Raw genomic sequence first — 57,671 nt, forward strand, 5'->3', positions numbered from 1 at the left:
AGGGCACCAAGAAAGGGCCCGTGTTCAGCCCGGTCCCCACGGCTTTCGAGCTGCCCAACGGCAAGAACCAGCCGTTCATGCACATCATGTTCGAGCAGGACACGGTGGTCCGGCAGACCAGTTGAACTGGCCGACGGACAAACCGGCTCGCACCGGGCCCGCGCCGTCCGCGCGGGCCCGGCTCGCCCTCGCTCACGCAGCAACCGCCCTCTTGTGAGGTACATGCCATGTTTTTCCGGTTCCGCCATCTTGCAGCGACTGCGCTGGTGATCGCCACCGCGGGGTCGGCCGCCGCGGACCCGCCGACGGTCACGGGCAAGGAGTTTTCCTTCCAGCCGTCGACGATCGAGGTCCCGGCCGGCGAGACGACGACGATCACCTTCGAGAACAGCGGCCGGCTCAGCCACAACCTGACGATCCCGGCCCTGGAGGCCGCCAGTGGGACGATCCAGGCCGGCAACACGGCGAAGATCACAGTGGCGCCCGAAGAACCCGGCCGCTACGAAATCCGCTGCAGTGTCCCCGGTCACGCGCCCGCCGGCATGACGGGGACGCTGGTGGTGACGAAGTAGCCGTCGCCAGTCGGGCCGATAGGCGCTTTTTTCGCCCGCCGATCCCCGCGTCACACCTGCGTGGACGCGGCTTGCATGAATCCAGACCGATGAACCGGCCCCGTCCGGGTGGACGGGATCGGCACATCGACCCGATGGCGTTGTTGCTGGCTTCCCTCGGCACTTGCCTGACGATCGGGTGGGTCAACCAGGCCAATGTCCGCGGCTTGGACTATCGCGACCTGAAGATCCGGGTGCATGCACCGTTCGCTCTACGTGGTTACCTAGAGCAAAATCGATGAAGGTCGAGCGACCTTCATCGTGAATTTTGCTCTAACTGCTGGAAGAGAGAGCAAGATTCAGCTGAAAGCTGGCTTCACCTTGCAGCATCTTGCTCTAGGGATCGATGGCGACGTCCGGCCGGGGTTCACGCAGGTCAGCTACACGGTCGAACTGGACACCGACGCGGATGCCGAGACGCTCGGGTAGATCCGCAAGGCAGCCGAAGCGTCGTCGCCCATGTTCGACACCATCCTCAACGCAACCGCGATCACGGGCGAAGTTCGGCCCGCCCAGCATGGCGCGGCCGCCTGAACGGGCCACGGTGAAAAAAAGGACGCCCGGAGCCGAGAGCTCGGTTGCCGGGCGTTCGCTCGCCCGATTACCTGGGCAAACGCAAGACGCGTAGGTTCAGTGACTACACGCGATTGTAAGCCTCTGTTGTTTATGTGCTGGCCCTGCTTATCAAGCAAACTCTAAGCGCAAGATGGCCGCGAAATTCCGTTGAGACGGTGTGCGGCCGACTCATACCCGAAAAGACAACAGGGGTTTGCAAATGAGGACAAGCATTTGGCTCATCGGAACGGGTCTGGCGGCGTCCCTGGCAGTGAGTGCCGCGGCACAGAGTCTTGAACCTGGGAAGGTGGTGCAGCCCGAGGAAGCCCAGCTGCATCAAGCGCCTCAATCCGAGCTCGTGGCCAAGGGCGAGGCGTTGTTCAACGACCCCAGCATTGGCGAAAGCGGTCTTTCCTGCGCCACCTGCCATCAAGACTTCGGGCAGTACAAAGAGACCTTCAAGAAGCCGTATCCGCACTTCGTCAACATGGCCAACGCGAAAGCCGGCCTCGACAAGGTCAACGCCGCGGAGATGGTGCAGCTGTGCATGGTCGTGCCGATGCAGACCGACCCGTTGCCGTGGCAGAGCGAGAGCCTCGCGGCGCTCGCGGCTTACGTGCAAGACGAGCGGAAACGGTTTGCTGAACACAGCCGGTGAAGGGCCCCGTTCCAGAGCTTTCCGGCCTTTTGCCGTACGGGGAAAACGGGCGATAGAGCTGAACGCGGGTCACGGCTGACGGCCGTGTCCGCGCGCTCTTGCGGCCGGGCGACGCCACAACGTCCGCACAGGTGCGGGCCGCACCGGGACCGAGACCGCGCTGTGGCCGCACGACCAAGGCCCGGATGATTGCCGCTTGGCTCGCCACACCCCGGAGAGCCGGCAGCTTGTCCAGATATCCGCGGGACGGGGCGGCCGGGGTCTTCCGTTCGGACGTCCCCGGCCGCCTCCGCGACTTGATTGCTTTCAAAGGCCCGAAGACGGCTCGCAAAGCAAGCCTACGCCGCCTTTTCCCAGGCCTTGGCCTGCAGCGGGCCGTCGAGCGGCGTGTCGGCCAGGTGGTTGGTGAAGTTGGACAGCGTCTTCATCGCCAGCGCCGTCACGGTGTCCAGCACGTGCTGCCGGGTGAAGCCGGCGTCCAGGAATGCCTGCACGTCCGATTCCGACGCCCACCCCTGCTTCTCGATCAGCGTGCGGGAAAACGTGACCAGCGCGGCCAGCTTCGGGTCCCGCGGCGTGCCGCCGTCGCGCAGGGCCTGGACCGCCTCGCTACGCGCCCCGGCGCGCTCGGCGTTGCCCGTGTGCGCGGCGACGCAGTATCCGCACTTGTTGTACGCGCTGATCGCGAGCAACAGCACCTGCAGTTCTTCGGAAGTGAACGCCGACTGCTGCTCCAGCAGCCCGTTCAGGGTCGCGTAACCCTGCAGCGCCGCCGGGCTTTCCGCCATCACGCCCAGGACGTTCGGCACAAAGCCGAAACCCTGTGCGATCTTGTCCAGCGTCTCCTGGCTGCCGGCGGGCGCGCTCTGCTTGTCGTGGATTGGGAAGCCGTTCCGGTTGGTCGTGGTCATGCTTGACTGCCCTTTCGACGTTGGGTGGACGAGATCGTCGTTACAGGTCGGGCGCGGCCGGTCGGCCGCGCCGCTGTCCGACACATGGGCAGTCCGGTTCGCCGCGTAACCGGTGCGCGCCTCAAATCTCCGTGAATCAATCGTGAAAAATATTATTCTACACCATCGAGTCCGTAGTTATCGCGTACGGCTCCCGGCTCACGGCTGCGGACCGACTGCCGGTCGGCGAAGCGTCTTGACGTGGATCGACGCGGCGATCGGATTGGTCCCTCGGAAACCGAGGGCCGACGCCGTTCGCCTATAACCGTAATAAGCGCACGCGCATTTGAGCAGGTGTGACTGGCCATGAGCGTGGTGCTCGTCCCATCCTCAGGCTATGATGTCGACGATCCGCCACATCCACATGTTCGTCGCGGTCCTCGCCATCGCCCTGGCGCTGGCGGCCGCGGAACCTGTCAATGCGCAGGTCCCACAAAGCTGGCGGTCCGCGTTTCCCGAAACGGACTTCTCCCGCCACGCGGTCCCGTTCGACGAGATCATGTCCGGCGGGGTGCCCAAAGACGGCATTCCCTCGATCGATGAGCCTGAGTTCGCCCCGGTCGCTGAGAGACGCGACTGGCTGGCCGACCGGGAGCCTGTCATCGGTCTGGAAATCAACGGCGACGCCCGAGCCTACCCGCTTCGGGTTCTGACCTGGCACGAGATCGTCAACGATACCGTCGGCGGGGTGCCGGTGGCGGTCACCTATTGTCCGCTTTGCAACACGGCGATCGTGTTCGAAGCCAAGCTTGACGGCCGGCGGCTCACATTCGGAACGACCGGTAAGCTACGCCACTCCGACCTCGTGATGTACGACCGCCAGACCGGCACCTGGTGGCAGCAGTTCACCGGACGCGGCATCGTCGGTGAGCACACCGGCGAAAAACTGGAGTTCGTTCCGGCGCGCCTGGAAAGCTGGGGCGCGTTCGTCGAGCGGCATCCCGATGCCCGGGTGCTGATCCCGACCGACCCCAATGCCCGGCCCTACGGGAAAAACCCGTATGCCGGATACGACAGCGCTCGGTCGCCGTTCCTATACCGGGGCCCGATGCCCGAGAAGCTGCCGGCCATGGCCCGCGTGGTCGTCATTGGCGAAGATGCATGGGCTCTGGAATTGCTGCGCGAGACAGGCCGGATCGAAACCGACACGCACGTCCTGACGTGGAGCCCCGGTCAGGCTTCGGCGCTCGACGCGCGCCGGATTGCCGAAGGCCGGGACGTCGGGACGGTTACCGTACAGAAGAAGACGCCTGACGGGCTCCAGGACGCCGTCTACGATGTGACGTTCGCATTCGTCCACAAAGCCTTTCATCCCGACGGCAGCTTGCATGTCGGTGACGAAGGCGGCGGCGACTAAGCGGGGACCGGCCTATAGCGGCCGATGGACCTGACCCAAAGGGCCCAGACCTGGCGCCCAGCGGCAGAATACAATGGGTTGTCATCATCCCAGCTCGGGGCGGTTCAGCGTGCCTCTGGCGATCGCTTGTGAATCCAGGCTTTCCAGCCGCTCGAAATAGGCCGGGACGGGTGCATGTGACCCGGATATGCTGGGTTTTTCACCGTGTCCGGAGGGCGTTGCCGTGGACGTTCGAGCATGGCTGCAGGGCATCGGTCTCGAGGTTTACGCGGACACTTTCGAAGAGCAGGCGATCGACCGCGCCCTCCTGCCGGACCTGACCGCCCAGGACTTGAAAGATCTCGGCGTCGGCGCGCTCGGCCATCGCAAGCGGCTGTTAGCCGCGATTGCCCAGCTGGGAGCCGAGCCTGGCGTGGTTGCAGGCGGTCTCGACAATGCGGAGCCGAGCCGGCGCCAGGTCACCGTGGTTTTCGTCGACCTGTGCGGCTACACGCTGCTGGCGAACCAGATCGATCCAGAAGACCTGCATGCATTGTTGAACCGCTATTTCGATATCGTCGACAGCACGATGGCGGAGTTCGGCGGCCGCACCGACAAGCACGTCGGCGACGCCGTGATGGCCGTGTTCGGCGCGCCGGTCGCGCATTCGAACGACCCGGAACGCGCCGTGCGGGCGGCGTGGGAGGTCCGTAAGCGGCTGGCGACGCTTGGGCTCGCCGCCGCCGGCTCTTCCGCGTTGGAAATGCATGCGGGTATCGCCGCGGGGGAGGTGTTGGCCTCCAGCACCGGCAGCCGGCACCACCTCGAGTACACGGTCACGGGCGAGAGCGTGAACCTGGCCGCCCGCCTGCAAGAGCTGGCCGGCCCGGGCGACATCCTGCTGTCCGATGACGTCTACAGGGCCGTCAGCGCGTCGGTCGCCGCGCAGCAAGAAACGCGGGCGATCCGTGGCTTCGACGCGCCGGCGCCGTTCTGGCGGCTGGCGGATGTCCACACCGATCAACCGACCTCGGTGCGTTACGGTTTCGTCGGCCGGACGTCCGAACTGTGCCAGGTCGACCATCTCCTGAAAGCCGCGGCCAACGGCGAGGGTGGGTGCGTCGTCGTGCGCGGTGAAGCCGGGATCGGCAAAACCCGCTTCGCCGCGGAATGCGGCCAGCGCGCCGAAGCCGCGGGCTTTCGGGTCCACCTCTGTCAGGTGCTGGACTTCGGGGCGGAGATCGGTCGGGACGTCGTGCGAACGCTGGTGCGTAAGTTGATCGATCTCGATCCGGGGGCGGACGCGCCGGCCCAGCGGGCAGGTGCGGCGACGCGGCTCGCGCTGGAGCTCGATCTGGCACCGCCGCAGATTGCAGCCCTGAACGACCTGTTGAACCTGCCGCAGCACGGGCGTGCGAAGGCAAGCTACGCGGCGCTGGCGCCGGACCTGCGGCACGAGACCAGGCATGAACTGGTCGCCCGGATCGTGCACAGCCGTTCGGCGTCGCAGCCGTTGATGCTGATCGTGGAGGATGTCCACTGGGCGAACGCCCTGGCGCTGCGCCAGTTCGCGCGGCTGGCGGCGATCGCCGGCCAAGGCGCGATGCTGCTGATGCTGACGACCCGCGCCGAGGGCGATCCCCTTGGGCCGGCCTGGGCCGCCGAGACCGGGGACGTATCCGTCGCGACAGCGGAACTGGCGCCGTTGGCCGCGCACGACGCCGGTCAATTGGCCGCGGAGATCAGCCAGGGGGATGCGGCGGTGATGGCGGGCAGCCTCGCGCGGGCGGGCGGCAACCCGTTGTTTTTGGAACAGTTGGTGCTGAGCGCCCAGACGCACGGGGCGCGCGATCTGCCGGGCTCCCTGCAGAGCCTGATCCAGGCGCGCCTCGATGCGCTCGACCCGCCGGACCGGCACGCCGCCCGGGCGGCTTCCGTGCTGGGGCAGAGCTTCAACCTTGCCACCCTGCGGGACATGCTGGACGCGCCGAGCTACGCCTGCGACGGGCTTGCCGACGCGTATTTGGTGCGCCGCGAGGCGTCCGGCTACCGGTTCGCCCACGCCCTGATCCGCGACGGAGTTTACGCGTCGGTGCCCAAGCGCGAACGCACCGCCTTGCATCTGCGCGCCGCGGCCTGGTTCGAAGACCGCGACGCACCGCTATGGGCGCGGCATCTCGGTCTCGGCAACGCCCCGACGGCGGCGTTGGCCTACCTGACGGCGGCCCGGCAGGAGGCCGGTCAGTATCGCTTCGACGCCGCCTTGAGCCTGGTTGAGCAGGGCCTGGCGATCGCCCGCACGGCCAGCGAGCGATCCTCCCTGGCGCTGGAATGCGGCGATCTGCTGACCCACCTCGGGCGCGTCGACGGCGCCTTGGCCAGCTACGATGCGGCCGTCGATGTGGCGCCCTGCGATGCCGCGCGTGCGCTGGCGCTGGTCGGCCGCGTGCGCGGCATGCGGATCGCCGAGCAGATCGACGGTGCCCTTGCGCTGCTCGACGACGCCCAGGCGACCGCCGAGCGCGAGGACATGCTGGAGACACTCGCGGAGATCCATCATCTGCGCGGCAACCTGTACTTTCCACTCGGACGCAACCTTCAGTGCGAAGCCGAGCATCGCCATGCCCTCGAACTGGCGCGGCGGATCGGCTCGCGCGCCTGGGAAGCGAAGGCGCTCGGCGGGCTCGGCGACGCGGCGTATGCGCTCGGGCAGATGCAAACCGCCCACGACAGCTTCGTCGGCTGTGTCGCGCTGTGCCGCCAGCTCGGGCTCGGGGCGACCGAGGTAGCGAACGCCAGCATGATCGCTCACGCCCAACTCTACCTGCTGGAGCTGCCGGCGGCGGCGGAGAGCTGCGTACACGCCATTGCGTTTGCGACCCAGGTCGGCCACTGGCGCGCCGAGTTGAACGCGAACGCGTCGGCCATGTGGGTCGCCCGGGAGATCGGGGATTTCGATAAGGCGCGCGCATGCAACGAACGCGCCCGCTACCTCGTCGAGAACCACGGTGCCAGCCGCTACCTCGCGGAGGTCCTGTGCATGGACGCCGAGTTGCAGATGGCCGCGGGGAACCGCGGGGCCTGCGTCGACTTGCTGCGCCACGCACTGGCTTTGCAGCGGGAGTCCGGGATCGCGTTCTTCGGTCCGATCAACCTGGGGCTGCTTGCCCTCCATACCGAGGACACAGCCGAGCGCGCGGCCGCGCTGTCGGAAGCAGAGGGGCTGCTGGCGCGCGGTTCGCTGGGCCACAACGTCCTGCAGTTCTACCGCGACGCCATCTTGGGCGCCGTTCGCCAGGGCGCCTTGCCGGAGGTCGAGCGGTACGCCCGCGCGTTGGAAGGGTACACGCGCGCGGAGCCGTTGGCGTGGTCCAGCTTCTTCTGCCGATGGGGGCGCGCCATGGCGTTCGCTGAAACCGGGGATAGCGCGGTGACAAGCCGAGAGCAGCTTCGGGCGCTGCGTGCCGAGGCTATGGCGCTCGGGCTGCACGCCTATGAAAGTCAACTGGCGACGAAGTTGGACGACTTGGCGGCATAGGCGGTGGCGGGCGCATCGTTGGCGCGCGCCCGGCCGCCCCGCGACGACGGCCATCGCTTCGCCGGCGGCCGGACAGCGCCCGGCGCCGTTGGGTGACCGATTGCGTGTTTTACCGCGGCCAGCATCACTCCGATGCCGGTCCAGGATGCTGGTCCAGAATGCCGGTCCAGCGCCGCCGCTTGAGCGCATTCACCGAGCGCATTGAAGCGGCTGTCGCGGCGGGCCAAGTTTCAGTGGTGTCGTCTGGCCGGCTTCCGCACTTCGGGCAACTTGGGATTGGCAGCTGACACGCAACCATGACGCTTCTCGTTTTCTATCTCCTGCTCGCCATCGGCGTCTCCTTCTTCTGCTCGATGGCGGAGGCGATCCTGCTGTCGGTGCGTCCGTCCTACATCACGGTCGTCGAGAACCGGGGGAAGCGCGGTGCGACCGTTCTGCGGCGGCTGACCGAGAACGTCGACCGGCCGTTGGCGGCCATCCTTACGGCGAACACGATCGCGCACACGGTGGGCGCGGCGGGGGTCGGCGCGCAGGCGGCCGTGGTGTTCGGCGACCAGTACGTCGGGCTCACGTCCGCCGTCCTGACCCTGCTGATCCTGATCCTGTCGGAAATCATTCCGAAGACGCTGGGGGCCACCTACTGGAAGCAGCTTGCCGTGGTCTTCGGCCTTCTGATCCACGGGCTGACGCGCCTTCTCGCGCCGTTCGTCTGGCTTTCCGAAAAGCTGACGCGGCTGTTGTCGCGCGGCTCGGCCAGCGCCTTCACTTTCAGCCGCGACGAGATCCGGGCGATGGCCGATATCGGCGCGCGGGAAGGTGTCCTAGAGAGCAAGGAGTACAAGATCGTCGGCAACCTGATGAAGCTGCGCCAGCTCTCCGTGCGGAACATCATGACGCCGAGAGCGGTCGTCTTCTCGGTGGACGAGACCACGACCGTGGGGGCGTTCTTCGAGACCCACCACGACACGCCTTTCTCGCGCATCCCCGTCTACGGGCGCGATCCCGAAGACATCACCGGCTACGTTCTCAAGACCGACCTTCTGATCGCCCAGGCCCGCGACGACTTCGACAAGCCGTTGCAGGCGTTCAAGCGAGAGATCCTCGTCGTGCCGGACATCCAGTCGGCCTCGGACATCTACGACCGCCTGGTCCGCGAGAAACGCCATATCGCGCTGGTCGTCGACGAATACGGCACGCTGCAGGGGCTGGTCACCCTGGAGGACGCGGTCGAGACGCTGGTCGGGCTCGAGATCACCGATGAGCAGGACACGGTGGCGGATATGCAGGAGCTGGCGAATCGCCGCTGGCGCGAGCGCATGCTCGCGATCGGGATCGATACCGATCAGATTAAGGCCGGCAGGGCCGGATAGAACGATGACGGCGTACGCGCTGTTTACCTGCACGGGGTCACGTGGCCAATCGGTGTGCCAAGGGCGCCCGCCCGCGTAGGCGCGCACCGCTTGCCCCGACTCCGCCCGGCGCGGCGTGATGCGCCCCGGGCGTTCACGCGCCCCGGGTTCACGCGCCCCGGGCAAGCAGGGACCGGCACGATGAGCGAATACCAGTATTACGAGTTCCTGGCGATCGACCGTCCGCTCGACGAGGCCGATCTGACCGAGCTGCGGGCGCTGTCGTCGCGCGCGCGGGTCACGCGCACGAGCTTCACCAACCATTACGAGTGGGGCGACTTCAAGGGCGATCCGGTGGCGCTGATGCAGCGCTGGTTCGACCTGCACCTCTACCTCGCCAACTGGGGCACGCGGCGGCTGATGATGCGGCTGCCGACGCGCTTGCTGGACCCTGCGCGCCTCGAGCCGTTCCTGCGGGAGGCCGACTGGGTCGACATCGAGACGTTCGGCGCGCACGTCCTGCTCGACTTTCTGCAGGACGACGAGGCGCCGCAGGCGGACTGGGACGACGGCACCGGCTGGCTGGCCGCCCTGGCGCCGCTGCGCGGGGACCTGCTGTCCGGCGACCTGCGGGTGGTTTACCTGGTCTGGCTGAGCGCGGTGGCGCAGGGCCTGCTGCCGGACGAGACGCTCGAGCCGCTGCCCGGGATCGGTCCGCTGTCGGGCGCGCTCGACGCCTTCGCGGAGTTCTTCGGCATCGACGCGGATCTGGTGGCGGTGGCGGCCGAGCGCGAAGCGGTCGACCGGCTGCCTTCGGGAGACGCCGCGCGAGCGCAAGTGGCGGCCTTGCCCGAGGCCGAGAAGACCGACCTGCTGGTGCGCCTGGTCGAGGGCGATCCGCACGTCGAGTCCACCCTCCGCGCCCGGCTGCGCGACGACGATGCCGCGGCGGCGCGGCGCACGGTCGGCGAGCTGCGCCGGCGCGCGCAGGCCCGTGCGGACGAACGCGCCCGCGCGGCCGCCGAGCGGCGCGCGGCGGAACAGCGCCGCCAAGCCGAGGCGGCCGAACGCGCACGCCGGGCCCGGCTGGACGCGGTGCGTCAGCGCGGCGCCGATGCCTGGCGCGACGTCGAAGCCGAGATCGCGCGCCGCAACGCCGCCGCCTACGACCGCGCGGCGACGCTGCTCGCCGACCTGAAGACGATCGCCGCCGAGAACGGCACGCAAGACGCCTATGCCCACCGGCTGGAGGACCTGCGCGCCCGCCACGCGCGCAAGCCGAAGCTGCTGGACCGGCTGGACCCGTTGCGGGCGGGGTGAGCCGCAGCCGCGCGCCGGGCGGGGCCGGCCTGGGTCACCCGGCTCGTGATGCCGCCCGGACAGATGGTGCAAGCCGTGCCCGGCAAGGCCCTGAGCAAGGCCCGACATAACCGGGTCCACTCTCGGCGGGAGTTGACCCGAAGCGGCCGCCGTCGTCACGGCCGAAAGGAGGGCCGAAGCCATCGGGTGTGGTTGCGGGACGGGCCCAAATCGGTTGAAAATGTCGGCAGTTCGGCAGCGACCGGCGGGAGGCTCCATGACCGCACAGGCGCACGAGGCGTTTGACGTCCGCACGCACTGGGACGGTGTGTACGCCCGCAAACGCGCGGACGAAGTGAGCTGGTTCCAGCGCGTGCCGACGGTCTCCCTCGCGTGGGTCCGGAACCTGGCGTTGCCCCACGACGCCCCGATCGTCGACGTTGGCGGCGGGGCGTCCCGCCTTGTGGATCACCTGCTGGCCGACGGGCACCGCGCCATCACGGTGCTCGACATTTCCGAACAAGCGCTCGCGACCACGCGCGCCCGCCTCGGCGCGGACGCGGGGCACGTGACCTGGCTGGTCCAGGATGCGGCGACTTGGCGCCCATCGCAGAGCTACCGTGTCTGGCACGACCGGGCGGTGTTCCACTTCCTGACCGACGCCGAACGCCGACAGGGGTATCTGGACGCGTTGACGGCGGGCGTCGCCGCCGGCGGCCGTTTCATCGTGGCGACCTTCGCGCCGGACGGCCCGGCGACCTGCAGCGGCCTCCCGGTGCAGCGTTACGGCGCCGACGATCTGGCCGCGCTTCTCGGCCCGGCTTGGCGCCTCGTCGAGAGCACGCGGGAGCATCACGCGACGCCGGGCGGACGGGTGCAGCCTTTCACCTGGTGTCACTTCCAGCGCCTCTAAGGCTCAACTCCAGCGTCTGTAGCGCTCAGGCCGCGTCCGACCATGCGCGGACAACCCGCTCGACAAGCGCGAGCGTCGCGGTCGACCCGTCGCCGTCGCCCTTCTCGAAGTCGCCCTCGACCTGCGCCATCTGATTGGTGACGTGCGCGAAGCAGAGAACCTTGGCGCCGGTCGCCCGGGCGAGGGCGTAAAGGCCGGCGGCCTCCATCTCCACCGCCAGGATGTCCCGCTCGCGCGCGGCCTGGATCGCGGTTTCGGTCTCCCGGAAGGGCGCGTCGGTGGTCCAGGTCGCGCCGCGGAGCACCGGCGGGTCGATGTCCGTCAGGGCCGCACCCGCAAGGTCCAGCAGCGCCGGGTCGGCCGTGCTGTAATCGCCGGCCGGCAGATAGTGGTAGCTGGTGCCCTCGTCCCGGAGCGCGCGATCGATCAGGACGTGGTAGGGCGGCGGCTGGACCGCGTCGATCTGACCGGCCGAGGTGACGCTGACGATCAATTCGGCGCCCGAGGCGATCATCTGCTCGGCGACCAGCACAGCGTACGGCGCGCCGACCGCGCAGCCGACGATGCCGCAGGGCGTTCCGGCGACCGCGAAGCGGTACATGGTGCTGTGATAGCACGCCCAGTTGGGCTCCGGTTCGCCGCGGCCTTCGGCGATCAGGCACCGCACGACGTCGCCGTCCGGGTCGAGCAGGCAGACCCGCGGGATCGTTCCATCCTGAACGCCTTTCTGCCGGCGCGCCTCGCGCAGCAGGCCGTCGGCGGAGAACGTGGAGGGCGCGGCGGTGTCTTTTGCCCGCAGGATCGGCGGCGTCTCGTCGGATATGGGCATGCGATCGGTCGCTCCCGGGTTTGTGCCGGTTATTCGGCCGCTTGAACCGTCGCGCTCGGCCTTAACTCGCCAAGCGCCTGACGGACAACCTGACCGGCTCCGTAGAGCGCGAGGCTCGCCATGATGCCCGCGACGATGATGTCGGGCCAGCCGGTCCCGGTTCCGAACACGCCGAGGGCGGCCCCTAGGACGGCAAGGTTGGCCAACACGTCGTTGCGCGAGCAGATCCAGACCGAGCGCATGTTGGCGTCGCCGCCTCTGAAACCGGTCAGGAGCGCCAACACCACGGCATTGGCCAGCAGGGCCAGCAGACCCACCACGCCCATGACCGGCGCCTCCGGCACGGTGCCGGCGATGGCGTTCCAGGCGGTCGTGCCGACAACCCACAGCCCGAGCACGCCCATGGACAGCCCCTTTACGAGCGCGGCCCGCGCCCGCCACGTCAGGGCCGTGCCCACGACGGCCAGACTGATGCCGTAGTTGGCGGCGTCGGCGAGGAAGTCCAGCGCATCGGCCTGCAGGGCGGCGGACCGGGCGGTGTGGCCGGCGACGATCTCGACGGCGAACATCACGGCGTTGATGACCAGGACGATCCAGAGCACGCGGCGTTGGCGGCCGTCGCTTGGACCGGATGGCTGCTGGTGCTGGCCGCAGCAATGCGCGCTCATCGCTATGGTTCCCTTGTCGTCCGTGCCATAGGCGCGCAAGCTGAGCCTTGTAGCGGCTACAAGGTCAAGGGCGGGCGATGCCGGACGAGCTTACCATCCGCGAGGCCGCCAGGGCTGCCGGGACCACGCCCGAGACGGTGCGGTACTACGAACGTCTCGGGATCCTTCCGCCGGCCCGGCGCGCGGCGAACAACTACCGTCGTTACGCGCGCTCGGACGTCCGTCGGCTCGTCTTTCTGCGCAAAGGGCGTGAGCTCGGATTCAGCCTCGACGACCTGCAGACCCTGCTTGCCGTGTCCGACGACCCCAACCGCGACTGCGCCGAGGTCGACCGCCTGACCGCCGCCCACCTCGAAGCTGTCGAGCAAAAGATCGCCGGCCTGCAGCGCCTGGCCGACGAACTGCGCCACCTGAGCCAGCAGTGCCGCGGCGGCCGGATCCGCGAATGTCGGATCGTCGAGGCGCTCTCGCCGTCCGCCGATGGGCAGGGCCGGTCATGACCGGACGGGTCGGGCGCCCGGCGCGGCCATGAGCGCGCGACGCGGCGCCCCGTTCGTGGTCGGCGTGCGCGAGGTGAACGGCGCGCTCGGCGACCTCGGCACGCTGCTGCCCCTGGTGCTGGGCGCGGTCTCGGTGGCCGGTCTGGCGCCGACCCCGATCCTTCTGGGGTTCGCCGTCGTCTACCTGGCGACCGGGCTGTACTACCGCCTCCCGGTGCCGGTGCAGCCGATGAAGGCGGTCGCGGCCGTGGTGCTCACGGCCGGGGCCGGGCCGGCCGCGCTCGCCACCAGCGGCGTGCTGCTGGGCATCGTGCTGCTGGTCCTGGGCCTGACCGGCTGGATCGCCCGGCTCGGACGGCTGGTGCCGCAGTCGGTCCTGGCCGGCCTGCAGCTCGGGCTGGGCCTGTCGCTGGCTGGTGTCGGGCTCGATCTGATGGCGCCGGATCTGGCCCTCGGGGCCGGGATACTCCTCGCCTTGCTCGGCCTGCTGTGGCTGGCCCCCCGCGCGCCGGCGATCCTGATCGTCGTGGCCCTGGCGATCCCGTTGGCCGATCTGCTCGGCGCCCGGCAGCTGGACATCGCCGCCCTGGACGGCGGCTGGCTCGCGGTTGCGCCGCTGCCGCAGTGGGCGGAGGTCGAGCGGGCGGCGTCGCTGCTGGTGGTCCCGCAGCTTTCGCTGACCTTCATGAACGCGGTCGTGCTCACCGCCCTGGTCGCCGGGGATTACTTCGGCGAGCGCGCCGCGCACGTGACGTCCGCGCGGCTTGCCGTCAGCAGTGGGCTGGCGAACCTCGTGCTGACCCCGTTCGGGGCCCTGCCGATGTGTCACGGGGCGGGCGGATTGGCGGCGCATTATCGCTTCGGGGCGCGCAGCGGCGCGGCCCCGGTGATGCTCGGGCTGGCCCTGCTCGCGCTCGCCGTCATGCCGGCGGCGGTCGGCGGCGCGGTCCTGTCGGCGATCCCGGCCGCCGCGCTCGGCGCCTTGCTGCTGTTGGCGGCGGGCGAGCTCGGCTGTTCGCGCCGGCTGATCGATTGCCGCCGGTCCTGCTGGCCGGTGATCGCGGTGACGGCGGCGGTCACCGTCTGGCTCGACCCGTTCTGGGGCCTGCTGGCCGGGGGCTGCGCGGAGGTCGGTCGGGCCGCCGTGGTGCGCCGTCTCGGCGCGGCCGAACGCACCTGACCCGGCTTGCGAATACGCGACCGGCGTTGCGGACGGGCGCTCTCTTGAGCGCTGTCACCGCTGGCCGTGCGGGGCCAGCGGGATGATCGCGGCGCCCAAGCGCGAGACCCCAATTACAGGTACTTCGCGATCGCCTTGAATTCCTCGATCTCGCGCCGCTGTTCGGCCGTCATCGGGCCGACGACGGTGTCGAGGCAGTTGTCCAGGTGATCCTTGATCAGGGTCGTCCGCGCGCCCGCCAGCGCGTTCTCGACGGCGTAGAGCTGCTGCACGAGCTCCAGGCACGGCCGGCCATCCTCGATCATCTGGATCACCTTGCGCAGGTGCCCGTCGGCCCGCTTCAGGCGGTTGGCGACCTGCGGGTGCGTGGCGTGCTGGTGCGTCGCATCGGTCATGGTTGATCCCATCCCCCTGGAGGGGATATAGCAGACATGACGATGAACGCAACCGTTCGCGCGGGACCGGCTTCGACCGCCCGCAGGGCACCGGGCCGCTGGAGGCGCACGTTATGGACGGAACGCTCGCGGTGTTCGCCGGGGCGATTGGCCTCGGCCTGCTGCACGGGATCGAGCCCGGCCACGGCTGGCCGCTGGCCGCCGGCTACGCGATCGCCCGAACCAACCGCTATGCCGCCGGCGCCGCCGCCAGCGCCATCTTGGGAACGGGTCACATGATCAGCAGCGTCGCGGTGGTGCTGGTGTTCTTCGGTCTCAAGGCGTGGCTGGACCTGGGTGAGCTCGGCTGGATCAACCTCGCGGCGGGCGCTGTGCTGATCGCCCTTGGACTGTGGGAGCTACGCGGACATCAAGGACACCGGCACGCGGCCGCGCACGACCACACGCACGCCGGGGCGGAGGCGTCGGCCGGCGCAACGGGTCTTTGGGGGATCGCAGCGGCGGCGTTCGCGCTCGGCTTCGCGCACGAGGAGGAGTTTCAGATCATTGGAATGTGCGCGGGATCGGCCCACTGCCTGGAGTTGATGCTGGCTTACGCGCTGTCGGTCGTGCTGGCGATCGTCACGCTGACACTGTTGGCGATCGCCGGGTATCAGCGCTGGCGCCATCGCCTGACGCACTGGGCACCGCACCTGCCCAAGCTCTCCGGCACCATCCTGATCCTGATTGGCGCCGGGTTCGTCGCCGGCGTCCTATGAGACCGCCGGTCGAACATCGTGGCGGGTCGGCGGGAGCTCCCCTCGGCAGCGGCCGCGGCATTGGCCATCCGGATCGGCAGGGGGCAAAGACGGCCCCGTCGGACCGTGCGAAGGTAGGCTTCAAGCCACGAGCATGTGGCCCCACAGCCCCAGCAGGAAGCCGAACACCGCGCCCAACGGCGGCGCCCAGTGACGTTCCAGGTGAGCTAGCGGGGCGATGTCTTCGAAGGTCAGGTAGAGGATACCGCCGGAGGCGAACAGCATGATCGCGCCCAGCAGGCCCGGCAGGTCCGCCATCTGCTCTTGTCCGATCCACGCCGCCAGGGGGCCCAGCGGCACCAACAGGCAGAGCAGGGCCAGCAGCGCGCCCCGGCCGATGCGGCCGGTGGCCAGGATCTCCCGGTACGCGTTGAAGCCCTCGGGCAGGTTCTGAAGGGCGATCAGCAGCGCCAGCAGGAGGCCCGTGCTGGCTTCGGTGGCCAGCATCGCGCCCATCGCCATCGCCTCCGGGACGAAGTCGAGCAGCATGGCCATGAGCTGAGCCGCGGCGCCGCCCTGGCGTTCGATCATGCGGTCGATCAGGAAGAAGGCGATGCCGCCGGCGGCGAACGATAGCACGGCCGGGGTCGGCGCCAGGTCCGCCATCCCGGCTGGCACCAGGACCAGCGCCACCGCCGCAAGCAGCACGCCGCCGCCGAAGGCGATCACGCTGTGCCGGAACTCCTCGTCCAGCCACCTCGGCTGAATGTGCTCGACCTTGGCCACCAGGCCGCCCAGCGGGATCGCCACGCCGGCGATCGTGGCGTACGCCAGGGCTGTCACCATATCGCTCATGCGTCCTACCCAGGCGGTCGGGGGCGGCAAGCCGGATCACGGAGACCGAAGCGGTGCCGTGTCAAGCCTGCGGTTGCAGGCGGCCGTGCCGAAGTGACCTGTTCGAGCCACGTCGCCTTGCGCGTCCACGCCAGGCCCGCCGCGCTGCACGCCGGCGCCCACCTGTCGGTCGAGTCCACACGGGGGTGATCGGGCTGCCAATCTTTTCTTGCCCGTTGTCATGAGGCTGCAAACGCTGAAGGCGCAGGATAGCGACCTGCGGGCAACGCGGCACATGAGGGAGATCACCACGATGAACGATCACGAACCGACACAAGACCTGCACCCGGACGCCGCCGGCGATCCGACGGAGCAGGGCTACAGCCAGTCCACCCGGATGGAGTACGCCGAGGATACGCCAAGTTCGCCGCTCGACCGGCCGACCATCGGCGAGGTGATCGGCGCCCGCTACGGCCGGCGCGACGTGCTGCGTGGCGCGCTCGCGATGACGGCGGTGGCCACCCTGTCCGGCACCGCCGGACTGTTGCGCGGCGGCGGCACAGCCGAGGCCGCCGAGGGCGCGGGCGTGCCCGCTTCGGCCTGGAGCTTCAACTTCCCCGAGCTGGAAGCCGCGGTCGACGAGACCCACCACGTGGCCCAGGGCTACGACGCCGACGTGCTGATCCGCTGGGGCGACGGCGTCGAGCCGGGCGCGCCCACCTTCCAGCCGATGAGCCAGAGCGCCGAGGCGCAGGACAAGCAGTTCGGCTACAACAACGATTACGTCGGCTTCGTGCCGTTGCCCGCCGGCTCGGACAACGCCGACCATGGGCTGCTCTGCGTCAACCACGAGTACACCAACGCTGAGCTGATGTTCCCGAACTACCAGGGCACGACCGAGGAGATCGCCAACATCGAGATGGCCGCCCACGGCCACTCCGTGATCGAGGTCGCGCGCGGGGCCGACGGCAAATGGTCGTACAAGCCGGACAGCCCGTACAACCGCCGGATCAGCCTGCGCTCGACGGAAATGACGATTTCGGGCCCGGCGGCCGGACACGCCCGGCTGAAGACCAGTGACGACCCCTCGGGCACGCGGGTGATCGGCACGGTCAACAACTGCGCGGGCGGCCTCACGCCCTGGAACACCGTCCTGATCGCGGAGGAAAACTTCCACGGCTACTTCAAGGGCGAGAATTCCGATCCGGCGGAGGCGGAGAACCACAAGCGCTACGGCGTGCCGGGCGGCTGGTACGACTGGGCCGACTACCACGACCGCTTCGATGTCGGGAAGGAGCCGCGCGAGCCCAACCGGTTCGGCTGGATGGTCGAATACGACCCCTACGACCCGACCTCGACGCCGGTGAAGCGCACCGCGATGGGCCGCTTCAAGCACGAGGGCGCGGAGACGCTGGAGAACGCCGACGGCCGCGTGGTCGCGGTGATGGGCGACGACCAGCGGTTCGACTACGTCTACAAGTTCGTCTCCCACGGCCGGGTCGACCACAACAACCGGTCCAACAACTTCGGCCTGCTGGACAGCGGCACGCTCTACGTCGCCCGGTTCAACGCGGACGGCACCGTCGACTGGCTGCCGATCGTCTTCGGCACCGGCCCGCTGACCCCGGAGAACGGCTTCGAGAGCCAGGCCGACGTGCTGATCGAGACGCGCCGGGCGGCCGACCTGTTGGGCGCCACGCCGATGGATCGGCCGGAGGACGTCACCCCGGACCCGGCGGCAGGCAGGATCTACGTGATGCTGACCTCCAACGAGAAACGCAAGCCTGACGCCACGCACCCGGCCAACCCGCGCGCGGGCAACTCCGCCGGGCACGTTCTGGAGATTCAGGTCACCGACGGCGACTTCACCAGCCTGCGAGACCGCTGGGACATCCTGATCCTGGCGGGCGACCCGGACGACCCCGAGGTCGGTGCCAAGTGGGGCAAGGCGACCAGCGAGCACGGCTGGTTCATCAATCCCGACAATTCCAAGATGGACAACCGCGGCCGGCTCTGGATCTCCACCGACGGCAACAGCCAGGAGGATTCCGGCCGGGCCGACGGCATGTGGGCGATCGAGACGGATGGCGAGTTGCGCGGCTCCAGCCGGCACTTCTTCCGCTGCCCGGTCGGGGCGGAGATGTGCGGCCCGTTCTTCACGCCGGACGACGGCACGCTGTTCGTCGCGGTCCAGCACCCGGCCGACGCCGAGGGATCGACCTTCGAAAACCCGGTGACCCGCTGGCCGGACTTCGACGAGAACATGCCGGTCCGCCCGTCGGTCGTGGCGATCACGCCCAAGGGCGGCGGTCAGATCGGTTGACGCGCCCCGGGTCGGGTGAACCACGACCGCGGACGGTGCGTCCCCTTTTCGATTGGGAGGAGAGGGCCATGGAGGGGAGGTGGCCGCGGTCCATGCCGGCGGCCACCTCTTCCGCCAACCCTCCTCTCAGCATCGCATGTGGGATGCTCGAGAGGGCCGTAAAACGGCGCAGATATGTGTGCAATATTGCGGCCAAATAGCGGGGGGCGGATACCGCTGTGCCACTACCATTGGAGGCTGGGCGGCAAGGCGCCGGCCAAGCCGTGGGCCTGGCCGTGCGCCTTACCGTGTTCGGCCGCTGAGGCCCTCAGCCTTGCTCGGGCGAGGCCAGGGGGACGGGGACGAACTGACTGTTGCCGTCCCGGCGCAGAAGGACGACGACCCCATCGGAGCCGGCCTGGGCGGCTTTCCGCAGCAGTTCGTTGACCTGCTGTGGCGTGTCGACCTCCTGACGGCCGATCTGGGCGATGACGTCGCCCGGCTGAATGCCCTGGCTGGCGGCGGGACTGCCCGGCGCGACTCGGGTTACCACGACCTCGTCGGCGCTCTGGCTGAGGTCGAAGCGCTCGCGGGTCCGCGGCCCGACATCCGCGAGCTTGACGCCCATCAGCTGCGCCGCGGCATCGCCGTCAATGGCCGGCTCAGCCGAAGCCATCTTGTCTTCCGAGCGTTTGCCGAGCGTGACGGTCTCGGTGGTCTTTTCGCCGTTCCGCCAGATCGTCAACTCGACCTGCTCGCCCGGATCGTGCTGCGAGACTCGCCAGGCGAGTTCCCCGGCATCCTCGATCGCTTGGCCCTCGACCTTGGTGATCACGTCGCCTTGTTTCAGGCCGCCTTTCGCGGCTGGACTGCCGGCGACGACGTTGCCGATCAAGGCGCCATCTTCAGCAGGGATTTCAAGGCCCTTGGCCAGCTGCGGGGTGATCGGCTGGACCATCACGCCGAGCCAGCCGCGGGTGACCTCGCCGTCCTGCTTCAATTCGGCGATGATCGGCTTGGCGACCTTGGACGGCAGGGCAAAGCCGACACCGACGTTACCCCCGCTGGGCGACAGGATCGCCGTGTTGACGCCGATCACCTTGCCGTCGGCATTGAACAGCGGGCCGCCTGAGTTGCCCTGGTTGATCGCCGTGTCCGTCTGGATGAAGCGGCTGTAGGGACCGGCTTTGATCTCGCGCCCGCGTGCCGAGATAATGCCGGCGGTCACCGACCCGCCGAGCCCGAACGGGTTCCCGATCGCCAGGGCCCAGTCGCCGATCTCGGCTTTCGCCGAGTTGCCCCAGTCGACCTCCGGCAGGTCCCGCTTCGTCTCGACCTTGAGCAGGGCGAGGTCGGTCGCCTTGTCGGTGCCGACGATCTCGGCGTCCAGCCGGGTCTTGTCCCGCAGGACGACGGTGACCTGGTCGGCCTTCTTCACGACGTGCTGGTTGGTGACGATGTAACCGGACTCATCGACGATGAAGCCGGAACCGAGCGAGCGCATCTGGCGCGGGGCCTGACGTTGGCCGCCGCCGAAGCGCTCGAAGAACTCGCGTAGGGGGTGGCCTTCCGGCAACTGCTCGAAGGGCATCTGGGGGCCGCGGTCGACCGTCTTGCGCGTGGAGATGTTGACCACCGCCGGCAACAGATCCTTCACGACCGGGGCAAAGCTTGGTGGCGTCTCCTGGGCGGCGACGGGCGCCGCCGATGCGACGGCACCGAGGATCATCGCGCCGGCCGCCCCAAAACGTAGCGTTCGGGTCATGCGTGAACTCCTATGGATATGGTCATGTCGGTCCGATCAGCTCTCGGACTTGCCGCTCTTGCCGCTGTCCATCTCGCTGCGGATGCGCTTGGACAGCTTCTTGTCTTGCCGGCCTGCTTGGCCGCCTTGATCTTCGGGCGGTATTCCGCGGCAATGCTCTGAACGTCTTCCGCAGCCTCGGCGAAGGATTTCATCTTGGCGTCGGGGATCCGTGTTTCGGCGGCCCGCGTCTGGCTCTGCTTCGCCGTGTCGCCGGCCTTGCTCGTGCTGTTGTCCGCCGCCATGGCGGGCAACGCGACGCCGGCGGCGAGAACGCCAGCCGAGATCCAGACCGTGAGCCTGCGGCTCTTGTCGGTCATCGGCGCCTCCGTCGAAAACCTGGATATGCCCGGGCACGCCTGCTTGATGCGCCTGGTCCTGCGGGCATCCGGTACGTGCGCATCACCATCTCAGCGGTCAACGCATGCAAATGCGCAGATTCCTTGGCAACGTCGGCATCGCGCAGGGGTTAACCAGTCACATTGTTTGCACACCGCTCGGATAGGGCCCACGTGACTTAGCCGAAAGTCGGTCAACGAGAGGGACGCGACGTGATGGAAGAGCGAAGCACCCTGATCGAGGCCGATGGCCTGCAGCGTTTCTTTGGCCCGACACAGGCCGTTCAAGATTTCAGCTTTCAACTGGAACGGGGGGAAATCCTGGGGTTTCTCGGCGTCAACGGCGCCGGGAAAACGACAACGATGGAGATGCTCACCGGCAATCTCGCGCCGAGCGGTGGCCGGATCGAACTGAACGGCTGCGACCTGCTCGATAATCCGCGGCCCGCCAAGGCCTCCGTCGGCTATCTGCCCGAGACCCTGCCGCTCTACACCACGATGACCGTGGACGCCTATCTGCGCTTCTGCGCGCGCTTGAACCGGGTTCCGAAGGCGGACCTGGACGAGGCGGTCGCCACCGCGATGCGGCGGTGCGGCCTGGAGGACGTGGCTGAGCGCGTCATCGCCAACCTGTCGCGCGGCTACAAGCAGCGTGTGGGTCTGGCGCAGGCGATCGTGCACGACCCGGAAGTCTTGATCCTGGACGAGCCGACCAAGGGTCTCGACCCGATTCAGGTCCGGGAAATCCGTCAGTTGATCCGCGAATTGGGGAAGAGCCACTCGGTGATTCTGTCCAGCCATGTGTTGCCGGAGGTCGAGGCGATCTGCACGCGCGTGCAGATCATCCATGAGGGGCGGCTGGTGCTCGCCGAGGACGTCTCGGCCCTGCGCGCACGCATGCAGCACAGCAGCTTGCTGCTCGGCGGCCGGGCGCTGCCGGCGCCGGAAAGCGTCCAGGGTATCCAGGGCGTGGAACGCGTCGAGCGCCTGGATGACGGTCGTCTGCGGGTCTTCCACGACACCCAGAGCGACACCGCGGAGCAGATCGTCGCCCGGGCCGCGTCGGAGGGCTGGGGCCTGTGGGAACTCACCCCCGAACGCAAGAGCCTCGAGCAGGTCTTCGTCGATCTCACCGGCGCATCCGAGAGCGAAGTGCAGGACACCAACGAGGAGATGGCGGCATGATCGGGATCATCGCGATGCGCGACCTGCGCAGTCTGTTCGCGCAGCCGCTGGCCTGGGTCGTGCTGGCGGTCGTGCAGGGGCTGGTCGCCTGGTTTTTCTTCTCCGGCGTGGGTCGCTTCGAACGCCTCCAGCCGCAGCTGTCCAGAATGTCGGATCCGCCCGGGATCACGGACATAACGGTTATTCCGACCCTGGATTCCGCCGCGATCGTTCTGCTGATGATCGTGCCCATCCTCGCCATGCGGTTGATCGCCGAGGAGCGGCGGGCCGAGACGATCCGGCTGATGTATTCCGCGCCGGTCTCGATGTCGGAGATCGCGCTCGGAAAGTTTTTCGGTCTCGCCGGGTTCCTGCTGATCGTGGTGGCGCTGACCGCGGTCATGCCCTTGTCGCTGCTGCTCGGCACGTCGCTCGACCTGGGTCGGCTTGCCGCCGGCTTGATCGGCCTGACCCTCCTCCTGGCGGCGTTCGGCAGTGCCGGCCTGTTCTTCTCGACCCTGACCCGCTCGCCGATCGTGGCCGGCGTCGCGACTTTCGGGCTGCTGCTGTTCCTTTGGGTGATCAACTTCGGCGGCGTGGATCTTGGCCCGCTCCAGCCGGCCATCGACTACCTCTCCATGCTGGATCACTACAACGCCTTCCTGGAGGGCACGATCGGCACCGAGCATGCGATCTACTTCGCGCTCGTCACGCTCGGCTTTCTGACCCTGAGCGTGCAGCGGCTGGACGCCCATCGCCTGCAGACCTGAGGCCAGCGGTGAGAGGACATCGGCGATGAAACTGACGAAGCGCCTACGGCAATACCTGCGCCTGCAGTCGGCGAGCTTTACGGTTCTGTTTCTTGCCGTGCTCGCCGTCGCCGCCTGGGCCAGCACGAAATACACGGCCCAGGCCGACTGGACATACGGCAACCGCAACACCCTGTCCCAGCCGAGCCGCGAGCTGCTGCAACAGCTCGACGGCAAGGTGACGTTCCAGGCGTTCGCCAGCGATAGCGAGCAACTGCGCGACCAGATCCGGAACGTTGCCCGGCGCTACACCCGGGCTTCCGAAACGGTCGAACTGACCTTCGTCAATCCCAAGACCAATCCTCAGAAGGTGCGGGACCTCGGGATCCAGCGCCAGGGCACGATCGTCGTGCGGTATCAGGGCCGCACGGCCAAGGTCTCGCAGTACGAGGAAGCCAAGCTGACCAACGCGATCAAGCGTGTGGCGGATGCCAGCGAGACCAAGCTGGCGTTCCTGACCGGCCACGGCGAACGGGCGATCAACGGTCGGGCCCGCAGCGACCTGACCGTGTTCAAGCGGGCCCTGGAAAACCAGGGCTACGCGACGCGGTCGCTGAGCCTGGCGCAGGTTAGGCAGGTGCCCAAGGACGTGTCGGTCCTGGTGGTGGCCGACCCGCGGCAGAAGCTTCTACCCCAGGAACGCGAGCGCATCAGGGACTACGTCGCCAACGGCGGCAACCTGCTCTGGCTCGCCGACGTCGGCGGCCGGGCACCGCCTCAGTTGGGTGGAAAAACGCAGGTGGTTGACGCCGGCGCCGCGACGATCGCCTCACCGGTCCAGGTGTTCGGGGCCCGCAGCCGGGCTTTCGGCGTGGTCACCGACTACAGCGGGACGCAGATCACCCGTGACTTCTCGAAAACCACCGTCTTCCCGAAGGCGCGCAACGTGCAGATCGCCTCGTCCGCTGGCTGGACCACCAGTGCGTTCCTGCAGACCGGCGCGCGAAGCTGGGCGGACACGGGTGCGTTCGATCAAAGCTTCGATCAAGGCGAGGACCGGAGAGGTCCGGTGACGCTCGGCGTGACGTTGACGCGCCAAGCCCCGCAGCCAAGCGATAGCTCGGCCAAGACGGCCGCGACATCGAGCGGATCGGGTCAAGGCGTGGTCAAGGCCGCGGCCAGCGCAAGCGGCGGCCAGTCCGGGACCCAAGCACCCGGCTCAGCGCAGAACGGCAAGAGCCAGCCGACCGGTCAGCAGCGGATCGTGGTGATCGGCGACGCCGATTTCATGTCGAATGCCTTCATCGGCTTCGGGGGCAACCGCGACCTGGCGATGAACACGGTCAAGTGGCTCAGCGGGGACACGGCGTCTCTCAACATCTCGACGCCGCAGCCCCCCGGGCAGAACCTGAACCTCTCGGTTTCGACACTCTGGGCCCTGCAGGCGCTGTTCATGGGGCTGCTGCCGATCGGCTTGCTGGCAGCCGGAGGCGCTACCTGGGTCCGGCAACGTCGGCGCTGAGCCGTGCAAGCTATGACGCGACCGGCATCTGAGGTGAAGGAGGAACCATGCGACGCCGGCTGATCACCAACCTTGTCCTCCTGGTCGCGGTCGTGGTCGGCGGCGCCCTGGTGTATTTCGAGCCTTGGGCGGAACCCCCCAAGAAACAACCGCGGCTGGCCGATCTGGAGGCGGGGAAAGTCGAGCGGGTGACCATCACCCGATCCGGGGAGTCGACCAAGCAGACGGTTCTGGTCCGCAAGGATGGCGCCTGGGCGCTTTCCGAACCGTTTGCCATGCCCGCGGAAAGCCGCCAGGTCGAGACGCTCCTCGAGGGGCTACGTCAGCGCGTAAAGGATCACTTCCCGATCGGCGACCGCGATCTCGGCGCGTTCGGGCTTAAGCAGCCGTCGCTGCGAATCGACGTTGCCGGGACCACGATCGCGCTTGGGGACAAGGTGCCGACCGAACGCGCCATGTACGCCAAGGTCGGCGAGACGATCTACACCGTCGATACCGGGCTGATGCGGCGGGTGGACCAGCCGGCGACCGGCTACGTCGCCCGCAATCTCGTACCGACGGACGCGCAGATCACGCGAATCGAAAGCGATAGCTTCAAGGTCGCGCGCGACGGCGACCCGGAAGCCAACTGGCGGGTCATCGAGAAAACCGGATCGGTCGCCAAGGACGCTGGCAAGACGCTGGGCCGTGCCTGGGAAAGCGCCGTCGCCTCTGACGTCGAGGGAAAACAATACACCGGCGACCTCCAGGTCGATGTCCGGGTTTACACGGCAAGCCGGGACCAGCCGTACCGATTTGCACGCCTTGGCACCGAGGACGATGGCAACGTGGCCGTCACCCGACCCGATTTGCCGGTGCGCTACCTCGTTTCCGAAGGCATGGCCGATCGCCTGTTCAGCCTTCAGAAGCCGCAGAAAAGCCAGGACGCGAGCGCCAAGGCGGACCAGTCCGACAGAACCGGATCGTCGGCGCGCGACAAATCCTGAACCGTCGGGCTGGCTGCCCGGGATCTCCGGGTTGAAAAGACGGCCCCACCGGCGGGTGCGAACCGCCGGTGGGGCCCATCTACGACAGGCAGGCTGCGTGGCCCGCTGCGCCCTCGTCAGATCACGCGTGCAGGCCGGGACAGAAACCGGCTAGAGCAAGAGTCAGCTGAAAGGTGAAGCCACCTGTTTCAGCTGAATCTTGCTCTTTCTCTTCAAGCAGTTAGAGCAAGATTCGCGATGAAGGTCGACTCGACCTTCATCGATTTGGCTCTAGAGCCGCTGTCTCCCGGGTCGCGTCGCCAAGCAACGGACTGCTGCCTGGCCACGCCCCAGGGGATCCCCACAGCACCCCACAGGAGGCACGGCTGGCGTCCCGGCCGGCCAACGGGCAAGCGGCGGCCGGGGCGGGCGCCTGCCGGTCGCGGAACCGGCAGACTGCTTGGGTCGCCGGGGCGCGGGAGGCGGGCACACTGGGGAAGGTGTCAGGAAAACCCTCGGTACCGGCGAGACAACACGCATATTTGCGGGCACTTTGACGCCTTCGCAGGGCCACGGGCGCCGACGGATCGTTTTCGGACGGCTCAGCGCCGGGCGATGATCCAGACGGCGTGCACAATGCCCGGGATGTAACCGAACAGGGTGAGCAGGATGTTGAGCCAGAAATGGCCGCCGAGCCCGACCTGAAAGAACACCCCGAGCGGCGGCAGAACAATCGCGAGGATGATGCGTACGAGGTCCATGATCCGCGCGTAACGAACGCAACAGCTTATGGCAAGTAGCTCGCGAGGCTCGAAGGCACATCCGATCAAATCGCGTCCGGCCCGGCCGCGACGGCGGGGCGCACCGACGGGTCACCGGTTGGCGGATGGCGGCAGACGTACCCAGACCGCGTTGCGGTGCAGTATGAAGGTCGCTGGCGTGCGGCTGACGATTTCGCCGTCGGCGTTGACACGCTTGGGCTTTGCAGGGGTCTCGATGTGGAACTGCTTGGCGCGCAGGTTGGTGACGCTGCGCCAGCCATGATGCGTGCCGCGCATGAAGGCCGGGAACAGAAACGGCAAGCGCCACAGCGGCTGCGGCTCCAGGCTGTAGAGGTCGAGCTGCCCATCGTCGATCGAGGCGTCGGCATGCACCCGCACGCCGCCCCCGTGACGCACGCCGTTGCCGACCGTCAGCTGGATCGAGTTCAGCGTAACCCGTTCGCCGTCACCGTCGACGATGGCGCGGAAGTTCCTGCACGCGCGGGTCAGGTCGAGCAGGGCGAGTAGGTAGCTGACCACGCCATAGCGCTTCGGACCGAGCTCCAGGCGCTCGGCGACGTCGACGCTGAGTCCGATGCTGGCGGCGTTGTAGAAGGTGTGGCCGTTGACGTCGCCGACGTCGATATCCTCCAGCCGTCCCGAACGCGCGAGCTGGGCCGCTTCCACGGGATCGAGCGGGATCCCCAGCGTGCGCGCGAGATCGTTCGCCGTGCCGAGCGGAATGATCACCATCGGAAGCTGGGTCTGCATGAACGCGGGCGCCACGCTCGACAGCGTGCCATCGCCGCCGCCCACGGCGACCTGGTCGACCGCGCTCGACTGTTCCACGATCCGCATGCCGATCTCGTCGGGATCGTCCACCAGTTCGCGGATGACCGTCCCGGGCGGGCCGAGGGCTTTTTCCAGGGGATCGATCCGTGAGCCCAACCGGTCCGCCTTCGCCCGCGCCAGGATCAGAAGGGTTCGCCCGGTCTTGCTTTCATTCACGAGAGCCGTCCTCCAGAAGCGCCGCCGAGCGGCAGGACCGGCTGCCGGCCCAGATCATCCGATATGCGGGGTCGGAAAGTTAGCCTTGGGTGGCCTGCGGATCGTGGTTAGCCCGGGGTGCGGCGAATCAAACTTCCGTCCGCCCGGCAAGATGGATTTCGATGCCGCGCCGGGTCAGTTCGCGCTTCAAGAGCAGGATGAACGGAATCGTCAGGAGCGAGAACACGAGCGAGATGTACACGAAAATCTCCAGAATGGCAGTTCGCGTATCGCCTGTGCCGGCGATATCGAACAGGGAATGCTGGAACCCTGACACCAGCCACGTCATCCAGGGCCGGGTCAGGAGATCGTACAGGCCGGCTCCGACGACGCCTTCGAACATGTTCGTCACGTTCGTCAGCGACATTAGGAAGGCGTAGCTGACGCCCGCGTAGGTCAGGCTGACCGTCTCCCCCGCGATGGTCAGCGGCACCAAGAAAGCCGGGATGGTCGCGAAGCCGAGAAGGGTCTGCACGAGCAATCGGAACCATTCGTAGCGGTTCCAGGTCGGTAACGGGTTCAACGCGTCCGGCACGGTGAAGTAGATCGCCTCCCACCAGGGATGTCCGGGCTCAAGGTACAGGAAAAAGCTGAGCGGGAAGCTTAGAACGCCCAGGAACACCATCGCGTAAAGATAGTGTTCCCAGCGCACCTTGGGGAAACGCCGCGTGATCCAGGCGTACGCGAGCACGGAGGCCAGAAAGCTCAGCCCGCCGAGCGATAGCACCAGACCGAAGCTGGTCGCGGAGAAGCCGCGTTCGTCGATCAGATAGCTGCGCTCGATGAAGCCGACCGACGGGTTGAACTTCCAGAAGAAGAGGAACAGCACAAGATACCAGATCAGCCGGTTCTGTTGCCGGAATCGGCGAAACGCGCCGACAAATCCCGGGAGCCGTCGCCCAACCCGGGCGACGCCGCCGACCAAGGCGTGACCGGCGTTTGCGAGACGGTGCGTCACCGGCGGGCCGGCCTCAGCCTGCTGGCGGTCTTCCTTGATGTTGCGTAAGCCGACATAGGCCGTCGCCAACGGCGGCACGCCGGTCGCGGCGAAGACCACCCAGGGCTGTAGCTGACCGTCCTGGATCAGTGTCTGGAAATAACTCCCGAGCATCACGGAGCCGGCGTTCGCGACCGCCAGGGCCCCCCATTGGAAGTTGACGAAGGTGCCGACCTTGCCGCTGCGCCGCCCGCGTTCGACCATCAGGGCGTCGCACACGACGTCGACGAAGGCGTAGGTGGCGAACGCCAGGTTGAAGCTCACCAGGAAGATGGCGGGCGTTCGAACGCCTAAAGCGCTCAGCAGCGCGCTCACCGCCCAAAACGCCATCGCCAGGAACGCCATCAAGACGAACCAGGACTTCCGGCGATAGCCGAACAGCGGAACGCGGTCGGAGATCAACCCCCAGACCGGCTTGATGAACCAACCGACGTTGCGCAACGAGTCGAACAGTTGCCCGCCTGCCTCGCCCATGCCCAACGAGAACTTGATGAAGTATAGGATGGGCACTTCGGTCAGATGGCTGGTACCTTGAACGAAATACGGTACGCCGAGGACCCAGCGGAACCGAGCCTCGTCTTGCTTCTCATTCTCGTCTGTCTGGTCACCCTGGGTCGGCGTAGCCACGTCACGTCGTCCCTTGGTCTTCACCGGTTACACGGGTCGTCGGCGCCGCAGCGTATCCAGGTCGTCGCGTTCGGATAAAAAGCCCCGCCGGTCCAGCGTTGCGCCGGCCGGCGGGGAGGTTTCACACGGAGGCTTTTACGCATCGGCCGAAAAGACCTTTGCGTTGCCCGATGGCTCGCCGGCTCATGGCGAATCCATGCGGCTTGGCGTCCGGCACCGGGTCTGCTGCAACGCGCCAACGGCTCCGTCCGCCTAAACGTGTCGGTGCCCCGGGAAGGGCGGATGGTTGGCGACGGTTCATCCGCTGGGGGCCACCCGACATCTGCAATGAAAGATGTGAATGTGCACAGACTTTGACGGAACATGAGGTTTAGCTGCCGCCGCAGTTCGGCCGCCGGATCCGGCCCGATGGCATCGTCGTGTGGCAAAAGATCACGTCCGCCACCATCGCGGTGTCCATGTCGGCGCCAGTCAGGTTGGCTCCCGTCAGATTCGTGCGGCGCAGGAACGCGCCGGATAGATTGCTGTTCTGGAGTTCCGCGTTCGTCAGGTTGGCCTGGCCGAAGTCCACACCGCCGAGATCGGCTTGACGCAGGTCCGCGTTCGTCAAATTGGCCTCATCGAACGATGCCGCGGTCAGGTTCGAGCCCGTCATGACGGCTCCGCTGAGGTCAGCCCCGTGCATCAGGATGCCGGCCAGATCGCAGTTTTCGCATCTGTTGGTTTTCTTAAGTTTCGCCGCGTCGTCCGCCTTGAAGGCATGGCCGGTCGAAGTCCATGCGACAAGCAGGGCCGCGATCAAGAGCGGCATTCGACACGTCCGGGTCATAGAAGGCTCCTGCGTCGTGAAGATGTCAGCCGGACCAGGGCGCACCTGTCCGTCCGCGGCATATGCCGTTCTCCGGCCGGGGTTTGAACCACCGCTTTGCGACAGGAATTTGACGGGACCCGGTTATCCGGCCGCCACACCCGGCCATCGCTGGACCGCCAGGCCCCATGGCGACACGCCGTTCGCGTCCGGCGATCGGCGGGTTCCACGATTGCCGATCGAAGTTTCACGGCCGGCCTTGACCATCGGATCATGAGACCCGATCCCGGGCCATGTGACCCGATCCAGGGCTGGGCGCGGCCAGGGTGTTCGACGAGCAACGTCGAAGCGGCTCCGGCGTCGGTACTGGCTTAACGGAATGGCAACAGGATTTGGAGGTCTCGCGTGGTGTTCGGCAGGCGGCTCGCTGGCAAGGGATGGAACACGATCTGGCTGCGTGCCGTGCCGGTTCTGTTGGCCGGCTCTGTCGCCGGATGTGCTGTTAACCCTTTCGCCGGGCCTCGGCCGATCGCGCTGCGAGGACGTGCGACCGGTCAGGTCATGACGGGGAAGATGACAGGCAGCTTGTCGGATCCAGGCGTCGTGCGGTTGGCCGGATCCAGGCCCACCGACGGAACACCGTGGTACTACGTGACCGGCAAGAAGGCGGCCCTGATCGCCCGGTGGGATGCGCGGCCGCACGTGTTCGGGGCGCACGGGCTAGAAGATCCTTCGGGCAGTGGCAACGCGCTGCTTATCCGTGAAAACGGGCGAAGGCTGCGGTGCCAGTTTCAATTCGGGCAGGACCGTCGGGTTGGCGTGGGGGCTTGTCAGAACGATCGCACGGCGATCTACGACATGTGGATCGGTCCACGGGGCGGCGAGCTTGCTGCCCGGTTCGCCGGCGAGCAGCCCGCCGATGACGCCTGAGCGGGGCGCCACGATGCGCGGCGGCCTGCCGTAAATGCCGGGTTCGACGTCGACCTTCGACACCGCGCGGAGCGGTCTGTCGCGCGTCTCCAGGGAGCGCGCGACGCCTTCGCGCGCCCGGCCGCCGGTCGGTGTTGCCGCCGGTCGGTGTGGCCGCCGGTCGGTATGAATGTCGCGGTACGACACCTGTCGACGCGCCCAGAGACGAGCCTTGGATTCGACGGCGACGGCGGGCGCCACGGGCCCTCGCTGGGGCGCCCGGTTAGAGGATTTCGACGCCCTCACATTTATAGTCGCCGATCTTGGTTTCCGGCGAGAGGAGGTTGCCCCGCCAATCAAAGGCGAACAGGTAGGTTTCCGTCCGATCGCCGATTTCGACGGATTTGGTGGCGATGAACTCGTCGGGATGCCCCGGCACGATCTTCAGCGAGGACACGCCACGTTCCGGGGTCGGCGAACCTACGTCGACGACCTGCACGTCATCGAAATCGGCGGTCGCGACGAGCATTTTGTTGCCGCCACACGTGCTCTCGTCACGTTTTTCGTCGAACGGCTCAAAAGAGATCTTGCGCGGGAAGAACACCCAGCGCTGATAGGAAGGATGCCACTCGGCGGCCTCATGGATCACGTACCCGCGGGCGGGATCGACACCGAGCGCGTCCCGCATCGCCCGATAGGCATGCGACCAGTCCTGACTGACGACTTGGTAGCTGTTCGGCTGAATGCGTTTGACCCACTCCTCGTGACCGGTCGCGAGGCTGCCGTCCGGCTGCGCGCCCACTTTGCCGTGGGAGCCCACGATCAGCTCGTCGCCGTAAAGCGTCGCCCATTCAGCCTTGAAGCCCTTGAACACCGTGTCGCCCGGGCCCGTTATCAGAATGGTGCGGGGGATCAGTTCGTAACCTTCCCGCACTTCGCAAACCAAGCCCGTACGGTCGTCGAACGCGACCAGGCGCTTGCCGAACATCACCAGCTCGGAAAACTCAGCGCCACGTCCGGCTTCGGCGATCGTCGAGATCAGCTGGTTTTCGCCACCGGGTTCAGAGGACAAATCTTCGAAGCTGTAGGAGACGCTGCCATCTGTGTCGACGCGTCGGTGCGCCCGATCGTAGCGCAGCCGCGACTGCCAGGCCTGCTGACCGTCTTCCAGGGTCGTCAGGGCGTCCTGGTCTTCGTCGGTCACGATCGCGAGGGTGTAGGTCTGCGTCTCTGCATCGTAGCGGTCCAGGCGCTGGCGCGCGAGGCTCATGGCGATTTGCCCTCCATTGTTTACGCCTCGGTCTCGAACTTTTGTCGGCGCGTCAAGCTCTTCGTTCCTCAGATCTCTGCCTGTCCGGCGGTCCTCTTCAACCCTGGTCGAGGGTGTCCGGGGCGCGCTTGGGCCCTGAGGAGGACACCAACAAGACAGTTCGCGGGTCACCGGATGCCGCATATGGTTTTATCCCGCTGTGAAGGGCCCCACGTGGACCGAGAGCCCGCGAGCGAATGCGATGGCTGCGGCGCGCACCCGGGCGTCTCGAAAAAGAACATGGGTGGAAACGTCGATGTCGTGTGGCCTTCAAGCTGCACAACGGCAAGGTACACGCTCCCCGCTTGCTTCCGGCGTCCCGCAGGCGGCCAAGGTCGCGCCGGAAATGTGAGCGGCCTCAGCCCCGCCCGGCCGACCGTTATGGAGCCGCTGCCTGTTTGATCGCGTCATCCGCCAACCCAGACGTCGAGACCGTCGGCCCGATCCTTTTCCACCGCGGTCACGACGGCGCGCGCTTGCGCCTGACCGCCCTGGCGGTCCGTCCGGAAGCCCAGTCCGCGCCGGCCCTGAGCGGGCCCGAGGGACCCGTGGTGGCCCGGTGCGCGCTCGACCGGATGGGCTGTCGCGCCTGGCTCTACGACTTCGATCTTCCAGCACGCGCCGACGCGGCCTACCGGTTCGACGGCGCCGACTATCCGGTCGCGGCGGATGGCCGCGAAGATTTGCGGATCGCCTATGTCTCGTGCAACGGGCAAGAACACGGCGACCGCGACCGCCCGCAGGCCGCGCGCGATGCGTTGTGGGCGCGCATGGCGACCCAGCATCGCCAGGCGCCGTTTCACCTGCTGCTGCATGGCGGTGACCAGCTGTACGCGGACGAGCTGGTCGCGCAGGATCCCGACGTGCGGGCCTGGGCACGGGCGAACCGCCACCCGCCGATGGTGGAACGCGATCCCGTGGCCGTGCGCGACGCGCTCGCGCAGGGGCTGTTCGCACGCTATCTGGAACTCTACGCCCAGCCGGAGATCGCGTGGCTGCTCGCCCGCGTGCCCTCGCTCGCGATGTGGGACGACCACGACATCTGCGACGGTTGGGGGTCGCACGGCGCGGCCAAACTCGACGCACCCGTCGGCCGCGCGGTGTTCGACGCGGCTCGCGAGCAGTTCCGGCTGTTCCAGCTCGGGGCCGGTCCGCGCGACACGCCCGCGACCGGCCTGGATCCGACGGGCGAAAGCCTGACCTGGCACGCCCGGCTGCCGGGGGTCGACATCGTGGCCCCGGACCTGCGCTCCGAACGCCGTCCCGACCGGGTGATGGGCGACCGCGGCTGGTCGGCGCTGCGGCACGCGCTTGATACCTGCGGGAATGGCCGCATCCTGCTGTTGTCGAGCGTCCCGGCGCTCGGCCCGCGGCTGTCGTGGGTCGAGGCCGCGATGCGTCTGGCGCCCGGGGCCCAGAAGTACGAGGACGATCTGCGCGACCAATGGCAAAGCCGCGCGCACCGGGCGGAATGGCGCCGCTTCCTGGGCGCGCTCGCGGACCGGCACGGACCGCGCGACTCCCGCGTCACCGTCCTGTCCGGCGAGATCCATCTGGCGACCCGGGGCACCCTGGCCACGCCGAACGGGCCGCTGCATCAACTGGTCGCCTCCGGTATCGCGCATCCGCCCCACCCAAGACCTACGCCCGAATCCTGAGCGCACTCGCCATGCTCGGCGAGTCCCCGGTGCCGGATCAGCCGATCCGGCTCCACCCCTTGCCCGGTCAGCCGTTGATCTATACGCCGCAACGCAACTACCTGGTTCTGGAACGCCGCGCCGGGGCGTGGCGGGCGTGGTGGGAGTTGGAGGGCGACGGCGCCACGGCGGCGCTGCCGGTGGACTGAGCGGGGGCCCGCGGACCCCGCGGTGCACGATCACGTGAAGGACGGCTGAGCAGGCGATGGGCGAGATTGTTCTCTGGGCGGCGGTCGCCCTTGCCGGAACCGCCGTGGTCTGGCGCGGTAGCGGCGTGCTGGAAACCGCGAGCGAGCGGCTCGCCGCGTACTACCGGCTGCCGGACATCGTGCAGGGCGCGATCGTGGTGGCGGTGGGCTCCAGCTTTCCGGAACTCTCGACCACGGTGATCTCCTCGCTCGTCCACGGCGAGTTCGAACTCGGGGTCGCCGCGATCGTCGGCTCGGCCCTGTTCAACATCCTCGTGATCCCCGGTCTGGCGGGCTTGAGCGGGCGGGAACAGCTGCAGGCGAACCGCGATCTGGTCTACAAGGAAGCCCAGTTCTACATGATCGCGGTCGCGGTGCTGACCCTGACCTTCGCCTTCGCGGTGATCTACAACCCCGTCCCGGGGGACGGACGCGCGCTGAGCGGCGAGATCACCCGCGGGCTCGCCGTCATTCCGGTGGTGCTGTATGGCCTCTACATCTTCGTGCAATACCAGGACACGCTGGAGCACACGGCGGAGGTCGACCCGCGCGACATCCGGCCGCGGCGCGAGTGGCTCCGGCTGGCGGCCTCGCTGCTGTTGATCGTGGTGGGCGTGGAGGCGCTTGTGCGCGCCGCGATCAATTTCGGGGACATCTTCAACACCCCGAGCTTTCTGTGGGGGATCACCGTGGTCGCCGCCGGCACGTCCGTGCCGGACGCGTTCGTCTCGGTGCGCGCCGCGCGGGCCGGCCGCGGCATCACCAGCATCGCCAACGTCCTGGGCAGCAACGTCTTCGATCTGCTGGTCTGCATCCCGGCGGGTGTGTTGATCGCCGGTGCCGCGGCGATCGACTTTGCCGTCGCCGCGCCGATGATGGCCGTGCTGACCGCCGCCACGATCATGCTGTTCCTGCTCATACGGACCAAGATGGTGCTGAGCCGGGTCGAGTCGGTGGCGTTGCTGGTGGTGTACGGCGTGTTTGTGATCTGGATCGGGGCCGAGACCTTCGGGTTGGTCGACGTGGTTCCGGCGCTGCCGCCAAGCGGGGCCAGTCCGGCCCACTGAGGCCCCTTCGGCTCCGACGGCGGTGATCGCCCGATCGCCCTCGCGTCCGCGGCGCAGTGCGTGACCTAGCCCGGTTAACGCCTTGAACTGTGCCGTGATCCGCTTGCGGTTGACCCGTCGAGACGCATGCCGCACACTTTTTAAGTGGTATAGCGAATGCATCTTATGACGTGGATGTCGCGCATGCCGCGGACGATGCCGCAGCGTTCGCGGGAGGGGCAGGCGAACGCCGTTCCGGCAACGAGCGTTGCGGCCGCACGGCAGCCAGTGGAGATCGGGAGGTCACAGACATGCCGACACGCAACGCAAAAGCTCAGTGGTCCGGGAGCCTGAAGAACGGGAAGGGGACGGTCGCGACCCAATCCGGTGTTCTCGACGCGGCCTATTCGTTCCCGACGCGGTTCGAAGACGCGTCCGGGACCAACCCGGAGGAACTTATCGCCGCGGCGCACGCAGGGTGCTACGCGATGGCGTTTTCGGCGGTCCTCGGCGAGGAGGGCTATGACCCCAGCCAGCTCGACGCGCGGGCCGATGTGACCCTGGCCGAGGTGGACGGCAAGCCGACGATTACCCGGGTCGCGTTGAAGGTCAGCGGCAAGGTCGAGGGCTTGGACGCCGGCGAATTCAAGCGGATCGCCGAGGATGCGAAGAACTTCTGTCCGGTGTCCCGCGCCCTGACTGGCGTCGAGATCACGCTCGACGTTGATGCCGCCTGAATGACGCCCGTCCCCGCGGCCCCGGCCGCGTCGGGCCGGCCCTGTCGGAGCGCGGCTCGCGAGGGTCTGAACGGCGCGGCTGGAGCGGGTCCACGACCCCGAACTTGCCGGGAACGTTTGGGCCGGGTCTACGCGCTGCTACCAGCGGTCATGGAGATGCCGGTAACCGTCACCTCGACAAGCGACCGGGGCCCGGCCGTGCGGCCTACCACAAAGGGCCGGATGTCAGGGCATTCCTGGCGCGCCCCGAGTGTCGCGTCCACCTGATCCAGTTCCCACCCTATTGCACGTACCTAAACCCGATCGAGCGATCATGGGCGGTCTTGCATGAGCGCGCGACGCCCAATCGTCATTACCCCACCCGGAAACAATTCCCCGACGCCATCCTGGCGTTCTTCCGGGAAATCATTCCAAGAGAACGGAAAGCATTCCGCGAACAGGTGTCCGATAACTTCCGCATTATAACCCACCAAGATTTTCGGCTTTTGGAAGGTTAGGGGTACAGGCCAGGCCGTTGAGCGCGCATCGTCAGCCAACACTACGGCTTCCGGCGTTCCAGCAGCCAATCGCGCAGCACCACCGCGTTGTTGCGGTCCCGGTCCCGGGCGGCGAACAGCAGCGTCACACGGCCCTGCCGCGCCGCCTGTTCCAGGGGCGCCAAGGCGTCGGCGCGCCCGGCCAGTTCGGCACGGTAGCGGCGGCGGAACTCGGGCCATTTGTCGGGATCGTGGGCGAACCAGCGGCGCAGCTCCGAACTCGGGGCCGCGTCCTTAAGCCAGAGGTCGATCGCCGCGTCGGCCTTGCGCAGGCCGCGCGGCCAGACCCGGTCGACCAGGATACGATTCCCGTCGCCCGGCTCGGCCGTGTCGTAGACGCGTTTGAGGCGTACGTCGGGACCGGCCCACATGTACCCTGGGTCGGCTTCGTGCGCCGCACAGGGTGGGGAGCTCGGCGCGCCGAGCGGGTCGTCGCCTTGGTCGTGTTGCATCGGGGCGCTCCAGTGAAGTCCGGCGGCAGGGTCGATCATGCGTACGCGACGCCGCGACACCAAACACAGCGTGTTACTGCCCAGGCGCTCCCGGCATCTGCCCGCGCGGCGCCTGAGCCTTGGGCGCCGGCCCTGGCTTCAGGCGAAAACAAGGCCCCACCGGTGGACGGCCGCCGGTGGGGCAGTTTTGCCTGGGAGGCTTCGGAGCGTGCCCGGCCGGGCAAGGGGTGTTGTCCCGGCCGGGCTGGGGATCCCGATCGATCCCCGAGGGGGCAGAGGTGAGTGCCGGGGCTGCTGGACGACGGACTTAGGGGGACACGTGTCCGGTTCGGACCTACCCCGGCATTTGTAGATGAACATGCAAATGTGCAGGGAGTTTGACATTCCGTCACGCTGGCGACGGCGGCTGGCCGCACCGGACCAGGTCCCAGCACTCGACCCCCGCGGCCGCGCACGGATCGACCGGCCGACGCGGGTTGGCCGGTACGCGGCGGCGAGCTCTCCGAGACACCGATATCCTTCCGCGCGCATCACGGCGCCGATAGGTTGGTGTTACGATCATCCGCGGCACGGCTACCGGAGACTGTCCTGATGTCAAAGCGTCCACCCGCCAACGACCCCGGGTCCGGGGCGCGCCGCGACCCCGTGCAATGGTTGAAGCGTCTGTCGCTGGGGGCTGCCGCGGCCGTCATCGGCGGTCTTGGCGTCGCCGTCGCCGGCTGGATCACGCACCTGATCGTGGCCATCCAGGTGCTGACCAGCAGCACCGATCTGGCCACCACGGTGGGCTATGCCGTGCTGCTGGTGATCGGCATCGTGATCCCGCCGATCGGCGCCGTGCATGGTATCGGCGTCTGGTTCGGGCTGTTCTGAACGCCCGCCCGCGCGGATGGCGCGTGGGATGTTGGCGTCATTCGGCTCGTCTGTGCGTGCGCTCTGGGGCCGCGCGCGTGTTACGCCAGCATTTGCCCCAGACCCGCGAGCCCCAGGGCGCAGATCGCCAGGCCGACCAGGAGCATCATGACGCGGGCGGGGATCCGGTGGGCCATCCAGGCACCCAGCGGCGCCGGCGTCCCGATGGCCAGCAGCGCCGCTATCGAAAAGGTGCCGTAGGCCACGCCGACGGCGCCGTCGATCAGTTGCGCGGCGAAGCCGACCAGCAGGACAAACAATGTCTGGTCGTCCATGTCGGGGACCCGGTCCATGACCGGCGGCTCGGGCAAGATGCTGAAAGGTGGGGTCACCTTATCAGCTGTCTCCGGCCTTTCTTCAGAACGGTGGAGCGAGATGATATGGCACACGCGAGCAGGCGGAGCGGGGCGTCGAACGCGGTAACCCCGATGCGATGAACGCGCCCGCTGGCCGCGGGCGCGCGTACGCCAGGGGCGATGGCACCGAGACCGACCGGATCGTCGATCGGGTGCGGTCGCGGCCGGCGTACCGCTTCCGGGCGAGCCCCGCGCGAAGACGTCGGAACACTGTCGGCAAAGCCTTGCTATCGCGTCGAAATAATCGTACGCCCCGGCACCTGGAATCACGGCCACAATGCTGGTTTCCGTTGCGCCCCGCGCCGCGGACTGTGCGCGTCGGTCGGCCGTCTTTGGGATCAACGGAGTTGTCGTTCATGCCTCGCTGCTTGGCTCGCCTGGTTTCCTGTCTGCTGCTGGTGGCCGCCCTCCACGCACTGGGAGGCGGGTCCGTGCTGGCGCAGGCACCGTCGCCGGGCACGACGGGCGAACCGGCTCAAACGCTGACGCCGGGGGAAGCCAAATCGCTGGCGCGCCTGCTGGAGAACGCGGAGAGCCGCCAGGCGCTGGTCGAGAAGCTGAACGCGATCGCGGCCCAGCCGACCGGCGGCCAAGCCGCTGGCGCCCCCGCGGTCGCCGAACAGCCGGCCGCCCCCGCGGTGGAGCCGGCCCGGCGCTCGCTGCCGCGCCAGATCGCGGAGTTCACGCGCGACGCCGGGGAGGGCGCGGCCGCGTTCGCGGTGCGCGTGCTGTCCGATCTGCGGGGTCTTGCGGCGATCGGCGACGGCCGGCAGATCGACTGGGGTGCCCTGGGCCAGACGGTCCTGCAGCTCGCGATCGTGGTCGCCGTCACCGTCGCGGTGTTTCGGCTGTTGAACGCAGCCACCCGTGTCGTCTACGCCCGCCTTGGGCGGAGTGCCGGGCGCGCCGGCCTGCTCGGCTCGCTCGCGCTGCTCGCGGGCAGCACCGTGCTCGACGCGGTCATGATCCTGATCGCCTGGGGCGTCGGCTACGCCATCGCGCTTGGCGTGCTGGGCACGGCCGGCCGGATGGATATCGTTCAGACGCTGTACCTGAACGCCTTCCTGATTATCGAGCTGATCAAGGTGGTTCTCCGCGCGGTGTTCGCGCCGCGCTACGCCGACCTGCGGATCCTGCCGTTCTCCGACCTCAACGCGGCCTACTGGTACAGCTGGCTGTCGCGGATCGTCAGCCTGCTCGGCTACGGCAGTCTCGTCGTCGTGCCGGTGGTCAACGCCAACCTGGGCTTCACCACCGGCCGCAGCCTGCAGGTCCTGATCGCGCTGACCGGCCTGGTGATGGCGATCCTGGTGATCCTTCAGAACCGCCGGCCGGTGCGCGACGGGTTGAGGCGTCACGCGACCGAACGCGGCGACATGACCGCGCGCGTCGCCGCCCAGATCGGACGGGTCTGGCACATCGCCGCGCTCGCCTATGTCCTCGCCCTATTCGTGGTCTGGGTGTCGCGCCCGGGCGATGCGATGACCTACATGCTGATGGCGACCGGCAAGACGATCGGCGCCGTCCTGATCGGCTTCCTGGTGGTTTCGGCGATCTCGCGGGCGATCGCCGGCGGCCTGCACGTGCCTGACGAGATGCGCGAACGGCTGCCGCTCTTGGAAGGGCGTCTGAACGCGTTCGTGCCCAACGTCCTGCGCGCCGTCCGGCTGATCGTCTTTCTGTTCGTGGTCGGCGCGGTGCTGGACGCCTGGGACGTCGCCGATCTGGGCGGCTGGCTCGCCAGCGAGGGCGGTCAAACGTTCGTCGCCGCGCTGGCGTCGGCGGCGGCCATCCTGTTCGTCGCCTGGCTGTTGTGGCTGGGGATGTCGTCCTGGGTGGAATACCGCCTCAACCCGAACGTCGGTCGGGCCGCGGGGGCGCGCGAGCGCACGCTGCTGCAGCTCCTGCGCAACGCCATGACGGTGCTGCTGATCGCGATCGCGCTGATGCTGGCCCTGTCCGAGATTGGCGTGAACATTGGCCCGCTGCTTGCCGGTGCCGGCGTGCTCGGCCTTGCGATCGGTTTCGGCGCTCAGAAGATGGTGCAGGACGTGATCACCGGCGCCTTCATCCAGTTCGAGAACGCGATCAACGAGGGCGACGTCGTCACGGTCGCCGGAACCACGGGCGTGGTGGAGAAGCTGACGGTCCGTTCGGTCGGGCTTCGGGATCTGTCCGGGACCTACCACATCGTGCCGTTCAGCGCGGTCGACACGGTGTCGAACTTCATGCGCGGCTTCGCCTACCACGTCGCCGCGATCGGCGTGGCCTACCGCGAGGATGTCGACGAGGTGAAGCAGGCCATGCGGGACGCGTTCGACGACCTGCGCGCCGGGGAGCACGGCGCCAACATCCTGGACGACATCGAGATGCAGGGGGTCACCGAGTTCGCGGACTCCGCGGTGACCGTGCGCGCCCGGATCAAGACCCTGCCGGGCATGCAGTGGGCGGTCGGCCGCGCCTACAACGAGGTCGTCAAGCGGGTGTTCGACCGGCGCGGCATCGAGATCCCGTTCCCGCACCGGACCATTTATTGGGGCGAGGACAAACAAGGCCACGCGCCGGCGCTGCGCGTCGACAGCGACCATAAGGCCGCTCCCGGCGGATCGCTGCCGGCCGCCAGCATGTCGGAGAGTTGACCGGTATCTACCGGACCGGTCGGTCGGCGGGCTGAGCCGCGGCCCACCGGCCGGTCGGGCGACCAACGGCAGCTGGCAGGCCGCGATGGGGCCGGTGGCGGTTCCGTGAGGCTGTCGGTCCGTGAGCCAGCCGGCCCGTCCGGATCGGGCCTGCGCCGATCCTTCGTGCGTCGGATGACCCGCGGTGTCCACCCGCCAAATGGTGAGTCCGAAGTCTCCGCTTGCCAAGCACGCCAGCTTGCGACACGATGTACAAATGTTCGCGGAGTTGCGCTGAATCGCCGTCGCTACGCGACGACAAGGCCATTAAATACGAAGAAATGGCCAGTAATAAGGGATTGGGAGAACGTGGCGGGTGTGCAAAGAGGGCGGAAAGCCCATTTGCTTTCGTCGTCATCGGGATTGATTAACTTCGCGCGGCGCAATCGGACGGGTCTGGTCGGAGAGCCACGCGAATAATTCGGGGTCAACGCGAGAGGTGTGCCGCCCGCTTGGTGCCCAAGGCCGGAACAAGTCGAAACGACGGAAGGCGTGCCGGGCTTAATCATTGAAGATTGCTGGATCTTGAGCGCGCGCTGACGTGCGTTGCGGCGATCGAAAGCAACTTGAAGCTGACCGGGAGGAGAACAGAACGTGATCATGCAACGGACGTTGCGCGGGGCGATGGTGGCCTCCACCATCGCGGCCGCGTTGGCGCTGCCCGAACCGGTGGTCGCCCAGGAAACGCAGTATTTCCCCATCGCGAGCAGCCGCGTCGGCCCGTACTCCGCCATGGGTACCGGCTACTACGGCGCGCAGATCGATTACCTGAACTACGTCAACATGAACGGTGGCGTGAACGGCGTCATGCTGACCTGGCAGGAGTGCGAGACCGAGTACAACGCCGTGAAGACGGTCGAGTGCTACCAGCGCCTGCTGCAAAGCGACGGCCAGAAGATCGTCGTGTTCGACACCCTGGGCACGCCGGGCGCCTATGCGGTCATCAACCGGATGCGCGACGACCAGGTCGTGCTCGCGCAGTACGGCTACGGCCGCACGGATGCCGCCGACGGCACGGTTTGGCCGTGGGTGTTCAACGCCGCCGGCCACTACTGGTCGCAGATCGCGGTCAAGATGCGGTTCATGGCCGAGCAGGAAGGCGGCGTCGAGAATATGCGCGGCAAGAAGATCGTGCACATGCACATCGACAGCGCGTACGGCCGCGAGCCGCTGCCCGCGATGCGCGGCATCGCCGAGGCATGGGGCGTCGAAGTCGTCGAGATCGCGGTGCCGCCGCCCGGGCTGGAGCAGCAGTCGCAGTGGCTGCAGGTGCGCCGCGAACGGCCCGACTGGGTGACCTTCTGGGGCGCTGGATCGGGCATGAACTCGACCGGCATGACCAACGCCGCGCGCATCGGCTTCCCGCGCGACCGGCTGATCTATGTCACCTTCGGCGCCGCCGAGGAGGACATGTACCCGGCCGGCGACAGCGCCGTCGGCACCTACGCCATGGCGAACGCCCTGCCGGGTCGGGACTACCCGCTGGTAAAGGCGATCCAGGAGCAGGTCTACGGCGCGGGGCAGGGCAACCTGGCCGACGAGAGCCGGATTGGGTCGGTCTACTGGAACCGCGGCCTGGGCGCGGCCGTGATGTGGGTCGAGGCGCTGCGCAACGCCCAGGAAATGCACGGCAAGGTCGGCCAACCGGTGACCGGGGCGGAGTTCCGCGACGGTTACGAAGCGCTCAACATGACCGAAGCGCGGCTCCAGGAGATCGGTATCGGCGGCATGGTGGCGCCCTTCCAGATGTCCTGCGAGGAGCACGGCGGCGCCGGCAAATTCGCGGTCATGCAGTGGAACGGCGACAAGTTCGTCCGGGTTGGGGATTGGCAGGAACCGTTGGATCCCGACTACATCCGGCAACTGATCACCGAGTCGGCGGCCAAGTACGCGGCGGAAAACAACCTTACCCCGCGGACCTGCCCGTAGGCTGAGCCCTTGGGGCTAACGGGTCACCGGGGCCGGCGCCGAAGAGGCGCCGGCCCCGGCCGATCCGGCCGTCCCCGACCGGCGGCTCTCTTTGAGCCTGATCCCGGCGGCGCTCACGACCACTTCCGCGGCGTGCCGGGAGACCCGCGTCGGGAGAGACCTGCGCCGGGCGGTTCCCAACAATGAAACGGTCTCATGAACGCAAAAGCCGACGATATCCTGACGGTCGAGTCCATCGAGGTGGTCTACGACAACGTCATCTCCGCCCTGCACGACGTCTCGCTCACCGTGCCGCGGGGGAAGATCGTGGCCCTGCTCGGCGGCAACGGCGCCGGCAAGAGCACGACCCTCAAGGCGGTTTCGACCATGCTCCAGGGCGAGCGCGGCAAGGTCACACGCGGCACGATCACCTATGACGGGGTCGTCGTCGGCGATCAGAAGCCGAGCGACATGGTTCGCCTGGGCATGGTGCAGGTGCTCGAGGGACGCCGCTGTTTCGGCCACCTGACGGTCGAGGAGAACATCATCGCCGGCGCCTATTCGCGCAAGCTCTCCAAGGCGGACATCCAGACCGAGCTCGCGCGCATCTACGCCTACTTCAAACGGCTGAAGGACCGGCGCAAGAGCCAGGCCGGCTACACCTCCGGCGGCGAGCAGCAAATGGTGGCGGTCGCCCGCGCGATGATGGCCAAGCCCAAGATGCTGCTGCTCGACGAGCCTTCGATGGGCCTGGCGCCGCAGCTGGTCGCCGAGATCTTCAACATCGTGCGCGAGCTCAACCAGAACGAAGGCGTGAGCATCCTGCTGGCCGAGCAGAACACCAACGTCGCGCTGCGCAACGCGGATTACGGCTACATCATCGAGACCGGCAACGTCATGCTGCACGGCGCCGCCGAGAGCCTGCTGAAGGACGACAAGGTGATGGAGCTCTACCTCGGTATCTCGAAGGAAGGCCGCAAGAATTTCCGCGACGTTCTCCGCGAGGAGAGCCAGTCCCACGCCGCCATCCACCACGGCTGAGCGTTGGCGCAGAACAAGACATCCGACCATGACCCAAGCGCGCAACTATCCGCTCGGCGATCCGATCCTCGAGGTCAGCAACATCTCGTTGCGGTTCGGCGGGGTGAAGGCGATCACCGATACGTCGTTCAAGGTGCTGGCGCACGAGATCCGGGCGATCATCGGCCCGAACGGCGCCGGCAAGAGCTCGCTGCTGAACTGCATCAACGGCGTCTACAAGCCGCAGGAAGGCAGCATCGCCTTCAAGGGCCAGGTGCTCGACAGGATCAGCCCGAACATCGTCGCGCGCAAGGGCATCTCGCGTACCTTCCAGAACCTCGCGCTGTTCAAGCGGATGTCAGTCCTCGACAACATTCTGGTCGGCCGGCAGCTGCACATGGCGGCCAATTTCCTGGAGGTCGCCTGTCAGCTGCCCAGGGCGCGGCGCGAGGAACGCGAAAACCGCGCGCGCTGCGAGGAGATCGTCGAGTTCCTGGAGATCGGCGATATCCGCCATACCCCGGTCGCCAAGCTGCCCTACGGGTTGCAGAAGAAGGTCGAGCTCGGTCGGGCGCTCGCGACCGAAGCCGACGTGCTCCTGCTCGACGAACCGATGGCGGGAATGAACGTCGAGGAAAAGCGCGAGATGTGCCGTTTCATCCTGAAAGTGAACGATGAGATTGGCACGACCATGGTCCTGATCGAGCACGACATGGGCGTCGTGATGGACATCTCCGACAACGTCGTGGTGCTGGATTACGGCAAGGTCATCGCCGAAGGCCCGCCCGCGGAAGTCCGGTCCAATCAAGCCGTCATCGACGCCTATCTCGGGGTGGCCATTGACTGAGTTCCTGTTCTTCTTCGAGGTCGTGCTTGCGGGAATGCTGGCGGGCACGATGTACTCGCTGGTCGCGCTTGGCTTCGTCTTGATCTACAAGGCCTCGTCGACCTTCAACTTCGCCCAGGGCGCGATGGTGTTCTTCGCCGTGCTCGCGTTCGTGGGGCTGATGGAACTCGGGCTGCCGTTCGGCGTGGCGTTCGTCGCCACCGCGCTGTTGATGGTCGCGGTCGGCTACTGCACCGAACGCTTGGTGCTCGAGCCGCTGATGAACCAGAGCCACGACACGATGCTGATGGCCACGATCGGGCTCGGCTTCGTGCTGGAGGGGCTGGCGCAGGCGGTCTGGGGGGTCGAGGTGCGCCGGCTCGATCTTGGTATCGGCGACTTCCCGATCCCCTGGCTGGTGGACAACCTCGGCCTGTTCGTCAGCGCCCTCGACGTGACCGCGGGCGTGGTCGCGGCGGCGCTGATCGGCACGCTGGCGCTGCTCTTCAAGTACACCAAGATGGGGCTCGGCCTGCGCGCGGTGGCGGACGACCCCGGCGCGGCGGCCTCGATCGGCATCCCGCTGAAGAACATCATGCTGGCGGTCTGGTCGGCGGCGGGCATCGTCGCCCTGGTCGCGGGCATGCTGTGGGGCGCGCGCGCCGGGGTGCAGTTCGCGCTGGTCGACCTGGCGCTCAAGGCGCTGCCGGTGCTGATCATCGGCGGCTTCTCGTCGATCCCGGGCGCGATTGTCGGCGGCCTGATCATCGGTGTGACGGAAAAGACCCTCGAGGTCTATATCGGCCCCTACTTCGGCGGCGGGATCGAAGGCTGGGCGCCGTACGTGCTCGCCATCTTCTTCCTGCTCTACCGGCCCGAGGGGCTGTTCGGCGAGAAGATCATCAGACGCGTCTAGCGCGTCTAGCGCGCAATCTAAGCGCGGGAGCTGGCTGCGGGATCACCCAATCTTTCAGCATCTTGCTCTAACAACGGAATAAGCCTCATGTCCGACAAGCCGATCTTCATGACATTCGCTCGAAGCGACGTCACCAATTTCGTCGTGCTGATGATCGTGGCGTTCGCCGTGATCCCCCTCACGGTTGGCAGCGACTACTGGTACACCTCGATCCTGATCCCCTGGCTCTGCCTCGCGCTCGCCGCCATCGGCCAGCAGATCGTGATGGGGTATACCGGGCAACTCGCCCTGGGCGCGGCCGGCTTCATGGCCGCCGGTGCGTTCGCCTGCTTCAACCTCGAGCTGCGGGTGCCGGGCCTGCCGTTCGCCGGGTCGCTGCTGCTGTCGGGGGTAATCGCGGCCGCATTCGGCGTGCTGTTCGGCCTGCCGAGCCTGCGCGTGCGCGGGATTTACCTGATGGTCGCGACGCTCGCCTCGCAATTCTTCATCATCTGGATGATCGACAAGTTCGGCTGGTTCAAGAACTACGACACCTCCGGCATCATCACCGCGCAGGACATCGAGATCTTCGGCCGGCCGTTCACCTCCCCGGTCGAGATGTATCTGGTCGTCGCGGTCGTGGTGATCGTCCTGACCATCCCGGCGATCAACCTCACACGCGGCGCCGTCGGGCGCAGCTGGATGGCCGTGCGCGACATGGACATCGCGGCGGAAAGCATGGGCATTTCGCTGTTGCGCACCAAGCTGCTGGCGTTCGCGATCAGCGCGTTCTACTGCGGGGTCGCGGGGGCGCTGTTCGCCTTCACCTACTTGAAGTCGCTGGAGCCGGTCGCCTTCGACATCAAGCTATCGTTCGAGATCCTGTTCATGGTCATCCTGGGCGGGCTCGGCACGATCAACGGCGCGTTCATCGGCGCGGCGTTCATCCTGCTGTTCCCGGTCGTGCTCAACAGCTTGGGCAACACCTATTTCCACGGCATGATCGACGCCACGATCATGTCGGCGATCGAGCAGGTCGTGTTCGGCGCGCTGATCATCCTGTTCCTGATCTACGAGCCGCTGGGCATGTCGAAACTCTGGACAAACCTCAGACAGCGCATGTTCTCGCGGAAGCGCGCAGGCGACGCCCGCGCCCTCCGCAAGCCGGCGGGTTAGGCCAAGATACTGAACGGTGAACGCGCCGTTCAGCTAAATTTTGCCGTTTCTTCAGGAAATTAGAGCGGCCTGCGCGGGCCGGCGGGCGGTGTCCTGTCGCGCGTTGATTTCCGGGCGGACCTTTCCCGCATTTGGACCGTTCATGGCAGCGGGCGAGGCGCCCGCCCACGGCGTCTCGCGGGTCACCGCGTGCGCCGGCGGCGCGGCGATGGGCGCGGCGAACAACCTCGAGCCGAACGGCCTGGAAACGGACCGGCTGGAAACCGACCGCCTGGGGCGCTGACGAACCTCCGACCCCGTCCGCAAACCGCCGGCCGTCATGCGGCAACCCGTGTCGGGGCCGACGGCCGGCTGCCCTTGATAGGCACGCCCTATCGCGGTATTGGAGGTGCTAATTTACCGCCCCGTCCGGTCATTCCGGGACGCGGGTGCAAGAATAACCAGATCAATCATCCGGTCACCGAATATTGCGGTCAAACAGCCCGTGTTTGGCCGAGGCCGCAACATGTGCGCCGCCCGCATTCGCGTGAACCGGGGACAAAGCAAGCTAAATGGAACAGGGAAAACGCTTATGGCAGGTATCCTTGACAAAGAACGTATCGTTGCGCCGAAGAATTTTAATCGCTGGTTGATTCCACCGGCGGCGCTGGCGATCCACCTATCGATCGGGCAGGTCTATGCCTTCAGCGTGTTCAACGAGCCGCTGACGCGGATCATCGGCGTCACCGAGTCCGCGCCGCAGGACTGGGAGCTCACCACGCTGGGGTGGATCTTCAGCATCGCCATCGCCGTGCTCGGCGTTACCGCGGCGTTCGGCGGTCGCTGGCTGGAGCGCGTGGGTCCGCGCAAGGGCATGGTGATTGCCGCCATCGCCTGGGCCGGCGGCTTCCTGGTGTCCGCGCTCGGCGTCTGGGTCCACTCGATCTGGCTGCTCTATCTGGGGTACGGCGTGTTCGGCGGGATCGGCCTTGGATTTGCCTATATCTCACCGGTCAAGACGCTGATCCGCTGGTTCCCGGACCGCCCCGGGATGGCGACCGGCATGGCGATCATGGGCTTCGGCGGCGGCGCGATGATCGGCTCGCCGCTGGCCGTGAACCTGATGGACTTCTATTCCGGCCCGGACTCCGCGGGTGTCGCGGCGACGTTCGCCACCATGGGCGTGCTGTACTTCATCCTAATGATCTTCGGCGCCGCGATCGTCCGGGTCCCGCACCCAGAGTGGCAGCCCGCCGGCTATCAGCCGGAGCAGGCCAGCACCAAGAAAATGCAGACCAGCGGCCACGTGCACGTCGACCAGGCGCTCAAGACGCCGCAGTTCTGGCTGGTCTGGGCGGTGCTCTGCCTGAACGTGACCGCCGGCATCGGCGTGCTCGGCCAGGCCTCGGTGATGAGCCAGGAGATGGTCGGCATTTCGGCGGAAGCGGCCGCCGGCTTCGTCGGCCTGATGAGTATCGCGAACATGCTGGGCCGGTTCCTGTGGTCGAGCCTGTCCGACTACATCGGACGCAAGGCCACCTACTCGACATTCTTCGTGCTCGGCATCGTGCTGTACGCGGCCGTGCCCAGCATCGCATCGGCCGGCGTGATCTGGCTGTTCGTGCTCAGCTACCTGGTCATCCTGACCATGTACGGCGGCGGTTTCGCCACGGTGCCGGCGTACCTGCGCGATCTGTTCGGCACCGCGCACGTGGGCGCCATCCACGGCCGGCTGCTGACCGCCTGGTCGGTCGCAGGCGTGCTGGGCCCGGTGATCATCAACTACCTGCGTGACTTCCAGATCAGCCAGGGTGTGGCGCCGGCCGACGCGTACTCGCTGACCATGTACATCATGGCCGGTCTGCTGGCGGTGGGCCTGCTGTGCAACCTCGCCATCCGCGGGATGCAGGAACGCCACCTGATGGACGAGCGGCAGCTGGTGACCGAGTAAGGTCCGGCGCCAGGCTGTCCAGCCACAGCAATCCGAAGGGAGGTACGCCATGGCGCGCAACACCGACGACCCCTATGCCGGCCAGGACGCGGTGGACCGCGAAGCGTCCACGCTCGCCGGCGAGGAGCACGTCACCTCGGCCCAGGGCCGTTTGGTGGTGCTCTGGGCGGTCGTGCTGATCCCGCTCGCCTACGGGGTCTTCAACACGATCGAGAAGTCGCTCGCCCTATTCTAGGGAAAGATGCTGAAAGGTGGACCCATCTTTCAGCTGAATCGTGCCCGTTCTTGAATAAGTTAGGAGCAAAATTCACGATGCAGGTCGACCCGACCTTCATCGATTTTTGCTCCAGGGCTCAAGCCATCGAGGCCGGAGCGACCTCCAAGGCGGAGGTTGCTCCGGCGTCTTGTGGCGCATGCCGGATGCCGGAAGGTGGCGACGCCTTCCGGCATCTTGCGTTCGGGCGGTCCCGACGCCGGGCCGGACGGGGCGCGGGCTGCCGGGGCCGGGTCGTGGCTATCTCGCAGCGTCGTTGCCGTCGTCGCGGGCGCGCACGCCGTTCAGATAAGTCCCCAGGATCGCGGAGGCGCTCTGGGCGAGGTCGATCCGGTCGGGCGCCAATAGCCAGTCGCTGTACAGCCCGCGCATGTAGCTGCCGAAGCTCCAGGCGGCGAGTTCCGGGTTGATCGCGGGATCGAGCGTGCCCTGATCGCGCGCCTTCTGGAACAGGCGGACCAGGGCGTCGTGTATGTTCGACTTCACCGCCTCTTCCTCGGCGATGAAAAGATGGTGCCGGCCCAGGCGCACGCACCCGTGCAGCAGGATCCGGCAGACGCGGCGGTAGTGCGGGTCTTCCGCCAGGCGGATCAGGGCCTGCTCGCCGAACTGGCGCAGCTCGTCCAGGGCGTCGGTCGTCTCCGCGCGCGCGTCGGCGGCGCGCAGGTCATCCAGCGGGAAGGCCGCCCGCGCCACCATGGCGTCGAGCAGGTCTTCCTTGTCCTTGAAGTGCCAGTAGATCGCTCCGCGGGTGACCCCCGCTTCGCGCCCGATCTGATTGAGCGTGGTCGCCGGGATGCCTTCCCGTTCGATCACCGCCTCCGCCGCGTCGAGGATCGCCGCGCGGGTGGCGAGGGCGTCGGCCTTGGTTTTCCGGGCCATGGCGTCTCCGGCTTGGGTCCCAGCACGGGCGTAACGGGACTGTCATCGCGGTTTTTGGGTCAGGGTCTTTACATACCGGCGTGTATGTATATTTTCAACGTCAGTTTTACCCGTCATCGAGCGCGTCCGCGCCGGACGCGCTCGCTTTTTTGAACCGGAGTTCTGCATGACAAGCATGCGTTCGATCGCCCGCGTGGCCGGGGTGCTGTGCCTTGGCGCCGCGCTGACGGCGTGCGGCGACAGCCAGACCCAGGGGCAGGGCCGCGGCCAGCCGGCGCCCCAGGTCACGGCCGCGACGATCCAGCCGCAGTCGGTTACGGTGTACGAGGAGTACGCCGGACGCGCCCAGGGTGCCCGCGAGGTTCAGGTCCGCGCCCGCGTGGAAGCCCCGATCCTGGAACGCCGCTACACCGAAGGCGCGTTCGTCGAAGCGGGCGAAGCGCTGTTCCGCCTGGATCCCGAGCCGTTCCAGGTGGCGGTCGAGCGGGCCCAGGCGCAGGTCGAGAGCGCGCAGGCAAGCTTGCGCCAGGCGCAACGCCAGTGGGCGCGCGTCGAGCGTCTTTACGAGAGCGACGCCGTCAGCACCCGCGAACGCGATCAGGCCCTGTCCGAACTGGAACTCGCCCGCGCCGACGTGGCACTCGCCGAGGCCGGCCTGGCGCAGGCGCGGATCGACCTTGGCTACACCAAAATCGCCGCGCCGGTGTCCGGGATCACGGAACTGGAGGCCCTGCCGGCGGGCAGCCTGGTCCGGGCGACCTGCTGACCACGGTGATACAGCTGCACCCGATCCACGTCCGGTTCGCCTTGCCCGAGGACGACGCGCTGGCCCGGCAGCGGGCGGAAGCCGCGCTCAGCGGGGAAAGCCCGAACGGCAACCATGCCGCCCGTCTGATCCTGCCGGACGGCGGCCTGTACGCCGAGGCCGGTAAGGTCGACTTCACCGACAGTTCCGTCGATCCGCAAACCGGAACCGTACGGGCGCGCGCCGTGTTCCCGAACCCCGAGCGGCGCATCCGGCCCGGCCAGTTCGTCCGGGTCCGGCTTCAGACGCAGACCCTGCCGCAGGCCCTGGTCGTGCCGGAGCGCGCGATCGCGACCGACCAGCGCGGCGAGGCGGTCTACGTGATCGACGACGAGGGCACGGCGCACCGCCGCTCGGTCGGCCTCGGGCCGTCGGTGGCGCAGGGCCGGGTGATCGGCGACGGCCTCTCCGCGGGCGCGCGGATCGTCGTCGACGGGCTCGTCAGCGTGCGCGACGGCACCGCCGTGCAGGCTGAACCGTTGCAGACCGCGGCATCCGGTTCGGTCGGCGGGGACTCCTGATGCTGTCCAAATTCTTCATCGACCGGCCGGTCTTCACCACCGTCATCTCGATCGTGATCGTGCTGGCCGGCCTCGCGGCGACGCGGGCGCTCCCGGTCGAGCAGTATCCCAGCATCGTGCCGCCGCAGGTCGTGGTGAACGCGACCTATCCGGGCGCGAGCGCCGACACCCTGTCGCAGACGGTCGCCGCGCCGCTGGAGCAGGAGATCAACGGCGTCGACAACATGCTGTACATGTCGTCGACCAGCACCGACGCCGGGAGCACCGAGATCACGGTGACCTTCGAGATCGGCACCGATCCCGACCAGGCGACGATCGACGTCAACAACCGTGTGCAATCCGCCCTGTCCAGCATGCCGGAGCCGGTCCGGCGCCAGGGCGTGCAGGTGCAGAAGCGGTCCAGCAACATCCTGCAGGTGGTCAGCCTGACCGCCCCGGACGGCGACTATGACACCGTCTTCATCAGCAACTACGCGCTGTTGAACGTCATCGACGAGCTCAAGCGCGTACCGGGGGTCGGCGACGCCCGGCTGTTCGGGGCGCAGGACTACGCCATGCGCGTCTGGCTGCAGCCCGACAAGCTGAGCCAGTACGACCTGACCCCGGGCCAGGTGGCCGAAGCGATCCGGGAGCAGAACCGGCAGTTCGCCGCCGGCAGCTTCGGATCCGAGCCGACCGACGAGGACCTCGCGTTCACCTACCGCGTGACCACGCAGGGCCGCCTGACCACGGCCCAGCAGTTCGGCGAGATCATCCTGCGGGCGCGCTCCGACGGCTCGATGCTGCGGCTGTCCGACGTCGCGCGGGTCGAACTCGGCGCCCAGGACTACGGCTTCTCGGCGACCTACAACGGCGATGCGACGGTACCGATCGGGATCTACCTGCAACCCGGTGCCAACGCGCTGGCGACGAGCCAGCGGATCGATGACGCTCTGGGCGAGATCTCCAGCCGGTTTCCGCAGGGGCTCAGCTACAACATCCCGTTCGACACCACGGAGTTCGTGGAGATCTCGATCAAGGAGGTCGGGAAGACCTTCATCGAGGCGCTGATCCTGGTCGTCGTGGTGATCTTCCTGTTCCTGCAAAAGTGGCGCGCCGCGGTGATCCCGCTGGTGGCGATCCCGGTGTCGTTGATCGGCACCTTCGCCGGCATGCTGGCGCTCGGCTTCTCGATCAACCTGTTGACCCTGTTCGGCATGGTGCTGGCGATCGGCATCGTCGTCGACGACGCGATCATCGTGATCGAGAACGTCGAGCGGGTGCTGCACGATGAGGGCCTGTCGCCGCGCGACGCCGCGGTCAAGGCGATGCAGGAGGTCGCCGGCCCGATCGTGGCGATCACGCTCGCCCTGATCGCGGTGTTCCTGCCGGTCGCCTTCCTGGGCGGACTGACCGGTCAACTCTACCGCCAGTTCGCGGTCACGATCGCGATCTCGGTGTTCATCTCCGGCGTGGTGGCGCTGACCCTGAGCCCGGCGCTGTGCGCGCTGATGCTGAAGCAGAACGAGAAGCCGCCGCTCAAGCCGTTCCAATGGTTCAACCGCGGCTTCGCAGCGGTGACCCGCGGCTACCGTTGGACGGTGTCGTTTTTCCTGCGCCACGCGGTGGTCGGCGTCACGCTGTTCTGCGTGCTGGTCGGCGGCACTGTATACCTGTTCGAGCGGCTGCCGAGCGCGCTGCTGCCGCAGGAGGACCAGGGCTACGTCTTCGTCAGCTTCTCGCTGCCGCCGGCCGCGGCGCTGAACCGGACCGAAGCCGCGCGCAATGAGATCAACGACAAGATCCTGGCGCTGCCGGAAGTCGAGGAGGTGGTCAGTTTCGCCGGTTTCGACCTGATCGCCAGCGCCCAGCGGACCAACGCCGGAATCTCGTTCGTCCAGCTGTCGGATTGGAGCAAGCGGTCGGGGCCGGGTCAGAGCTCGTTCGCGGTCGCCAACAAGATCATCGGGCTTGGTGCCAGCGTTGAGGAAGCGCAGGTGATCGCGTTCAACCCGCCGCCGATCCAGGGGATCTCCACCACCGGCGGCTTCGAGGCGTATGTGCAGAGCCGCGGCGGCGGCGGCATCGGCCGGCTCGAGCAGGTGGTCGACCGGTTCATCGCGGCGGCCAACCAGCGCCCCGAGCTGACCCGCGTGCGCAGCAACCTGACCACCAACGTCCCGCGCTTCCGCGCCGATCTGGACCGCGAGAAGGCGAAGGCGCAGGGCGTGCCGATCGACCGGGTGTTCGACACCATGCAGAGCACCTTCGGCGCGCTGTACGTCAACGACTTCACCCTGTTCGGCCGGAACTACCAGGTGAACCTGCAGTCGGAGTCCGACTTCCGGGACCGGCCGGAGGACCTGCGCAAGGTCTCGGTCGCCTCGCAGTCCGGAGAGCTTGTTCCGCTGACCTCTCTCGTCGACGTGGAGCGCCGGCTGGGCGCCGACATCATCGAGCGGTTCAACGCCTTCCAGGGCGCCAAGATTCTGGGCGAACCGGCGGCCGGCTACAGCTCCAGCCAGGCCTTGGCGGCGCTGGAGGAGGTCGCCCAGCAGACGCTCGGCAACGACAACACCTTGTCGTGGATCGGCCAGGCGTTTCAGCAGCAGCAGGCGAGCCAGGCCGCCCAGCTCGCGTTCATCGCCGGCATCGTGATGGTGTTCCTGATCCTGGCGGCGCAGTACGAGCGCTGGAGCATGCCGCTGGCGGTGCTGACGATCGTGCCGTTCGCGGTCTTCGGGGCCGCGCTCGCCGTGCTGATCCGGGGGCTGGAGACCGATCTGTACTTCCAGATCGGCCTGCTGGTGCTGATCGGGCTGTCCGCCAAGAACTCGATCTTGATCGTGGAGTTCGCGATGCTGGAGCGGAAGGCCGGCCGGGCGCCGTACGAGGCCGCGCTGAACGCCGCACGCCTGCGCTTCCGGCCGATCGTGATGACCGCGCTCGCCTTCATCATGGGCGCCCTGCCGCTGATGTTCAGTTCCGGCGCCGGGGCGGCCGCCCGGCAGTCGATCGGCACCGGCATCGTCGGCGGCATGCTGGCGGCTACCATCCTGGCACCGATGTTCGTGCCGATGTTCTTCATGCTGATCGAGACGCTCTCGCTGCGCCTGCGCGGACGCCGCCACGCGGCGAAAGAGGAGCCGCAAAATGCTTAACCGATCTTGGCTCCCATGCCTGGCGGGCGTCCTGCTGCTGGCCGGCTGCACGGTCGGGCCGGACTTCCAACGGCCGACCGCGGACATGCCGGACGGCTGGCGCTCGGAGATCCTGACCGACGCCGGGACCGACCGCGAGCTTGGGCAGTGGTGGCAACGCTACGACGATCCCACGCTGACGCGGCTGGTCGAACGGGCCCGGCAGGATAACCTGGACATTGCCGCCCAGGCCGCCCGGGTCCGCCAGGCGCGCGCCGAACTGGGCCTGCGGGAGGCGGAGCAGTATCCCACGCTCGACGCGCAGGCCAACCTGGCCCGCCAGCGGACCAGCGAGCAAGGCGCCTCGACCGGCGGCGGGGCAGGGATGACCTTCAACACCTTCTCGCTCGCGGGCTCGCTCAACTACGAGCTCGACCTTTGGGGCGAGGCGGACCGGCGCGAGCAGGCGGCGCGGGCGCGGCTGTTCGAAAGCAGGTTCACGCGCGCGGCGGTCCGACTGAACGTCGTCAGCGACGTCGTCACCACCTACTTCAACCTGCGCGCCGCCGAGCGGCAGCTGCGGATCGCCCGCGAGACCGTGAGGGCGCGCGAGGAGACGCTGGCGTTCCAGCGCTCCCGCCTGGAGGCGGGCGACATCGCGACCCTGCCGGTCCAGCAGGCGCGCGCCGAACTGGCGACGACGCGCGCCACGATCCCGCCGCTGAAGGAACAGATCCGCCGGCAACGCACCGCGCTCGCCATTCTGGTGGGCGCGACCCCGCGCGAGATCGTCGACCAGCTGGAGACCGCGGGCCCGCCGCTCACCCAGGTCCAGGTGCCAGATGGGATGCCGGCCAGCCTGCCGTCCGAACTGCTGCAGCGCCGGCCCGACGTCCGCGCCGCCGAAGCAACCCTGGTCGCCGCGAACGCGGATCTCGGCGTCGCCAAGGCGCAGTGGTACCCGGACGTGAATTTGGCCGGCATGCTCGGCGTGGAAGCGCTCGAGGCGCAGGACCTGTTCCAGGCCAGCGCCCGGAGCTGGCAGCTCGGCGGCTCGCTGTTGCAGCCGCTGGTGTATTTCGGCCGGATCCAGGCGAACGTCGACAGCGCGGAAGCGGCGCGCGAGCTGGCCGGCGTGACCTATCGGCAGACGCTGCGCACCGCGTTTCAGGAGGTCGATACGGCGCTGTCGGCGCTGCAGGCGGCGCGCGAGCGGTTGACCGCCCGGCAGCGCCAGGTCGACGCGCTGCGGGAGACCCTTTCGGTCGCCCGGCAGCGCTACGAGGCCGGCTTTACCAGCTACATCGACGTGCTCGACGCGCAGCGTGGCCTGTTCGATGCCCAACTGGCGCTGGTCGAGGCGCGGCGCGACGAGCTGACGGCGGTCGCCACGCTCTACAAGGCGATGGGCGGCGGCTGGTCGGACGACCGCGATCTTGGACCCGCGTCGAAGGCCCCGGCGGACGTCAGTGAGCCGGAGGCGGACGCCGCGGAAACGGGCGCGTCGCTGTAGCCCCCGGCGCGCACGGCCGGCCGCCGGCCGGTTCGCCGGACAAGTGCGCGCTTGCGTCGCACAGCCGCGTTCAGTAGGCCCGAAGACAGCCACGTTGGCCATCGGGCGCCTTGGCGCCGCACGTCGTCTGGCCGACCCCGTCAACACGCTCCCCCTCCTGCCGATGCGTCGGCCGGCCGGCGCAGAACGGGCGCCGTCATGCCCGCAACGCGGGGCGGGAGCGGCCTGGAACAGGAGACACGCATGCTCCGCACGCTCACGCGGGGATCCGTCTACATGGTCGAGCGGTACCTGCCGGATCCCTACATCTTTGTGCTGATCCTGACCCTGGTGGTGTTCGCTGCCGGAATGGGCGTCGAGCAGCAGTCGCCGCTGCAGATGATCCAGTACTGGGGCGACGGTTTCTGGAACCTGCTGACCTTCGGGATGCAGATGGTGCTGGTGCTGGTTACCGGCTACGTCCTGGCGTCCAGCCCGCCGTTCAAGCGGCTGCTGCAGGCGCTCGCCCGGCTGGCGTCGACGCCGGGGCAGGCGATCCTGCTGGTCACCGTCGTCTCCATGGTGGCGGCCTGGATCAACTGGGGCTTTGGCCTGGTGATCGGCGCGCTGTTCGCCCGCCAGCTGGCGCAGGTTGTGACCCGCGTCGACTACCGCTTGCTGATCGCCAGCGCTTACACCGGTTTCCTGGTCTGGCACGGCGGCCTGGCGAGCTCGGTCGGGCTGGTGATCGCCACCGAAGGCCACTTCGCCCAGGACCAGATCGGCATCGTGCCGACGTCCGAAACGATCTTCTCCAGCTTCAATCTGCTCCTCGTGCTGTCGATCCTGATCGTGATCCCGGTGGTCAACCGGATGATGATGCCGCCCGACCACCAGGCGGTCACGGTGGATCCGCAGAAGCTGGCGAACGAGGAGGCGCCGGCGCCGGTGAAGAACGACCGGCCGGCGGATCGCCTGGAGAACAGCATCATTCTGGCCCAGGCGGTCGGCCTCATGGGGCTGGCGTTCCTGGCGTATTACTTTATCGCCGGGCAAAGCTCGCTCAACCTCAACATCGTCAACTTCGCCTTCCTGTTTCTCGGCATCGTGCTGCACGGCCGGCCGAGCAGCTTCCTCAACACCGTCCAGGAAGCGGTGAAGGGCGCCGGCGGGATCGTCATCCAGTTCCCGTTCTACGCCGGCATCATGGCGATGATGATCGACAGCGGCCTGGCGGAAAGCCTGTCCAGCCTGTTCGTCGCCGCCTCGACCGAGGTGACCTTCCCGCTGTTCACCTTCCTGAGCGCGGGGCTGGTCAACATCTTCGTTCCCTCCGGCGGCGGTCAGTGGGCCGTGCAGGCGCCGGTGATGCTGGACGCCGCGGAGCGCCTGGGCGTCAGCGTGCCGCGGACCGCCATGGCGGTCGCGTGGGGCGACGCCTGGACCAACATGATCCAGCCGTTCTGGGCGCTGCCCGCCCTCGCGATCGCCGGGCTGAACGCCAAGGACATCATGGGGTACTGTCTGGTGGTCCTGCTGGTCTCCGGCGTGATCATGGGCGCCGGCCTGATGTTCTTCCCGTAACGGCTGCCGGCCGGTCCCCAAGCCCCGGCGCGCGACCTGCGTTGCGGTCGCGCGCCGGGGCGTTCGTCCCGTGCCTCGTTGCGCAACCGGTGTTAGTCTATCGGGCGATCGGTCGTGCCCGGACGGATGTCGCGGGGCGCGATCCGACTTGACCGAGGCTGCGCGCATACCGGAGCGCCGGGTGCCTGCGCATAAGCCGGAACAACCGGGTAGGCCGCATGGTCGACAACAAGGGCTTGATGGTCCGGCGGGCCGAACTGCATCTGGCCGGCGGCGAGACCTCGATGGTCAATTTCGGGCGCAGCGTCGGGCTCGACGATCTGAAACGCGCGATGAACGAGGGCGACGTCTGGATGGTCTGGGACGACGCGGGGGCACCGCTGCTGGTGCGGATGGCGCACGTCTCGTTGATCGTCCCCGCGGCCGCGGAGAGCTAGGCGGCCGCGGAGAGCTAGCGAGACGCAGCGCCGCCGCAGGATCGGTGTCAGGTCGCGGCGTCGGGCCGTGCCTTGGTGGGCTGGACCAGGATCTCCCGGCCCGCCTCGGTCAGGCGGTATTGCTGGCGACCGGGCACGCACACGGCCCATCCCTTCTGGCAACAGGCATCGGCGTCCGCGCCGTCATGAACACTGCTTTGGCCGCGCTCTTCACGGCCGATTGCGCGCAGCGCGTCGCGCTGGCGCCGCGTCGGTACCGACCAGGCCATATCGGGCCTCCTTTGAAAGGATCGGGCGCACGGTAGCTGCTGAAGCACGATGCGAATTCGCGCCAAAAGAACCTTCGGAGAGACGCCCCGGCGGTGCGCGATTTGCGCGAGCGAGCGTCCTCGAAGAATGTCTCTCAGTAGGTCGCGGTAGCCGTCATCTAAGCCGGTTCGCATGGGTGATCCCGGAGTGACGTGCAATATTATTAACATACACTAATTCATAGGCGTTGTCACGCCGACGCCGCCGGGCCGCCCATAGCGGTCGAACCGATGCGAT

51 protein-coding genes and 1 pseudogene are annotated in these 57,671 nt (G+C 67.6%); 35 read left to right on the top strand and 17 right to left on the bottom strand.

All coding sequences use genetic code 11. The features are described from left to right. The first annotated feature begins 227 nt into the window (after positions 1-227). Together CKO28_RS03405 and CKO28_RS03415 are read left to right on the top strand one after the other, a co-directional pair. A complete protein-coding gene (locus tag CKO28_RS03405; protein ID WP_200339136.1) occupies positions 228-572 on the top strand; it encodes a cupredoxin domain-containing protein in 345 nt (114 codons plus the stop codon). A gap of 901 nt (positions 573-1,473) precedes the next feature. After that, complete coding sequence (locus tag CKO28_RS03415; protein WP_200339138.1) at positions 1,474-1,824, top strand: c-type cytochrome; 351 nt, start codon at positions 1,474-1,476, stop codon at positions 1,822-1,824. Between the two features lie 338 nt (positions 1,825-2,162). Here the strand turns inward: CKO28_RS03415 and CKO28_RS03420 are convergent, their stop codons facing one another. Next, complete coding sequence (locus tag CKO28_RS03420) at positions 2,163-2,735, bottom strand: carboxymuconolactone decarboxylase family protein (protein WP_200339139.1); 573 nt, start codon at positions 2,733-2,735, stop codon at positions 2,163-2,165. A 379-nt stretch (positions 2,736-3,114) separates the two neighbouring features. Between CKO28_RS03420 and CKO28_RS03425 the strand changes: the two genes are divergently transcribed. The 5 genes from CKO28_RS03425 (at position 3,115) to CKO28_RS03445 (ending at position 11,209) form a co-directional block, all read left to right on the top strand. Further along, on the top strand, positions 3,115-4,131 hold the full coding sequence (locus tag CKO28_RS03425; RefSeq protein WP_242480314.1) for a DUF3179 domain-containing protein: 1,017 nt from the start codon (positions 3,115-3,117) through the stop codon (positions 4,129-4,131). A 223-nt stretch (positions 4,132-4,354) separates the two neighbouring features. Then, entirely contained in the window at positions 4,355-7,648 is a 3,294-nt protein-coding gene (locus CKO28_RS03430; protein ID WP_200339140.1) for an adenylate/guanylate cyclase domain-containing protein, read from the top strand. A gap of 296 nt (positions 7,649-7,944) precedes the next feature. Next, entirely contained in the window at positions 7,945-9,018 is a 1,074-nt protein-coding gene (locus CKO28_RS03435) for a CNNM domain-containing protein (RefSeq protein WP_200339141.1), read from the top strand. Between the two features lie 180 nt (positions 9,019-9,198). After that, positions 9,199-10,317, top strand: coding sequence for a hypothetical protein (locus CKO28_RS03440; protein WP_200339142.1), 1,119 nt, complete (start codon positions 9,199-9,201; stop codon positions 10,315-10,317). 256 nt (positions 10,318-10,573) lie between these two features. Continuing rightward, positions 10,574-11,209, top strand: a complete 636-nt coding sequence (locus CKO28_RS03445; protein WP_200339143.1) for a class I SAM-dependent methyltransferase — start codon at positions 10,574-10,576, stop codon at positions 11,207-11,209. 25 nt (positions 11,210-11,234) lie between these two features. Here the strand turns inward: CKO28_RS03445 and CKO28_RS03450 are convergent, their stop codons facing one another. Next, the gene (locus tag CKO28_RS03450) at positions 11,235-12,038 is read right to left on the bottom strand and encodes a nucleoside phosphorylase (RefSeq protein ID WP_200339144.1); all 804 of its coding nucleotides are present in this window, start codon (positions 12,036-12,038) and stop codon (positions 11,235-11,237) included. A 29-nt stretch (positions 12,039-12,067) separates the two neighbouring features. Further along, positions 12,068-12,745, bottom strand: a complete 678-nt coding sequence (locus CKO28_RS03455) for a cation efflux transmembrane domain-containing protein (RefSeq protein ID WP_437127606.1) — start codon at positions 12,743-12,745, stop codon at positions 12,068-12,070. Positions 12,746-12,783: 38 nt separating this feature from the next. On the opposite strand from CKO28_RS03455, the gene CKO28_RS03460 reads away from it, so the two are divergent. Beyond that, positions 12,784-13,206 (top strand): MerR family transcriptional regulator, encoded by a 423-nt coding sequence (locus tag CKO28_RS03460; protein ID WP_200339145.1) that lies wholly within the window; start codon positions 12,784-12,786, stop codon positions 13,204-13,206. 28 nt (positions 13,207-13,234) lie between these two features. After that, positions 13,235-14,386: a putative sulfate/molybdate transporter gene (locus CKO28_RS03465; protein ID WP_200339146.1), complete on the top strand. Its 1,152-nt coding sequence runs from the start codon at positions 13,235-13,237 to the stop codon at positions 14,384-14,386. A gap of 113 nt (positions 14,387-14,499) precedes the next feature. Here CKO28_RS03465 and CKO28_RS03470 read toward each other — a convergent pair whose 3' ends face one another. Further along, positions 14,500-14,781, bottom strand: coding sequence for a metal-sensing transcriptional repressor (locus tag CKO28_RS03470; protein WP_200339147.1), 282 nt, complete (start codon positions 14,779-14,781; stop codon positions 14,500-14,502). Positions 14,782-14,894: 113 nt separating this feature from the next. On the opposite strand from CKO28_RS03470, the gene CKO28_RS03475 reads away from it, so the two are divergent. Further along, a complete protein-coding gene (locus CKO28_RS03475) occupies positions 14,895-15,539 on the top strand; it encodes a hypothetical protein (RefSeq protein WP_200339148.1) in 645 nt (214 codons plus the stop codon). Positions 15,540-15,659: 120 nt separating this feature from the next. On the opposite strand, the gene CKO28_RS03480 is transcribed toward CKO28_RS03475, so the two are convergent. Continuing rightward, positions 15,660-16,373, bottom strand: coding sequence for a ZIP family metal transporter (locus CKO28_RS03480; RefSeq protein WP_200339149.1), 714 nt, complete (start codon positions 16,371-16,373; stop codon positions 15,660-15,662). A 292-nt stretch (positions 16,374-16,665) separates the two neighbouring features. Here CKO28_RS03480 and CKO28_RS03485 point away from each other — a divergent pair, with 292 nt between their 5' ends. Further along, positions 16,666-18,675: a PhoX family protein gene (locus tag CKO28_RS03485; RefSeq protein WP_437127607.1), complete on the top strand. Its 2,010-nt coding sequence runs from the start codon at positions 16,666-16,668 to the stop codon at positions 18,673-18,675. 307 nt (positions 18,676-18,982) lie between these two features. Here the strand turns inward: CKO28_RS03485 and CKO28_RS03490 are convergent, their stop codons facing one another. Then, positions 18,983-20,419, bottom strand: a complete 1,437-nt coding sequence (locus CKO28_RS03490) for a DegQ family serine endoprotease (protein ID WP_200339150.1) — start codon at positions 20,417-20,419, stop codon at positions 18,983-18,985. Beyond that, on the bottom strand, positions 20,416-20,778 hold the full coding sequence (locus tag CKO28_RS03495) for a hypothetical protein (protein WP_200339151.1): 363 nt from the start codon (positions 20,776-20,778) through the stop codon (positions 20,416-20,418). Before CKO28_RS03495 ends, CKO28_RS03490 begins: the two co-directional genes overlap by 4 nt. A gap of 234 nt (positions 20,779-21,012) precedes the next feature. Here CKO28_RS03495 and CKO28_RS03500 point away from each other — a divergent pair, with 234 nt between their 5' ends. Genes CKO28_RS03500 through CKO28_RS03515 form a run of 4 tightly spaced genes read left to right on the top strand, consistent with a single transcriptional unit; the run spans position 21,013 to position 25,217 of the window. Continuing rightward, positions 21,013-21,981, top strand: coding sequence for an ABC transporter ATP-binding protein (locus CKO28_RS03500; protein WP_200339152.1), 969 nt, complete (start codon positions 21,013-21,015; stop codon positions 21,979-21,981). Further along, entirely contained in the window at positions 21,978-22,730 is a 753-nt protein-coding gene (locus CKO28_RS03505) for an ABC transporter permease (protein ID WP_200339153.1), read from the top strand. The genes CKO28_RS03500 and CKO28_RS03505 overlap by 4 nt, the downstream gene beginning before the upstream one ends. Before the next feature lie 25 nt (positions 22,731-22,755). Next, positions 22,756-24,231: a GldG family protein gene (locus CKO28_RS03510; RefSeq protein WP_200339154.1), complete on the top strand. Its 1,476-nt coding sequence runs from the start codon at positions 22,756-22,758 to the stop codon at positions 24,229-24,231. A gap of 47 nt (positions 24,232-24,278) precedes the next feature. After that, a complete protein-coding gene (locus CKO28_RS03515) occupies positions 24,279-25,217 on the top strand; it encodes a DUF4340 domain-containing protein (RefSeq protein ID WP_200339155.1) in 939 nt (312 codons plus the stop codon). A 581-nt stretch (positions 25,218-25,798) separates the two neighbouring features. Here the strand turns inward: CKO28_RS03515 and CKO28_RS03520 are convergent. From CKO28_RS03520 to CKO28_RS03545, 6 genes are all read right to left on the bottom strand, one after another. Next, on the bottom strand, positions 25,799-25,957 hold the full coding sequence (locus tag CKO28_RS03520; RefSeq protein ID WP_200339156.1) for a YqaE/Pmp3 family membrane protein: 159 nt from the start codon (positions 25,955-25,957) through the stop codon (positions 25,799-25,801). Between the two features lie 111 nt (positions 25,958-26,068). Further along, positions 26,069-26,965, bottom strand: a complete 897-nt coding sequence (locus tag CKO28_RS03525; RefSeq protein ID WP_200339157.1) for a lipid kinase — start codon at positions 26,963-26,965, stop codon at positions 26,069-26,071. Between the two features lie 127 nt (positions 26,966-27,092). Further along, on the bottom strand, positions 27,093-28,628 hold the full coding sequence (locus CKO28_RS03530) for an MFS transporter (protein ID WP_200339158.1): 1,536 nt from the start codon (positions 28,626-28,628) through the stop codon (positions 27,093-27,095). A 370-nt stretch (positions 28,629-28,998) separates the two neighbouring features. After that, positions 28,999-29,439, bottom strand: a complete 441-nt coding sequence (locus CKO28_RS03535; RefSeq protein ID WP_200339159.1) for a pentapeptide repeat-containing protein — start codon at positions 29,437-29,439, stop codon at positions 28,999-29,001. A gap of 717 nt (positions 29,440-30,156) precedes the next feature. Then, positions 30,157-30,606, bottom strand: a complete 450-nt coding sequence (locus CKO28_RS03540) for a hypothetical protein (protein ID WP_200339160.1) — start codon at positions 30,604-30,606, stop codon at positions 30,157-30,159. A 22-nt stretch (positions 30,607-30,628) separates the two neighbouring features. Further along, positions 30,629-31,615 (bottom strand): hypothetical protein, encoded by a 987-nt coding sequence (locus tag CKO28_RS03545; RefSeq protein WP_200339161.1) that lies wholly within the window; start codon positions 31,613-31,615, stop codon positions 30,629-30,631. 437 nt (positions 31,616-32,052) lie between these two features. Between CKO28_RS03545 and CKO28_RS03550 the strand changes: the two genes are divergently transcribed. From CKO28_RS03550 to CKO28_RS29260, 5 genes are all read left to right on the top strand, one after another. Then, positions 32,053-33,312, top strand: a complete 1,260-nt coding sequence (locus CKO28_RS03550) for an alkaline phosphatase D family protein (RefSeq protein ID WP_200339162.1) — start codon at positions 32,053-32,055, stop codon at positions 33,310-33,312. 11 nt (positions 33,313-33,323) lie between these two features. Then, the gene (locus CKO28_RS03555; protein WP_200339163.1) at positions 33,324-33,500 is read left to right on the top strand and encodes a hypothetical protein; all 177 of its coding nucleotides are present in this window, start codon (positions 33,324-33,326) and stop codon (positions 33,498-33,500) included. Between the two features lie 56 nt (positions 33,501-33,556). Next, a complete protein-coding gene (locus tag CKO28_RS03560) occupies positions 33,557-34,606 on the top strand; it encodes a sodium:calcium antiporter (protein WP_200339164.1) in 1,050 nt (349 codons plus the stop codon). A gap of 170 nt (positions 34,607-34,776) precedes the next feature. After that, positions 34,777-35,322: an OsmC family protein gene (locus tag CKO28_RS03565; RefSeq protein WP_437127608.1), complete on the top strand. Its 546-nt coding sequence runs from the start codon at positions 34,777-34,779 to the stop codon at positions 35,320-35,322. A 104-nt stretch (positions 35,323-35,426) separates the two neighbouring features. After that, positions 35,427-35,819 (top strand): transposase, encoded by a 393-nt coding sequence (locus tag CKO28_RS29260; RefSeq protein ID WP_200339165.1) that lies wholly within the window; start codon positions 35,427-35,429, stop codon positions 35,817-35,819. 41 nt (positions 35,820-35,860) lie between these two features. Here the strand turns inward: CKO28_RS29260 and CKO28_RS03575 are convergent, their stop codons facing one another. Continuing rightward, positions 35,861-36,310, bottom strand: coding sequence for a DUF488 domain-containing protein (locus CKO28_RS03575; RefSeq protein ID WP_338050045.1), 450 nt, complete (start codon positions 36,308-36,310; stop codon positions 35,861-35,863). A 654-nt stretch (positions 36,311-36,964) separates the two neighbouring features. On the opposite strand from CKO28_RS03575, the gene CKO28_RS03580 reads away from it, so the two are divergent. Beyond that, complete coding sequence (locus tag CKO28_RS03580) at positions 36,965-37,183, top strand: hypothetical protein (protein ID WP_200339166.1); 219 nt, start codon at positions 36,965-36,967, stop codon at positions 37,181-37,183. Between the two features lie 80 nt (positions 37,184-37,263). Here the strand turns inward: CKO28_RS03580 and CKO28_RS03585 are convergent, their stop codons facing one another. After that, the gene (locus CKO28_RS03585) at positions 37,264-37,497 is read right to left on the bottom strand and encodes a hypothetical protein (RefSeq protein ID WP_200339167.1); all 234 of its coding nucleotides are present in this window, start codon (positions 37,495-37,497) and stop codon (positions 37,264-37,266) included. Between the two features lie 437 nt (positions 37,498-37,934). Between CKO28_RS03585 and CKO28_RS03590 the strand changes: the two genes are divergently transcribed. The 9 genes from CKO28_RS03590 to CKO28_RS03630 all read left to right on the top strand — a co-directional run bounded on the left by CKO28_RS03590 (position 37,935) and on the right by CKO28_RS03630 (position 48,246). Beyond that, positions 37,935-40,217, top strand: coding sequence for a mechanosensitive ion channel domain-containing protein (locus CKO28_RS03590; protein ID WP_200339168.1), 2,283 nt, complete (start codon positions 37,935-37,937; stop codon positions 40,215-40,217). Positions 40,218-40,856: 639 nt separating this feature from the next. Then, entirely contained in the window at positions 40,857-42,185 is a 1,329-nt protein-coding gene (locus CKO28_RS03595; RefSeq protein ID WP_200339169.1) for an ABC transporter substrate-binding protein, read from the top strand. Positions 42,186-42,380: 195 nt separating this feature from the next. Beyond that, positions 42,381-43,205 carry an ABC transporter ATP-binding protein gene (locus CKO28_RS03600; RefSeq protein WP_200339170.1) on the top strand — a complete coding sequence of 275 codons (825 nt, stop codon included), beginning with the start codon at positions 42,381-42,383 and terminating at the stop codon, positions 43,203-43,205. A 28-nt stretch (positions 43,206-43,233) separates the two neighbouring features. Then, positions 43,234-44,031, top strand: coding sequence for an ABC transporter ATP-binding protein (locus CKO28_RS03605; protein ID WP_200339171.1), 798 nt, complete (start codon positions 43,234-43,236; stop codon positions 44,029-44,031). Beyond that, positions 44,024-44,926, top strand: a complete 903-nt coding sequence (locus tag CKO28_RS03610) for a branched-chain amino acid ABC transporter permease (protein ID WP_200339172.1) — start codon at positions 44,024-44,026, stop codon at positions 44,924-44,926. The genes CKO28_RS03605 and CKO28_RS03610 overlap by 8 nt, the downstream gene beginning before the upstream one ends. 87 nt (positions 44,927-45,013) lie before the next feature. Next, entirely contained in the window at positions 45,014-46,081 is a 1,068-nt protein-coding gene (locus CKO28_RS03615; protein ID WP_200339173.1) for a branched-chain amino acid ABC transporter permease, read from the top strand. A gap of 142 nt (positions 46,082-46,223) precedes the next feature. Further along, entirely contained in the window at positions 46,224-46,364 is a 141-nt protein-coding gene (locus CKO28_RS03620; protein WP_200339174.1) for a hypothetical protein, read from the top strand. A gap of 345 nt (positions 46,365-46,709) precedes the next feature. Further along, entirely contained in the window at positions 46,710-48,011 is a 1,302-nt protein-coding gene (locus tag CKO28_RS03625; protein ID WP_437127609.1) for an L-lactate MFS transporter, read from the top strand. Positions 48,012-48,060: 49 nt separating this feature from the next. Then, entirely contained in the window at positions 48,061-48,246 is a 186-nt protein-coding gene (locus tag CKO28_RS03630) for an MFS transporter small subunit (protein ID WP_200339176.1), read from the top strand. 279 nt (positions 48,247-48,525) lie between these two features. Here CKO28_RS03630 and CKO28_RS03635 read toward each other — a convergent pair whose 3' ends face one another. Further along, positions 48,526-49,167: a TetR family transcriptional regulator gene (locus CKO28_RS03635; RefSeq protein ID WP_200339177.1), complete on the bottom strand. Its 642-nt coding sequence runs from the start codon at positions 49,165-49,167 to the stop codon at positions 48,526-48,528. Between the two features lie 175 nt (positions 49,168-49,342). On the opposite strand from CKO28_RS03635, the pseudogene CKO28_RS28225 reads away from it, so the two are divergent. From CKO28_RS28225 to CKO28_RS03665, 5 genes and pseudogenes are all read left to right on the top strand, one after another. Then, positions 49,343-50,493, top strand: a pseudogene (locus CKO28_RS28225) (efflux RND transporter periplasmic adaptor subunit). Further along, positions 50,493-53,633 (top strand): efflux RND transporter permease subunit, encoded by a 3,141-nt coding sequence (locus CKO28_RS03650; RefSeq protein ID WP_200339180.1) that lies wholly within the window; start codon positions 50,493-50,495, stop codon positions 53,631-53,633. The pseudogene CKO28_RS28225 and the gene CKO28_RS03650 overlap by 1 nt, the downstream one beginning before the upstream one ends. After that, positions 53,626-55,125: an efflux transporter outer membrane subunit gene (locus CKO28_RS03655; protein ID WP_200339181.1), complete on the top strand. Its 1,500-nt coding sequence runs from the start codon at positions 53,626-53,628 to the stop codon at positions 55,123-55,125. Before CKO28_RS03650 ends, CKO28_RS03655 begins: the two co-directional genes overlap by 8 nt. A gap of 243 nt (positions 55,126-55,368) precedes the next feature. Continuing rightward, entirely contained in the window at positions 55,369-56,688 is a 1,320-nt protein-coding gene (locus CKO28_RS03660) for a short-chain fatty acid transporter (RefSeq protein ID WP_200339182.1), read from the top strand. A gap of 218 nt (positions 56,689-56,906) precedes the next feature. Beyond that, complete coding sequence (locus CKO28_RS03665; RefSeq protein ID WP_200339183.1) at positions 56,907-57,125, top strand: hypothetical protein; 219 nt, start codon at positions 56,907-56,909, stop codon at positions 57,123-57,125. A gap of 47 nt (positions 57,126-57,172) precedes the next feature. On the opposite strand, the gene CKO28_RS03670 is transcribed toward CKO28_RS03665, so the two are convergent. Then, positions 57,173-57,394 (bottom strand): hypothetical protein, encoded by a 222-nt coding sequence (locus tag CKO28_RS03670; protein WP_200339184.1) that lies wholly within the window; start codon positions 57,392-57,394, stop codon positions 57,173-57,175. Positions 57,395-57,671 lie beyond the last annotated feature (277 nt).

Origin of the sequence: Rhodovibrio sodomensis (assembly GCF_016583645.1) — a bacterium.
In the GTDB taxonomy this organism is placed as follows: domain Bacteria; phylum Pseudomonadota; class Alphaproteobacteria; order Kiloniellales; family Rhodovibrionaceae; genus Rhodovibrio; species Rhodovibrio sodomensis.

Bases quoted from the DNA above. Each gene is read 5' to 3' on its own strand.
- CKO28_RS03500 (WP_200339152.1), top strand. From the start codon at position 21,013: ATGGAAGAGCGAAGCACCCTGATCGAGGCCGATGGCCTGCAGCGTTTC.
- CKO28_RS03505 (WP_200339153.1), top strand. From the start codon at position 21,978: ATGATCGGGATCATCGCGATGCGCGACCTGCGCAGTCTGTTCGCGCAG.
- CKO28_RS03485 (WP_437127607.1), top strand. From the start codon at position 16,666: ATGAACGATCACGAACCGACACAAGACCTGCACCCGGACGCCGCCGGC.
- CKO28_RS03460 (WP_200339145.1), top strand. From the start codon at position 12,784: ATGCCGGACGAGCTTACCATCCGCGAGGCCGCCAGGGCTGCCGGGACC.
- CKO28_RS03620 (WP_200339174.1), top strand. From the start codon at position 46,224: ATGGCAGCGGGCGAGGCGCCCGCCCACGGCGTCTCGCGGGTCACCGCG.
- CKO28_RS03555 (WP_200339163.1), top strand. From the start codon at position 33,324: ATGCTCGGCGAGTCCCCGGTGCCGGATCAGCCGATCCGGCTCCACCCC.
- CKO28_RS03660 (WP_200339182.1), top strand. From the start codon at position 55,369: ATGCTCCGCACGCTCACGCGGGGATCCGTCTACATGGTCGAGCGGTAC.
- CKO28_RS03420 (WP_200339139.1), bottom strand. From the start codon at position 2,735: ATGACCACGACCAACCGGAACGGCTTCCCAATCCACGACAAGCAGAGC.
- CKO28_RS03535 (WP_200339159.1), bottom strand. From the start codon at position 29,439: ATGCCGCTCTTGATCGCGGCCCTGCTTGTCGCATGGACTTCGACCGGC.
- CKO28_RS03440 (WP_200339142.1), top strand. From the start codon at position 9,199: ATGAGCGAATACCAGTATTACGAGTTCCTGGCGATCGACCGTCCGCTC.
- CKO28_RS03405 (WP_200339136.1), top strand. From the start codon at position 228: ATGTTTTTCCGGTTCCGCCATCTTGCAGCGACTGCGCTGGTGATCGCC.
- CKO28_RS03510 (WP_200339154.1), top strand. From the start codon at position 22,756: ATGAAACTGACGAAGCGCCTACGGCAATACCTGCGCCTGCAGTCGGCG.
- CKO28_RS03435 (WP_200339141.1), top strand. From the start codon at position 7,945: ATGACGCTTCTCGTTTTCTATCTCCTGCTCGCCATCGGCGTCTCCTTC.
- CKO28_RS03575 (WP_338050045.1), bottom strand. From the start codon at position 36,310: ATGCAACACGACCAAGGCGACGACCCGCTCGGCGCGCCGAGCTCCCCA.
- CKO28_RS03655 (WP_200339181.1), top strand. From the start codon at position 53,626: ATGCTTAACCGATCTTGGCTCCCATGCCTGGCGGGCGTCCTGCTGCTG.
- CKO28_RS03490 (WP_200339150.1), bottom strand. From the start codon at position 20,419: ATGACCCGAACGCTACGTTTTGGGGCGGCCGGCGCGATGATCCTCGGT.
- CKO28_RS03590 (WP_200339168.1), top strand. From the start codon at position 37,935: ATGCCTCGCTGCTTGGCTCGCCTGGTTTCCTGTCTGCTGCTGGTGGCC.
- CKO28_RS03585 (WP_200339167.1), bottom strand. From the start codon at position 37,497: ATGGACGACCAGACATTGTTTGTCCTGCTGGTCGGCTTCGCCGCGCAA.
- CKO28_RS03595 (WP_200339169.1), top strand. From the start codon at position 40,857: ATGCAACGGACGTTGCGCGGGGCGATGGTGGCCTCCACCATCGCGGCC.
- CKO28_RS03445 (WP_200339143.1), top strand. From the start codon at position 10,574: ATGACCGCACAGGCGCACGAGGCGTTTGACGTCCGCACGCACTGGGAC.
- CKO28_RS03545 (WP_200339161.1), bottom strand. From the start codon at position 31,615: ATGAGCCTCGCGCGCCAGCGCCTGGACCGCTACGATGCAGAGACGCAG.
- CKO28_RS03450 (WP_200339144.1), bottom strand. From the start codon at position 12,038: ATGCCCATATCCGACGAGACGCCGCCGATCCTGCGGGCAAAAGACACC.
- CKO28_RS03465 (WP_200339146.1), top strand. From the start codon at position 13,235: ATGAGCGCGCGACGCGGCGCCCCGTTCGTGGTCGGCGTGCGCGAGGTG.
- CKO28_RS03650 (WP_200339180.1), top strand. From the start codon at position 50,493: ATGCTGTCCAAATTCTTCATCGACCGGCCGGTCTTCACCACCGTCATC.
- CKO28_RS03560 (WP_200339164.1), top strand. From the start codon at position 33,557: ATGGGCGAGATTGTTCTCTGGGCGGCGGTCGCCCTTGCCGGAACCGCC.
- CKO28_RS03605 (WP_200339171.1), top strand. From the start codon at position 43,234: ATGACCCAAGCGCGCAACTATCCGCTCGGCGATCCGATCCTCGAGGTC.
- CKO28_RS03470 (WP_200339147.1), bottom strand. From the start codon at position 14,781: ATGACCGATGCGACGCACCAGCACGCCACGCACCCGCAGGTCGCCAAC.
- CKO28_RS03670 (WP_200339184.1), bottom strand. From the start codon at position 57,394: ATGGCCTGGTCGGTACCGACGCGGCGCCAGCGCGACGCGCTGCGCGCA.
- CKO28_RS03615 (WP_200339173.1), top strand. From the start codon at position 45,014: ATGTCCGACAAGCCGATCTTCATGACATTCGCTCGAAGCGACGTCACC.
- CKO28_RS03635 (WP_200339177.1), bottom strand. From the start codon at position 49,167: ATGGCCCGGAAAACCAAGGCCGACGCCCTCGCCACCCGCGCGGCGATC.
- CKO28_RS03495 (WP_200339151.1), bottom strand. From the start codon at position 20,778: ATGACCGACAAGAGCCGCAGGCTCACGGTCTGGATCTCGGCTGGCGTT.
- CKO28_RS03665 (WP_200339183.1), top strand. From the start codon at position 56,907: ATGGTCGACAACAAGGGCTTGATGGTCCGGCGGGCCGAACTGCATCTG.
- CKO28_RS03425 (WP_242480314.1), top strand. From the start codon at position 3,115: ATGTCGACGATCCGCCACATCCACATGTTCGTCGCGGTCCTCGCCATC.
- CKO28_RS03475 (WP_200339148.1), top strand. From the start codon at position 14,895: ATGGACGGAACGCTCGCGGTGTTCGCCGGGGCGATTGGCCTCGGCCTG.
- CKO28_RS03520 (WP_200339156.1), bottom strand. From the start codon at position 25,957: ATGGACCTCGTACGCATCATCCTCGCGATTGTTCTGCCGCCGCTCGGG.
- CKO28_RS03515 (WP_200339155.1), top strand. From the start codon at position 24,279: ATGCGACGCCGGCTGATCACCAACCTTGTCCTCCTGGTCGCGGTCGTG.
- CKO28_RS03630 (WP_200339176.1), top strand. From the start codon at position 48,061: ATGGCGCGCAACACCGACGACCCCTATGCCGGCCAGGACGCGGTGGAC.
- CKO28_RS03480 (WP_200339149.1), bottom strand. From the start codon at position 16,373: ATGAGCGATATGGTGACAGCCCTGGCGTACGCCACGATCGCCGGCGTG.
- CKO28_RS03600 (WP_200339170.1), top strand. From the start codon at position 42,381: ATGAACGCAAAAGCCGACGATATCCTGACGGTCGAGTCCATCGAGGTG.